A 50,000-nucleotide genomic window follows, 5' to 3' on the forward strand; every position below is an offset into this window, starting at 1 on the left:
CTTGCCGATCTCGGCGCCGCGCGCCTTGACCGCCTCGGGCAAAAGGAACATCGGGTTGACCGAGCCGAGCTCGCCGTAGAACGGGATCGGCTCCGGCCGCTGCGCGCAGAGGTCGAACAGCGCGCGCCCGCCGCCGAGCGAGCCGGTGAAGCCCACCGCCTTGATCAGCGGATGCTGCACCAGCGCCTGGCCGACATCGCGCTTGCCGCCCTGCACGAGGGAGAAGACGCCCGCCGGCATGCCGCAGCGCTCCACCGCGGCCTTGATCGCCTCGGCGACGATCTCGGACGTGCCGGGATGGGCGCCGTGGCCCTTGACGACGACCGGGCAGCCGGCGGCGAGCGCCGAGGCGGTGTCCCCGCCCGCGGTCGAGAAGGCCAGCGGGAAGTTCGAGGCGCCGAAGACGGCGACCGGCCCGATCGGGCGCTGCACCATCTTGAGGTCCGGGCGCGGCATCGGCTGGCGGTCCGGCATGGCCGCGTCGTGACGCCGGTCGAGATAGGCGCCGTCGCGGATGTGTTTCGCGAACAGCCGCAGCTGGTTGGCGGTGCGCGGCAGCTCCACCGAGCGGATGCGCGGCTCGGGCAGGCCGGTCTCGGACATGGCGATCTCGGTGATCGCGTCGACCCGCGCCTCCATCTCCTCGGCGATGGCGTCGAGGAACGCGGCGCGGTCCTCGCGGCTCGACTGGCCGTAGCTGGCGAACGCCTCCTCGGCGGCTTCGCAGGCGCGGTCCACCAGCGCCGGCGTGCCCACCGAGTAGTCGTGCGCCGTGCCGTGCGCCGGCTCCGAGCGGAACGTCGTCTCGCCCGCAACCCAGGCACCCGCGATCAGGTGTTGGCCGTGCGGGGTGAAAGTCTCGTCGAGCATGATCCGTCCTTTCATCCGTTTCAAATCAGGCCATTGGCGCGCAGGAAGTCGCGCATCTGCGCCTGTTGCGTTTCCGTGAGCGGCCAGGCGCTCGGCGGTCGTGTCGGACCGCAATCGTGACCGGTCGCCTGCAGCGCCGCCTTGACGCCCGTGACGTTGGTGCCGTTCAGTTCCTCTGCCCGTATGTCCTCGAAGGCGCGCATCTCTGCGATCAGGCGGCTCGCTTCCTCGTAGTCGCCCGCCGCCAGCGCCGCGTGGATCGCCATGGACCGCTCCGGCCAGAGGTTGATGAGACCGGAGGTGAAGCCCCGCGCGCCGACCGCGTAGAGCGGCGGCGCCCAGACTTCGGCAAGCCCCGCCACCCAGACGATGTCCGGATCGCAGGCGGCGATGGCCGCCGCCAGCTTGAGCGGATTGGGCGTGGCCCACTTCACCCCTTTCACGCCGGGCACCGCGCAGAGCGCGCGGATCCCGTCGATGCCGATCGCATCGTTGCGCAGGTAGAGCATGATCGGCAGCCCGCCAGAGGCCTCGGACACCGCGCGGACGTAATCGACGGTGCCGCGCGGGCTGACGAAGGGATCGGGCGGCTGGTGGACCATCAGCGCCGCCGCGCCCGCCTCGGCCGAGGCTTCGGCCAGCGCGCAGGCGTCGCGGATGCCGCGCCCCACGCCGGCCAGAAGCGGCGCGCGGCCGTCCACGAGCCCGGCGACCTCGCGCACCATCGTGCACGCCTCTTCGGTGGTGAGCGCGTAGAACTCACCCGTATTGCCGTTGACCACGGGCATGTGCATGCCCGCGCCGAGCGCGCGATCGAGGATCGGCGCCAGCTTTGCCGGCGCGATGTCGCCCGCGTCGTCGTAGGGTGTCACGAGGATGCCAGAGATGCCCCGGAGAGCGGTATCGAGATCGAGTGCCATGCGGCCTCCGCTTCAGAAGATGTCGGGCTCGCCCGCCGCGTCGCCGAAGCTCTGCTGCAGGTAGTCGAAGTCGCAGCCGGTGTCGGCCTGACCCACGTGCTTGGAGAACATCCAGCCCCAGCCGCGCTGGAACCGCGGCTCAGGCGGGGTCCAGGCGGCGCGGCGGCGCGCGATCTCCTCGTCGTCCACAAGCATGTCGAGGCGCCGGCCCGCGAGGTCGAGCCGGACGATGTCGCCGGTCTTGAGAAGCGCGAGTGGCCCGCCGACGAAGCTTTCGGGGGCGACGTGCAGCACGCAGGCGCCGTAGGAGGTCCCTGACATCCGCGCGTCCGAGATCCGCAGCATGTCGCGGTGGCCCTGCTTCACCAGCGCCGTAGGGATCGGCAGCATCCCCCATTCGGGAAAGCCCGGCCCGCCCTGCGGCCCGGCATTTCGCAGCACCATCACGTGGTCGGGCGTGATGTCGAGGTCGGGATCGTCTACCGCCTTCTTCATCTCGGGATAGGAGTCGAAGACGATCGCCGGGCCTTCGTGGTTGTAATATTTGGGATCGCAGGCCGCCGGTTTGATCACCGCCCCGTCGGGGCAGAGATTGCCGCGCAGCACCGCCAGGGACCCTTCGTGGTAGACCGGGTTCGACAGCGGCCGGATCACGTCGTCGTTGTAGACCTCCGCGCCCTCGAGGTTCTCGCCCAGCGACGTGCCGGTGACGGTCAGGCAAGAGGTATCGAGCCTGTCTTCCATCTGCTTCATCAGCGCGCGCAGGCCGCCGGCGTAGAAGAAATCCTCCATCAGGTAGTCCTTGCCCGAGGGCCGGACATTGGCGACGAGCGGTGTCGTCCGCCCCAGCGCGTCCATGTCGTCGAGCGTCAGGTCCACGCCCGCCCGCCGCGCCATGGCGATAAGATGCACGACCGCGTTGGTCGAACAGCCGGTGGCCATCGCCACGATGGCGGCGTTCTTCACCGAGGCGTCGGTAATGATCCGGTCGGGGGTCAGATCCTCCCACACCATGTCCACGATGCGGCGGCCGCAGGCCGAGCCCATGCGCTGGTGACCCGAATCGGCCGCGGGGATTGACGAGGCGCCGGGCAGCGTGAGCCCCAGCGCGTCGGTGATCGCCGTCATGGTGGAGGCCGTGCCCATGGTCATGCAGGTGCCGGCCGACCGGGCGATGCCGCCCTGCACGCCGAGCCATTCCTTGTCCGAGATATTGCCCGCGCGGCGTTCGTCCCAGTATTTCCAGGCGTCGGAGCCCGAGCCGAGGATCTTGCCCGCATAATGCCCGCGCAGCATCGGCCCGGCGGGCAGGTAGATGAACGGGATACCGGCGCTGATCGCCCCCATCACCAGCCCCGGCGTGGTCTTGTCGCAGCCGCCCATCAGCACCACCCCGTCGAGAGGGTGGGAGCGGATGATCTCTTCGGTCTCCATCGCCAGGAGGTTGCGGTAGAGCATGGAGGTCGGCTTGGTGAAGCTTTCATCCACGCTGAGCGCGGGCATCTGCACCGGGAAGCCGCCGGCCATCTGCACGCCGCGTTTGACGTCCTTCACCCGCTCGGGAAAGTGGCTGTGGCAGGAGTTGAGCTCCGACCAGGTGTCGAGCACGCCGATGATCGGGCGGCCGCGGAACTCCTCCTCGGCATAGCCGAGCTGCATCATGCGCGAGCGGTGCCCGAAGCTGCGCAGATCGTCCGGCCCGAACCATCGTGCAGAGCGCAGATCCTCCGGTGTCTTGCGTTTCAGATCGGTCATGCCGGCGTCGCCTTTCGTAATTCCAGCAACGTGTATGCGCATTCATGGGAAACTGTCAACGCAGAGGAAAATTGCCTTATCCCAATACAATTCCTTTAAAATCTTCCGAAAATTTCGATCCAAATGCGCGCTCATAAATGTATTCGCACACTAAAAAGTCCGAAGCCAGTCGCATCGAGCATCTTAGGGCCGCCACGGCCAGAAATCGGACCGCGGCTTTTTTGTCTATTGCCGGTGCTGATCGGTTTCTTCGGCCCCGCCCCGATATCCGATGAGGCGGAGCCCGACGTGCCCAACGGCCGGAGCATGAGCGGCGTGCTTCTCGGCAAGTGGGAGCGGTCGCCACTCATCACCTCCGAATCCGGCAACGCTTCCGATAATTGGAACGCGCCAATCTTGGCCATCCCGGTGATGCCGGTGATTAGGTATCCGAGATCCGCTGCTGCGAAATGGCCGTGACCGCGCCCAAACACATCCTCTTTCCGGTCATCCTGGTGATTTACGTGACCGCTGCCAACTAGACCAATTACGACACCGTGTTCGATGTCTGGGCGCCGCGGATCTCCGGGCTGTTCGGCTGGGTCGTGGGCAAGATGGGACCGGAAATCGCGCCGTACATGATCGGCTTCATCCTGGGCCGTCGGCCGTACCTCACTTCGTCAGGAACCCGGAAGGCATCGGCGGCCGGGCCATCTTCGTCACCAAGAACCGGATTGCAGCGGTACTGTAGATGCGCCCCCAGGGTTCGATCTTCCTGACCCGCAGCAGGAAGGCCACGCGCGAGACCACGTGACACATCGCGCTATTGCGACCCACGAGCGGGAACGGACAAATGCCCCGCATGAGAGAAAAGGACGACGCCGCGACAGGCGCCGGCAGGCGCGTAACGATGGCCACCGTCGGCCGCATGGCGGGGGTGAGCCAGGTCACCGTGTCGCGCGCGCTGTCGGACCCGTCCAAGGTATCGCCCGAAACGCTGCGCCGAATCCGCGAGGCGATCGAGGTGACGGGCTTCGTGCCCAACGCCATCGCCGGGGCGCTGGCCTCCAGCCGGTCGAAGCTCGTCACCGCACTGGTGCCGTCGCTGACCAACATCGTCTATTCGTCGTTCGTGACCACGTTCTCGGATCGGATGCGCGCGCGCGGCTACCAGATCCTGCTGTCGGAGACCGGCTTCGACCCGGCTGAGGAAGAGGCGCTGATCTCCACCCACCTGTCACGGCGGCCCGATGCGATGCTGCTGACCGGCATCCATCACAGCGCCATGGCGCGGCGCCTGCTGCTTGGCGCCGGTATCCCGGTGGTGGAGGTCTGGGATCTCAGCGACAGCCCCATCGACCTTTGCGTCGGCTTCAACCATGCCGAAGCCGGGCGCGCCGTGGCCGATTTCGCGCGAGAGTTCGGCCATGATACGGCGGCGACGGTGACGGCATCGGACGAGCGCGCGCACCGCCGCCAGCGCACCTTCTCGGAGCGGTTCGCCGCGCGCGGGGGCCGCCGGGTCGAGGATGTCGACGTCGGCGGCCCCGCTTCGATCGGCGCCGGACGGCGTGCCCTCGCCGCGCTTCTGGATCGCCCGTCCCCGTCCTGCAGCGTAGTCTTCTGCAGTTCCGACCTGCTCGCCCACGGTGTGATGATCGAGGCGCGCAGTCGCGGGATGGACATTCCCGGCGACCTCGCCCTCATCGGCTTCGGCGACCAGGACTTTGCGCAGGATCTCGATCCGGCGCTGACCTCGGTCCGCGTCGACCGCACACGCCTCGGCAAGGATGCGGCGGGTGCGCTCCTCGCCCGGCTCGAACATGCAGGCGCAGCCGGGCCGGTCATCGACCTAGGCTTCGAGATCGTGCACCGCGCCTCGACCTGAGCGCCCGCACCCACCCAAGCGTCGACCCGACCCGCGCACGCTCTTTCCGCGGCCGCCGCGTCGGGGTCGGCCCTCAGCGCAAGCCGTCCTCGCCCTTGGCGTCCTTCGCCTCGAGTCCGCCGACACGCGGCAGCGGCCGCCCGCTGTCGGTCACCGCGACCGCCACCAGGATCTCGTTCGCGCGCGGCGCATCCGGCAGGCGCACCTCGATCCCGTCGAAATGCGAGCGGACATAGGCGGCATCCTTGTGCCCCAGCGGCACGTCGAGCGCCTGCCCCGGCCCGCCCATCTTCTTGGACGACGGCACCAACGCGGCCCCCTTCTCCACCGCCGCGCGCAAAGGCGCGCCCAGCTTGGGGTGCAGGATCGCGGCGGCATGCTCCAACTCGCCGTTCTCGCCGACCATCGCCGCCTTGCCGTAGCTTTCGGCGTCCGCCGGGGCGACCCCCAGCGCGGCCACGCAACGCTCCCCGAGAAGGCCGCCCAGCTCCGCGCCGATCTCCATCAGCGGGCCGAGGTCGTCCTCGTAACGCCCGGCAAAGGGGTTGGCGATCACCGCCGCTGCCACCGCCTTGCGCGTGGGCGGCGCGATCCCGCGCCCGGCCTCGCGGTGCGTTTCCTCCACCCAGACCGCGATCTTGCGAATATCCGCGCTCATCTCAGACCGTCCTTTCCCTCGATATCGGACACGGCGAGCCCGCCGGCCCGCGCGTGCACCCGCGGGCCGGTGGTCATCACCAGAACCACCACCATCTCGCCGGCGCGCGGTGCGTCCGGCAGCCCGACCTCGATCGCGTCGAAATGCGAGCGCACGTAGGACGCCTCCCGGTGTGTGACCGGCACGTCGAGCCGCGCGCCCTGCCCGCCGACCTTCTTGGTCGACGGCACGATCGCCCTGGCCCCGCCCAGCGCCTCGCGCATCGCGTAGCCGCCCGGCGCGTGCCAGAGCGCGCCGTGCTCGACCTCCCCGGCCTCGCCGACGATGGCGCCCTTGCCGTAGCCCTCGATCGCGTCCGCTCCGCCGAGCGTCGCGGCCAGACGTTCCGCCATCTCCACGCCGAGGGGCTTGAGATCCTCCATGAAGGGCTGGATGTCCTCGGCGTAGCCGCCCGCGAACGGGTTCTCGATCACCGACAGGATGGCGCCGCGCAGGGGCGGTACCTCGGGCGGCGGACCGTATTCATGGCGCACCTCTTCGGTGAAGATCACGGTCTTGCGGACGATCACGTCAGGCATGCAGCGGGATCCTTTCGGGAATGAGGCGCGCGGGGCCGACCGATGCGGCCTCGCCGCGCAGGAAGAGCGCCGCGCCTTCGATCAGGCCGGCGCGGCGCATGTCCTCGGCGACCGCGCGGCCGGCGTCCAGCGCGCGCGCAACCTCGGCGCCGGAGAGCGCGCCTACATGAGTGACCACCGGAGTTGCACCTAGGTCGCTGTCGTCGCGCAAGGTGTCTGCCGGGGCGCGGCGAATGGCCGGATGGCCGGGCAGGTCCACGGCGTTGGCGATGCGGGTGGCAGCGACATCGGCGGCGGCCGCGGTCTGCGCGAGGACGGTGACCGCCTCGGCGATGCCGAGCGACAGGCTGCGCCCGCCCTGCCCGCTGGTGGCGATGCCGCGCACCTTGTCCACAGCATCTATCCGCACCGTGCCGAGCGCGCGTCCGTCCGGCGTCGCGACGGCGAGCGTATAGGACGTGCCCGGCGCGAGGTGCAGCGCGATGTCACCGCCATTGTTCACGTAGGCGCGGGACAGCGGCGCAGCACGGGTCATCGCCGCCAGCACCGTTTCGGCCACCGCGCCCGCCACCGCCGCCATAGGCGAGGTCAGCCCGTCGGCATGGGGCGCGGTCGCTTCGGTCATGCGGCGGGCGGTTTCGCCCGTGGCACCCACGGCGGAGCCCACCGGCCGCCGCAGCAGATCCAGCTCTTCCACGAGTTCGGACAGCACCGTCTCGAATCGCGCGCGGGCGGCGGCGAAGGCGGCGGCGCGGTCGCCGTCGGCGCCGATGACGAGGTCGATCGGCCCGTGCTGCAGATGCAGCCGACCACCTGGCAGGAGCGCGGCGGCCGGCCTCACCGCCCCGCACCCTTCCACCAGCGGAAATTCTCGCGGTCGGCCGGGTCGGGCTCACCCTCCACCGGCGGCAGGCGGCGCAGGTCCGCCCGGTCGACGGCGCCGACGGGACGGATATGGTCGATATGGCCGCCGAGCGTGCCGTAATCCTCGCGCCGGAGCGTGAACTCGATGGGCGCGACCAGCGCCGGGGTCGGGACCGATCCGAAACTGTCCGTGGGCATGTCCATCACGTCGACCATGACGGTGATGCCGCCGCCGGGCCAGACATAGGCCTCCGCCCCGCCGCACGAGACATGCGTCAGCGCGTCCTTCACCGACCGGGTGAGCCGCACCGGGTTCTCGGTCACGCCGGCGCGCAGGGACCCGCCGGCGCCGCCCATGAAAAGGACGGAGCAGAGCGAGGGCTCGCAATTCTCCGCGATGCGCTCGGCTACCGCCGCCAGCGCCTCGGGCATCGGCGCGGGCTGCGGGACAAGACCGTCGTCCAATACGTAGAACGCCGACTGCTCGCCGGTGGTGGAGATCATCAGCAGGCGCAATCCCGGCCAGGCACGCTTGGGATCGGCCGGCTTGAGGATCGACAGCGGGTCCTGTACGTCCGTGCCGCCCCAGCCGGTGCCGGGATTGGCCACCTGAAAATAGCGCCCGGGTGTGGATTTGCGGCCCTTCACGCGGATGCCGGAGGGCGTCATCTCCAGCCCCTTGCCCGCCTCGTGTTCGGTCAGGACGCCAGTGATGTGGTCGTCGACCACCACGACCTCGTCGGCATGGCCGTGCCATTGCCGCGCGAACATGCCGATCGTCGCAGAACCGCAGCCGACCCGCATCAGCCGCTCGGGCACCCCGTCGATGATCGGCGCGCGACCGGCCTGCACCACGATAGTCGCGCCGCCGTCGACGCTCATCTCCACCGCCTCGCGGTTGCATAGCGCCAGGAGCGCCTCGCAGGTCGCCCGCCCCTCGGCCTTCGATCCGCCAGTGAGGTGCTCGACGCCGCCGAGCGACAGCATCTTGGAGCCGTATTCGGCGGTCATCACGTGGCCGATCATCTCGCCGTTCACGCGGACCGGCTGGCGTTCCTCTCCGATATGGCGGTCGGTGTCGATCTTCACCTTCACGCCGCAATAGGAGAAGATCCCCTCGGTCACCACGGTGACCATGTCGACGCCCTCGACCTCCTGGCTGACGATGAAGGGGGCGGGCTTGTAGTCGGGATAGGTGGTGCCGGCACCGACCGCTGTGAGGAAGCTGCGCCCGCCCTGGAACACGTCGCCGTCCCAGTCCTGCGCGGAGCTTTCGGTGTCGAGGAAGGCGACGGCGGGCGCGCCGCGCTCGATCACCGTGAGCGGATCGAGCCGCACCAGCGTGCCGCCGTGATTGGCGTAGCGGTCGCAGGCGCCCGAGCGGCCGTCGGCGATGTAACACATCACCGGGCAGGCATCGCAGCGGATCTTCTCGTCCGGGGGGGTGCGGTTGCTATCGGGCATCGGCGGTCAGGTCCTCGGCCGGTGAGACGGTGGCGCCTCCGCCCCGGCGGCGGCAAGGGCGGAGGATGCGGGAACCTCCGGCGGGGGAATTTCCAGGCCAGATGAAGCGGGAAGACGCTGCATCGGGACCGGCGCCGCGGCAGAGCTGCGCATGGGAAGGGTGCGGTCAGGCATGGCCGGCCTCGCGCAGGGCGGCGCGCAGGCGGGCTGGCGTGAGCGGCAGGCGCGTGACCTCGGCCCCGGTGGCGCGGCGCACGGCGCCGAGGATCGCCGGCGCGGTCGGGATCAGCGCATGCTCTCCGAGGCCCTTGGCGCCGTAGGGTCCGTGGGGGTCGGGAATCTCGAGGATGTGGCTTTCGATCTCCGGCACGTCGCCGATGGTGGGGATGAGGTAGTCGTGCAGGTTCTCCGTCCGGCCGGGCACGAATTCCTCCATCAGCGCCATGCCGAGGCCCTGGGCGACGCCCCCGTGGATCTGCCCTTCGACCAAGAGCGGGTTGATCGCGCGGCCGACGTCGTGGGCGGCGACGATGCGCAGGGGGCGCACGCGGCCGAGGGGGATGTCGACCTCCACCACCGCGAGGTGCGCGGCGTAACCGAACTGCGCGTAGGGCACGCCCTGGCCGTCGGCGTCGAGCGGTTCGGTCGGCGGGTCGTAGCTTTCTTGCGCGCGCAGCACGTAGCCTTCGGCATCGGGAGCGAGCTGCGCAGGATCGAGGCGGTGGACGCGGCCGCCATCCTCCACGTGGATCGTGCCGCCGGAAAGCGTGACCGCCGCCTCGGGGCCGGCATTGGCGGTGCGCAGGATGGCGGCGCGCAGCGCCTCGCCCGCGCGTTTCGCGGCGTTGCCGGTCACGAAGGTCTGGCGCGAGGCGGAGGTCTTGCCCGCATCGGGGGTGACGTCGGTGTCGGGGCCGACAAGGACGAGTTCGGAGGCGGGCACGCCGAGCGCGCGCGCGAAGATCTGCGCGATTACGGTATTCGACCCCTGCCCGATATCCATCGCGCCCTGGTGCAGGACCACGCGGCCCTCGCGGTCGATCCCCGCCTTCACGGTCGACGGGTTGGGCAGCGAGGTATTGCCGCAGCCGTACCAGCCCGCCGCGATGCCGACGCCGCGGCGGAGGCGCCCGCCGGCGTCGTTGAACGCCGCCGTGGTCCGCAGCGCGTCGGTCCAGGCCGGGCGCAGTGCCTCGAGGCAGGCGGTGATGCCTGTACCGCTGTCGAAGACCTGGCCACAGACCGTGGGCTGACCGTCGCGGAGCGCGTTCAGCAGGCGGAAGTCCAGCGCGTCCTGGCCCAGCGCGTCGGCGAGACGGTCAAAGGCGAGTTCCTGCGCCACCGCCGATTGCGGCACGCCGAAGCCCCGGAAGGCACCCGAGGGGGCGGCATGGGTGTGCACCGCGCGGCTGCGGGCGGTGTAGTCGCGCACATGGTAGGGGCCGGAGGCGTGGATCGGCACGCGGTTCGCCACGGTCGGCCCCCAGCTGGCGTAGGCGCCGGTGTCGAAGGTGCCCTCGAAGATCATGCCGGTGAGCCTGCCGCTATCGTCCGCGCCGACGCGCACGCGGATCGAGGCCGGGTGCCGCTTGGTGGTCGTGGCGATGGATTCGGTGCGGCTGTAGCACAGGCGCACGGGCCGGCCGGTCTTCATCGCGGCAAGTGCGATGTAGGGGTGCAGCGACAGATCGAGCTTGGAGCCGAAGCCGCCGCCCACCGCAGTGGGCGCGATGCGGATCGACGCGCGCGGCAGGCCGAGGACGCGGGAGAGGCCGTCGGCGTTCATCGCCGGGGCCTGCGTGGTGACGTGAACGTGGAGGCGCCCCTCCACCATCTCCGCATAGCCGGCCTCGGGCTCTATGTAGGCGTGTTCGACGAAGGCGGTCTCGATCTCCGCCTCGGCGGTCGCGGCGGCGCGGGCGAGGCCGGCCTCGGCGTCGCCGCAGCGCACGCGGCCCTCACACATGACGTTGCCGGCGCGGGTGTCGTGAAGCTGCGCGGCGCCCTCTTCCTGCGCGGCGGCGGGCGATAGGTGCGCCTCGAGCGGGGTCCAGTCGACCGGCACCGCGGAGAGGTCGAGCCGCGCCATCGCTTCGGCCTCGCCGACGAGGCAGGCGACGGCCTCGCCGCGAAAGCGCGTCTCGCCTTCCGCGAAGACGGGCTGATCCTCGAAGCCGGGGATGACGCCGAAGCGGTTCTCGCCCGGCACGTCCGCGGCGGTGAGGATCGCCGCAAGGCCCGGCGTGGCAGCGACGAAGGCGTCCAGATCGCCGAAGGTGAAGCGCGCGCGGTGATGCGGGCTGCGCAGGACCCGGGCGACGAGTGCGCCTTCGGGTGCGACATCGTCGCCGAAGCGCTCGGTCCCCGTGACCTTGGCGCGGCCGTCGAGGCGGCGGGCGGGCGCGCCCAGATCCTGCGGCGCCGGGGCCAGGGTGTCCGCGGCATGGGCCATCTGCACCGCGCGCAGGATCGACCGGTAGCCGGTGCAGCGGCAGAGAACACCGCCAAGCGCGTCCGCCACCTCGCCCTCGGACGGCTGCGGCACCTCGCGCAGCAGGGCCACCGCCGAGACCATCATGCCCGGCGTGCAGATCCCGCATTGCGCCGCCTGATGGTGCTGGAAGCTCTCGGCGAGGCGTTGCGCGTCCGGGTCCTGCGCGACGAGGCCGGAGAGCGTGTCGACCCGACGCCCGGCTGCGGCCTGTGCCGGCATCAGGCAGGCGCAAAGCGCCTCGTCGTCCACCAGCACTGTGCACGCGCCGCAATCGCCGGCATTGCAACCGATCTTCACGTCGCGCGCGCCGAGCCGCTCCCGCAGCATCTCCGACAGGCGCTCCCCGATGCGCGGGGCGGCCTTGACCTCGGTTCCATTCAGCAGGAATTGCGTCGGCGTGGCGGCGGCGTGCTGGTCCATCAGTCCCCTCCGGCAAGTTGGAGCGCGCGGCGGATCGCCTCCGGCACCGCTTCGCGGCGATAGGCGGCGTCCGCGCGGATGTCGTCGATCGGGGCGAGGCCGGCGATCCGGTCCGGCGTGATCGCGACTGGCAGGTCGGCGAGGGCGAGGCCCTCCAGCGCCGCCTCAAGCTCCTGCAGGCGCCGCGCCACCGGAGAGGCGGCGCCGACGGCGATGCGAACGTCGTGGACGCGTCCGGCACGAAGCGACAGCTGCACCGCGACCATGACGATGGAGATCACCAGGTAGCGCCGCGCACCCAGCTTGACGAAGGCGGAACGGACCGCGGCCTCCGGCGTTGGCACGTGGATCGCCGTGACGATCTCTCCCGCTTCGAGCGCGGTCCGCCGCACCCCGGTTACGAAATCGGGCAGCGTCAGGCGCCGGGTGCCTTCGGGGCCGGCCAACTCCACCGTAGCGTCGAGGGCGAGCAGCGGTGGAATGCCGTCGGCGGCGGGCGAGGCGTTGCAGAGGTTGCCCGCGACTGTCCCGGCGTTCTGGATCTGCACCGCGCCGATTTCTCGCGCGGCGGCTTTCAAGCCGTCGAAGGCGGACGGCAGGTCGGCGCGGATCACCTCCGACCACGTGGTCGCGGCGCCGATGCGGATGCCGGCCGCGTCCGTGGTGATCCCGCGTAGCCCCTCGATCCGGGTGATGTCCAGGAGCGTACCCGAGAACGGCGCCTCGCCCTTGGCCGGGAACCAGTCGGTCCCCCCGGCGACGATCGACGCACCGGCCCGCCGCGCGGCGAGCGCATCGTCGAGCCGTGTGGGCGCGATATATTCCATGCCATCCCCGAGATCGCTGAACTCGTTTGCATACCAATAAAGCGGTGCACCCCCCCGGGCTGTCAATTCAAAACCACGATCGGAGGCGAGAGGGCAGCGCGGCCTGCTCATGGCTTGATCGGTCGCGCGATGCTGTTAGCGTTCAAACGAAACGAGATGGGGTCGATCATGGACGAACGAGCGCAGAAACTGGTGGTCCGCAATGTCGGACTTATGCTGTCCGGACGGATGGAGGAGCCGATACTCGACGCCGACACCCTGGTGGCCGAGGGCGGCCGGATCACCGGAATCGGGAAGGAAGCCGACCTCGATCCCGAAGGCGCGACGCACGTGATCGACGCCCACGGCGTAACCCTGGCGCCAGGGCTGATCGACAGCCACGTACACCCCGTGGTCGGGGATTACACGCCGCGCCAGCACCAGATGCACTGGATCGATTCGACGCTGCACGGCGGCGTGACCACGATGATCTCGGCCGGGGAGGTCCACATGCCGGGCCGGCCCAAGGACATCGTCGGGCTGAAGGCGATGTCGATCGCCGCGCAGCGCTGGTACGACAATTTCCGCCCCTCGGGCGTGAAGGTCCATGCCGGCGCGCCGGTCATCGAACACGGGATGGAAGAGCAGGACTTCATCGACCTCGCCGCTGCGGGCGTGACATTGATGGGCGAGGTCGGCCTGGGGTCGGTCAAGGACGGCAAGACCGCGAAGGACATGGTCGGCTGGGCGCGCAAGCACGGCATCCAGTCGACGATCCATACCGGCGGGCCGTCGATCCCCGGCTCGGGCCTGATCGACGCCGACATGGTGCTCGAGACCGGGACGGACGTGGTGGGCCATATCAACGGCGGGCATTCGGCGCTGCCCGACGACCAGATCACCTGCCTGTGCGAGAACTGCACTGCGGCGCTGGAGATCGTGCACAACGGCAACGAGCGCGCGGCGCTCCTGACGCTGAACACGGCGCGCGAGCTCGGCAAGCTCGACCAGATCATCCTCGGCACGGACGGGCCGGCGGGGTCGGGCGTGCAGCCGCTGGGAATCCTGCGGATGATCGCGATGCTCTCGGCACTCGGCAACGTGCCGGCGGAACTGGCGCTCTGTTTCGGGACAGGCAACACGGCGCGGCGGCGCGAGCTCGATTGCGGCATCATCGAGGTGGGGCGGTCCGCGGATCTCGTCCTTCTCGACCAGGCGCAGCATGCGCCCGGCAAGGACATTCTCGAGTCCATTGCGCTCGGCAACTTGCCCGGCGTCGGGATGACAGTGATCGACGGCGTGCCGCGCACGGCGCGGTCGCGCAACACACCGCCCGCGACGCGCCTGCCGGAACTGGTGAGCGGCGCAATGGGCTGAGCCAGGCGGCGGCGCGGCGATGGGCAGATTGCCCGTCCCTGGATCAAGCGCCCGCCCGATCGGCGCAAGGGTGCTTTGCAGCGTTACGGCGCGAACGGAAACCGGCTGGCGGGGGCAGGAGAACCGGCGCCGCACGCGTGTCAAACCACGGCGCCGCCCCACCGCCCTTGTCTCTCTGACGGCGTTCGCGCTACGATTCGATTATCATCCATCACGGAGCGCCGCGCCTTGCCCCCCACCGATCACCGCCCGCTGACACTGCGCGACGTTTCCGAAGCCTCGGGCGTGTCAGAAATGACGGTGAGCCGGGTTCTGCGGAACCGGGGTGACGTCTCGCAGGCCACGCGCGAGAAGGTACTCGAAGCCGCCAAGACGCTTGGCTACGTGCCCAACAAGATCGCGGGCGCGCTCGCCAGCCAGCGGGTCAACCTCGTCGCCGTCATCATCCCCTCCCTGCGCAACATGGTCTTTCCCGAGGTCATGTCCGGCATCAGCCAGGAACTGGAAGAAACAGAACTGCAGCCCGTGGTCGGCGTTACCGATTACCTGCCCGAGAAGGAGGACAAGGTCCTCTACGAGATGCTCTCGTGGCGCCCCTCGGGGGTGATTATCGCCGGGCTCGAGCATTCCGACGCCAGCCGCGCGATGCTCAAGGCCTCCGGCATCCCTGTGGTGGAGATCATGGACACCGACGGCCATCCCGTCGATTGCGCCGTCGGCATCTCGCACCGCCGCGCGGGGCGCGAAATGGCGCGTGCCATCGTCAAGGCGGGCTACACCAACATCGGCTTCATGGGCACCAAGATGCCGCGCGACCACCGCGCCCGGAAGCGGTTCGAGGGCTTCACCGAACAGCTCGCCAAGTCGGGCATCGAGATCATGGACCGCGAATTCTATTCCGGTGGTTCCGCGCTCGCCAAAGGCCGGGAGATGACGGCAGCGATGCTGGAGCGGACGCCGGAACTCGACTTCCTCTATTATTCCAACGACATGATTGGGGCCGGGGGGCTGCTGCACCTGCTCGACCGCGGCATCGCCGTGCCAGGCCAGATCGGGCTAGCCGGGTTCAACGGCGTGGAGCTTCTGGACGGATTACCGCGCCGGCTGGCGACGATGGACGCCTGCCGCACGGAGATCGGCCGCCGCGCCGCGCAGATCATCGCCGCCCGCGTCGCCGACCCGGCCGCGCCGGTCGCCCCGGTCGTGGAACTGTCGCCCCGTATCGAATACGGCGACACGCTCAGGCGCAGGTGAGGCTGCACCACGAAGCACACGCATGACGTGAGCGCCGGCGCGGAAGCTGTCATTCACGCGACATACAGCGGCTTTACAAGCCCGCCATGGTGACCCCCAGCGCCCATAGCTTTGCCCCACGCGCGCTCCGGCTTCGGCTAACCGGCGCCTTGTCGCTGCGCGATGGGCAGATGCAGCAGCGTTCCGTGGCGATCGAGGACGGGCGAATCTCGAAGGGGCCACTACCCGAGGTCGACTTGACCGGATATTATATCCTGCCCGGTATCGTCGATCTGCACGGGGCCTCTCTCGATTTTCGGCGCGCGGCCCTGCCCGCGGTCCGCGATCCGACGTCGCTTCTCGCCGCATCGGAGGCCGAAGCGGCCGCCCACGGTGTGACGACAGCCTGGCTGGGCCAGGGCTGGAGCTGGGAAGGCGGCCACGCAGATCCGGCCGAAGCGCAGAGGATGCTGGCTCTGCAGGCGGCCTATGCCGACGGTCGCGCGCGTCTGGACCTGCGCGCGTCGCTGATCTGCGAGACCCACACGGTCGAAAGCCGCGATGCCCTTCTCGCGGCCGTGCGCCGGTTCCGGGTCGACCTCGTCCTGTTCTCCAACCGGCTCGCGGCGCTGCAGGCGCGGCGGACCCTGGGCGGGCCCGGACAGGCGGACCTGGCCCAGCGGATGCGCCGCGCCGCGCAAGACTCGCACGACGTGCCGCGCCACCTGTGCCGCCTCGCCGAAGGGTTCGACACGCTCGGCGCCAGCTACGGCAGCCTCGACGATCCAGACGGCGAGACGCGCGAGACCTTCTCGATGATCGGCGCCAAGCTCTGCGTCCGCCCTGCCCGCCGCACCGCCGCGGCGCTGGCGCGCGCGGTGGGCGATCCGGTTCTGCTGCCCGCTCCGGCGGTGCTAGATGTCGGAAGCAACCGAAACGACTGCCCCGCCATAGATTTCGTGCGCGACGGGCTGTGCAACGCGCTGGTGTCAAACCTGTCTTACCCTGCAATGGCCCGGGCCGCCTTCACTCTTGCGGATAAGGACATCCTGCCGCTGGCGGACGCCTGGAATCTTGTCTCTGCGGCGCCAGCCGCCATCATGGGCCTGCCCGACCGTGGGGTCATCGACTACGGGCGGCGTGCCGACCTTGCGATCGTCAATGCCGGCACGCGGGCGGTCGAAGGCACCATCGTCGCCGGTCGCATCGCGCATCTGGCCGGCATGGCGGCCGAGCGCTTCCTCACCGGTCGCGCCGGGGTTGCCGTCGCGGCGGAATAACCCCGCGCGGCATCACGATCGACACCCTACTTTCGCCGCTTCGTCACCGGACTGTCATGCACCGCGGGTAACCCGGTTCCCGTAAGTGTGACCGCAATCAAGACCCCGCAGGGGACGGCATTTCCAGCGTCCCAATTTTCATGTTGCATTGATGACGGGGCGGCTTCGGCCGCCCCTTTTTCGTCACCCCGGTGACGATCCAGCCATGCAACGGGTGCTGAGCGGCGTTGCAGGTGCCGGGCCTCGTCATGCTGCGCCGCAGCGTCTAGGTATCGGGACAAGGGAGGGAGCAGACATCATCTTGAACAGATCGAGGCTCCATACATGGCACACGCAGATATCACCAACGCCCGGTTCGATCGTTCCGACGACCACCGCGGCTTTTTCACCCGCTTCTTCGACGGGCTCATCGGCATTGCCGAGGCCAATCACCGCGTGAAGCGCGTTCAACACCTGAACGCCCTGTCCGACGCCGAACTTGCCAAACGCGGGATCCGTCGCGAGGACATTGCGCGCCACGTCTTCGGCGACATTCTCTACATCTGATCCGGACGTGCCGGCGCCCTGCGCCGGCTGCCGCACCGCCAAGGCACAAAAAAAGGCCGCGTCCCCCGGAGGGACGCGGCCTTTTTGTTTGGGATGCCCGAACGATCAGTTCTGGGCGTAATACTCGATGACGAGGTTCGGTTCCATCATCACCGGGTACGGCACGTCCGACAGGCCCGGCTGACGCAGGAAGGTGCAGGTCATCTTCGAATGGTCGACGTCGAGGTAATCCGGCACGTCCCGTTCGGGCAGCTGAGCCGCCTCGAGCACGGACGCGAGCTGCTTGGACTTCTCGCGGACTTCAATGACGTCGCCTTCCTTCACCTGATAGGAGGGGATGTTCACCTTGCGGCCGTTCACCGTGACATGCGCGTGGTTCACGAACTGGCGCGCGGCGAAGATGGTCGGCACGAACTTCGCACGGTAGACGACGGCGTCGAGCCGGCGCTCCAGCAGGCCGATCAGGATCTCGCCAGTGTCGCCGCGCTGGCGCTCGGCCTCTGCGAAGACGCGGCGGAACTGGCGCTCGGTCATGTCGCCGTAATAGCCCTTCAGCTTCTGCTTGGCGCGAAGCTGCAAGCCGAAGTCGGACATCTTGCCCTTGCGGCGCTGGCCGTGCTGGCCGGGGCCGTATTCGCGGCGGTTGACCGGGGATTTCGGACGACCCCAGATGTTTTCGCCCATCCGGCGGTCGATCTTGTACTTGGCAGAGGTGCGTTTGGTCACCGTCTGATCTCCTTCACTAGGCGTGGCGCCCTTCCGGTGGTCGGTCGGGCGTCGGATGAAGGGCGTTGTCCTCTGGGCCGTGGATCGCTTGCGCGAGACCCTGACAGGCATCCCCTTGCGGGGGCCACCAACACCAACGAAGGCGCCCGATACGCGCGCGATGCGGTTATGTCAAGCGCCGCGCCCGTTAAGCGCATCGCAACCCGCCGCCGCTAGAGACCGGGGCCCGATCCACCGAGCGGAGCGGTCCGTGAGCGAGCGCCGAGATACCACCCCGAAAAATGCGCTGGTCGAGGCAGTGTCGATCCGCGACTCGCACATGCGCGCCATGGCCGACGAGGCGGTGCGCCACAAGCAGGTGCGCCTCGCCTTCCAGCCTGTGGTGCAGGCCGCGGCGCCAGACCGTGTCGCCTTCTACGAGGCCTTCGTGCGCGTGCTGGACGATACCGGGCGAATCATTCCCGCCGCCGCGTTCATGTCCGCGGTGGAAGAGACGGAGACCGGCCGCCTGCTCGACTGTATCGCGCTGGAGCAGGCGTTCGCCCACCTGCGCGACGAACCGGCCCTGCGCCTTGCCGTGAACATGTCCGCGCGGTCCCTCGGTTATGCCCGCTGGCGCCGCGCGCTCGATCAGGGGCTGAAGTCCGACCCCACCTTGGGGGAACGGCTGATCCTGGAGATCAACGAAGCCTCCGCCATGCGTGTGCCGGACATCGCGCAGGCCTTCATGGCCGAGATGCAGACCTCCGGCATCACCTTCGCGCTCGACGATTTCGGTGCCACGGTGACGGAACTGCGCCATCTCCGCACCCTGCCCGTCGATATCGTCAAGATCGACGGCGCCTATGTCCGCGGCGTCGCGCGCGATCCCGACAACGAGGCCATGGTGCGCGCGCTGGCCGCCATCGCGCAGTCCTTCGACTATTTCACGGTGGCCGAGTCCGTCGAGACGGCAGAGGACGCCGCCTTCCTGACCGAGATCGGCATCGACTGCCTGCAGGGCTATTTCTTCGCCGCGCCCACGCTCTCTCCACCCTGGGCGGACCGGCGGGGTCGCCGGCGCGCCTGAGGCGGCGCCCGCAGCCGCCACCGGAGCGCCGCGAAACCCCGCCATGCAGGGCCATGTTTGCGACGAAACCGGCGTGCGCGCCGAGTTGTGCCAGCACCTGCGATCCGATAATCACGAAGGCGAGGACGCGCCGGGCCGCCTCGCGCCCGGCAGCATTGCCTGGTGACAGAGGAGACAAGGCATGACGAACATCGTGATCGCTTCCGCGGCCCGCACCGCCGTCGGCGCATTCAGCGGCGGCTTCGCCACGACCCCCGCACACGATCTGGGTGCCGCGGTGCTCGAGGCGCTGGTCGAGCGCGCAGGCATCGACAAGTCCGAGGTCTCCGAGACCATCCTCGGCCAGGTGCTGACCGCCGCGCAGGGCCAGAACCCCGCCCGCCAGGCGCATATCAACGCTGGCCTGCCGCAGGAAAGCGCGGCCTGGGGCATCAATCAGGTCTGCGGGTCGGGCCTGCGCGCCGTGGCGCTCGGCGCCCAGCACATCATGCTCGGCGATGCAGAGATCATCTGTGCCGGCGGCCAGGAGAACATGACGCTCAGCCCCCACGCCGCGCATCTGCGCGCCGGCCACAAGATGGGCGACGTGAAATACATCGACACGATGATCCGCGACGGCCTTTGGGACGCCTTCAACGGGTACCACATGGGCCAGACGGCCGAGAACGTCGCCGAGAAATGGCAGATCAGCCGCGAGCAGCAGGACGAGTTCGCCGCCGCCTCCCAGAACAAGGCCGAGGCGGCCCAGAAGGCCGGAAAGTTCGCGGACGAGATCGTCCCCTTCACAGTGAAGACCCGCAAGGGTGACGTCATCGTCGACACCGACGAGCACCCACGCCACGGCGCCACGGCCGAAGGCATGGGCAAGCTCAAGCCCGCCTTCACCAAGGACGGCACCGTGACCGCGGGCAACGCGTCGGGCATCAACGATGGCGCCGCCGGCGCGCTGCTGATGACCGCCGAGAACGCCGAGAAGCGCGGCATCGAGCCGCTCGCGCGCATCGTGTCCTACGCGACCGCGGGGCTCGATCCGTCGATCATGGGCGTCGGGCCGATCCACGCCAGCCGCAAGGCGCTGGAGCGGGCTGGCTGGAAGCCCGACGACCTCGACCTCATCGAGGCGAACGAAGCCTTCGCCGCCCAGGCCTGCGCGGTGAACAAGGACATGGGCTGGGACCCCGAGAAAGTGAACGTGAACGGCGGCGCCATCGCCCTCGGCCACCCGATCGGTGCGTCCGGCGCGCGGGTTCTCAACACGCTCCTGTTCGAAATGAAGCGCCGCGGCGCCAAGAAGGGCATCGCCACGCTCTGCATCGGCGGCGGCATGGGTGTCGCGGTCTGCGTCGAACGCCCCTGAGTTGACGGGTGGGGCCATAGCCCCACCCTCACACCATGGCACAGGCATTCAAGTCTCCGACACAACTCGTCTTCTCCGGCGGTGGCCTGCGCTGCTTCTGGCAGGGCGGCTTTCTCGACGTTGTCTGCAAGGAGCACCGGATCGAGCCGGAACGCGTCACCGGCGTCTCAGGCGGCGCGCTGTCGGCGGTCGGCTTTCTGTCAGGGCGCGAACACGACCTTTATGACGAGATGTGCCGCGCCTTCCGGGAACAGCGGGTCAACCACAACGCCCATTCGCTCTTTGACGAGGACGACGGCGGCCTGACCCCGCACCAGGAGATATACTGCGCCGTGGTGGACCGGGTGATCGACGCCGAGGCCGCGCGCCGCATCGCCGAGGGTCCGCAACTGCAGATCCTGATCGCGCATCCACCGGCCTCGAAGCTGCCGGCCTCGTCGGGCACCGCGATGGCGCTGGCCTATCAGTCAGAACTCTACATCAAGTCGAGCCCGCATTTCGGCTGGGCCGAGAAGATGGGCCTGACCTGGCAACTGGTGGACGCCAACAAGGCCGCGCGAGAGGGCGAGCTCAACCATCTGGTCTGCTCGGCGGCGACGATCCCGCCGGTCTTCAAGCCGCCGCACTGGGACGGCAAGCCGGTGATCGACGGCGGCATGGCCGATCAGGCGCCGATGCCGGACCCGGACGAGGGCGACACAACGATCCTTCTGACGCGCCGCTACCGCAATCTGCGGGATGATCCGCGCCTGACCTACATCGCGCCGTCGAAAGAGACGCCTGCCGACAAGATCGACTTCACCGACCCCGAGAAGCTGGGGCTGACCTGGAACCAGGGCGAAGCGGACGCGCGGCGCTGGCTTGACGGAACGCTCGATTGATGCTCTGTCGGACCTGAAAGAATATTGCGCGCATAAAGGCTTTTCGCGCAACAATTTTACCTTTGGAGGAGGGAAACATGGCACGTACAGCACTGGTCACCGGCGGCAGCCGCGGCATCGGCGCAGCGATCTCGAAGGCGCTGAAGGCCGAAGGCTACCAGGTCGCGGCGACCTATGCCGGCAACACCGAGAAGGCGAACGCCTTCAGCGAAGAGACCGGCATCAAGACCTACAAGTGGAACGTCGCCGATTACGATGAGTCCAAGGCCGGGATCGAACAGGTGGAGGCCGACCTCGGACCCATCGACATCATCGTGGCCAATGCCGGCATCACGCGCGATGCGCCCTTCCACAAGATGAAGCCGGAGCAATGGAAAGAGGTCATCGACACCAACCTCACCGGCGTCTTCAACACCGTGCACCCGGTCTGGCCCGGCATGCGCGAACGCGGCTTCGGACGGATCGTGGTGATCTCCTCGATCAACGGTCAGAAGGGCCAGTTCGCGCAGGTCAACTATGCCGCGACGAAGGCCGGCGATCTCGGCATCATCAAGAGCCTTGCGCAAGAAGGCGCCTCCAAGGGCATCACCGCCAACGCCGTCTGCCCCGGCTACATCGCGACCGAGATGGTCATGGCGGTGCCCGAGAAAGTGCGCGAGGCAATCATCGGCCAGATCCCAACCGGCCGCCTGGGCGAGCCCGAAGAGATCGCACGCTGCGTCTCCTTCCTCGTCTCCGACGATGCGCAGTTCATCAACGGCTCGACGATCTCGGCCAACGGCGGCCAGTTCTTCGTCTGAGCCCGCGCCAGGAAGGCCCGCGAGGGCCCGGAGGAGCTCCCGCCTCGGGAGCTCTTTTTGTGCGCTCCATAACCGTCGTGGTGCGCGCATCCGGAATTTTTCGCAAAGGCGCACAGACCTAGATCCCTGTCAGAAGGACAAGGAGACCCGTCATGATCACCGATATCAAGGGTCTGCACCACGTGACGTCGCTTGCGTCCTCGGCGCAGGTCAACAACGACTTCTTCACCGGCACGCTCGGCCTGCGCCGGGTCAAGAAAACGGTCAATTTCGACGCGCCAGAAGTCTATCACCTCTACTACGGCGACGGCGCCGGTACGCCCGGAACGGTGATGACCTATTTTCCCTTTCCACACGCCAAGCGCGGCACTGGCGGCACTGGCGAGGTGCGCACCACCGCCTTCGCGGTGCCCGGCGGCGCCCTGCCCTACTGGCAGGATCGTCTTGCCGGCGCCGGCGTTGACGGTTTGTCGCGCGACACACGGTTCGGCAACGCGCGACTGCTGTTCCGCGGGCCGGACGGCGACGGGTTCGCGCTGGTCGAATCGGACGCCGACCGACGCAGCCCCTGGACCGGCAACGGGGTGCCGGAGGAAGTGGCGATCCGCGGCTTCCACTCCACGGATCTCGCGCTGCGCGACCCGGCCGCCACGGCCGAGCTTCTGCGCTTCATGGGATACGAGGAAGACGATCGTGTCGACGATGTCTCCCGCTGGCGCCTTCCGGAGGGCAACGGGGCAAACGTGATCGACCTGAGCCGCATCGACGCCCCCGCCGCCACACAGGGCGCCGGATCGGTGCATCACGTGGCTTTCGAGGTGGCGGATCGCGAAACGCAGCTATCCGCTCGCGCGGCCCTGACCGACACCGGCTATGACGTGACGCCGCCCATCGACCGGGACTACTTCTGGGCGATATACTTCCGCACCCCCGGCGGCGTATTGTTCGAGATCGCCACGAAAGAGCCCGGCTTCGACCGCGACGAAGCCCCGGAGGCGCTTGGCCAGGCCCTCAAGCTGCCCAGCCAGCACGAACATTTGCGCCCGGTTCTGGAAGAGCGCTATCTGCAACCGATCCGCGACTGACCGGCGACTTACCGCGCTGCGGTCCGATCCATTGCGGCGGTGTCGGGCCAAGAGCCGGGGCGAAACCGCCCCGGTTCACGTCACATCGGCCGTCAGTGCAGACGGTCGCCGGACAAGCGCGTGATCTCTTCCTTGAGGCGCAGTTTCTGCTTCTTCAGCTCCGCGATTTGCAGGCCATCCGTACTCGGCGCACGCTGAGCGGCTTCCACCGCCTCCGACAGGGACGCATGCTTCTTCTTCAGTTCCTGCAGATGCGAACTCAAGCTCATGGTGACCTCCTCGATATGGATGAGGTCTCCATGGCAGCACAAAACGCTCTCAAAGTCACGGCAAAGCGCAGCTTTCCGCAAAATCTGGCTGACAGTTAGTTAAAGAAATTACGACATTATGCCGAAAATTGAAGCCTTTCTCCCCGGCGCAGGATTGCGGCGACGGCAGGATTGTAATCCTCCGCGTCGCTCCCATGCGCCGCTCCGGCGTGCAGAACGAGCGGGGAATGCAGCACGAAGGGCGCGCGTCCCCCCTTCCGCCCCCTGAGGAGAATCAGTCGCGCCGCTTTCCCGCTCCGCGGGAGAAGCGGTTTCAGCTCCAAGGATCCGAGCCGCGCCGCAAAGGCCCCGAGCAGGTCCGGCAGCCGCTCCGCACGGTGGATGAAAGTGACCTCGCCGCCTGGCGCGGTCCGCTTCGCGGCGACCTCCACCCAGGTCGCCAGCGGCGTATCCTCCGCAAGTCCGGCCTCGCGGCCCGGGTCCACAGCACGGTGCCGTGCCGCCGGATCGAAGTAAGGCGGATTGGCAAAGACGTGGTGAAATCGTTCCTGCCGCAGGTCCGCCGGCAGGGCGGCAAGGTCCGCGACCGCGATCCGCGCGGGCCAACCGGCCTCCTCGGCGCTACGGCGGGCGAGCGTGGCGTAGGCCGGCTGACGCTCCACGCCGGTGAGCGTCAGGTCCGGCACGCGCGCAGCCAGGCACATCAGGGCCGCCCCCGCCCCGCAGCCGAGATCCAGAACGCTCTGCCCCGGCTCTGCCCGGATGGCGGCGGCGAGGAGGACCGGATCCAGCCCGGCCCGGTATCCCTTTCGCGGCTGATAGAGATTGACGCGCCCGCCGAGGAACGCGTCGCGCGTCAGGTCGGCCTCGGCAAAGGCCTCAGCCGTCAAGCGCCACACCGTTTTCCCACATCACCCGGCGTGCGCGCGGCAGATCCGTCGCGCGCACCATCAGGCGCCGCGGCAAAATGCCGATGGACCCTTCGAGGACGCTCATGTTTACGTCGAACTCGAAGCACTCTATATCCTCCGCTTCGAGAAGGGTGCGCGCGAGCGGGATCACGGTGATGTCGGTGGTGCGCAAAAGCTCTTCCATGACAGCGATCTAAGCGTGCGGTTCGACGCTGTCGAGCCTGCCTTTGCCGCAAGGGACCGAAATGAGCCTCGACAGCCCCGCCGCGAAACCCCATGAACGGCTCGCCGCGGCCCTGGACGGGGACATGGGCGAGGTCAACGCGCTGATCCGGGCGCGCATGGCCTCCGAGAACGCGCCGCGCATCCCCGAAGTGACAGCGCACCTGGTAGAGGCCGGCGGCAAGCGCTTGCGCCCGCTGCTGACGCTCGCCTCGGCCCGGATGATGGGCTATTCCGGCAGCCACCACCTTCGGCTCGCCGCGACGGTGGAGTTCATCCACACCGCGACTCTGCTGCATGACGACGTCGTCGACGAAAGCCGCCAGCGCCGCGGCCGGCCGACGGCGAACCTCCTGTGGGACAACAAATCCAGCGTCCTCGTGGGCGACTACCTGTTCGCCCGGTCCTTCCAGCTCATGGTGGAGACCGGGAGCCTGCGGGTTCTCGACATCCTCGCCGACGCCGCCGCGACCATCGCGGAGGGCGAGGTGCTGCAGATGACCGCCGCGCAGAACCTCGCCACGGACGAGGCGGTCTATCTCAAGGTGGTCCGCGGCAAGACCGCCGCGCTGTTCTCCGCGGCGACGGAGGTGGGCGGCGTCATCGCCGACGCGCCGGAGGATGAGATTCGGGCGCTCCGCGAGTACGGCGACGCGCTGGGAATCGCGTTCCAGATCGTCGACGACCTGCTGGACTACCAGGGCGACGCGAAAGCCACCGGCAAGAATATCGGGGACGATTTCCGCGAACGCAAGCTGACGCTGCCGGTGATAAAGGCGGTGGGAGCGGCGGATGCCGAGGAACGCACGTTCTGGTCCCGCACCATCGAGAAGGGGCGCCAGGAGGACGGCGATCTCGATCGCGCGCTGACGCTTCTGAACAAGCATGGCGCGCTGCAGGCGACACGGGCCGACGCGCTGGCCTGGACGGCGAAGGCAAAGGACTCGCTGGCCCGTGTATCGGGCGCGGACGCCGCGCTGCAGGAAATGCTGGCGGACCTCGCAGATTTCGTCGTCGCACGGGTGAGCTGACGGCAGCGAGAGCCGGAGCCATAGAGCGAGGGGCCGGCCCCTCGCGCTCCCCGGAGTATTTTCAACGAGAAGAAGAGGGGGGCGGGTTCAGTGTGACCTCTCGCACCCACCAGTCGGGCTCTGCCTGGGCGATGGCCTTGGCCGCGGCCTCGGCATCCGAGCGCGTGTCGTAGAGACCGAAACAAGTGGCGCCGGAGCCGGACATGCGGGCCAGGCGCGCATTGTGCAGCGCCGAGAGGCACCGCTCGATGACCGGCGCGACGGTGCGTGCAGGAGCTGTGAGGTCGTTGCGCTGGGTGGCGAGCCAGGATGCCACTTCTCGCGGCGTGTCGAGACGCGGAAGCTTCGATGGCATGGGCGAATTGGTGCGGTTCTCGAGCGCGGCGAAAACGGCCGGCGTCGAGGCGGCGATGCCCGGATTGACGAGGACCGCAGGCAAGGGCGGCAGGCCGGGCGCCGGTATATGCCTCTCTCCGATTCCGGAGAGCCGTTGCGCGACCGGATCGAGGCAGACCGGCACATCCGCACCGAGCACGACGCAGTCCCCGGGCAGCGGCAGATCCCAAAGGCGGGAGAGCACACGCAACGCGGCGGCCGCGTCAGAGGACCCGCCGCCGATTCCGGCCGCCGCCGGCAGGTGCTTGTCGAGGGTCAGCCGTGCGCCGCGGGACGGGTGAAGATGGCGGGCGGCGCGCAGAACGAGGTTGTCTGGCCCTGCGGACACGCCGGCCGCCATCGGGCCTGTCACCTCGAGTGTCAGGTCGTCCGCCGGCCCGGCACGCAGATGATCGCCGAGATCGGCGAATACGACGAGCGAGTCGAGCAGGTGGTAGCCGTCGTCGCGCCGGCCGGTGACGTGCAGCGTCAGGTTGACCTTGGCCGGCGCGAGCGCCTCATTGACCTTCATCTGCGGCGACGTCGAGCGGGGGCTCGCCTTCCTCGGCCAGCACGCGGTCGAGGCCAACCTCCAGCTTGCGGCGGATGCGCTCGGGGTCGGCGTCCTGGCTGACCTCCTCGAAATCCACGAATGACAGCGCGCGGTTCCACATGAACTCCGCCTCGCGTTCGCGCCCGACCGCCCAGTAGACGTCGCCGAGGTGGTCGTTCACCACCGGGTCGATCGGCATGAGCTCTGCCGCGCGCTCCATGTGGTCCACGGCTTCCTCGTAGCGACCGAGGCGATAGAGCACCCAGCCGAGACTGTCGACGATGTAGCCGGAATCGGGCTCGATCTCGACCGCCCGCTCGATCATGCCGAGCGCCTCCTCGAGCTTCGTCTGCTGCTCCACGAGGCTGTAGCCGAGGTAGTTGAGGACCTGCGGCTGCTCGGGATTCAGCTCCAGCGCCGCGCGGAAGTCGGATTCCGCCTGCTCCCAGTTGCCCTGCCGTTCGTTGCAGATGCCGCGCGCGTAGTAGAGGAACCACTGCGCGCGGTCCGGCTCATCGAAGGCATCCAGCGCTGCGGAATAGGCCCCCACGGCATCGTCGAAGCGCTCCATCTGGCGGTACATGTCGCCGAGCGAGGACATTACGACAGGCAGGTCGCCATGAGTCTCGGACAGCGATTCCAGCACCTCGACCGCGGCGTCCCCGCGATCGCTCTGCCGCAGGGACTGGGCCCGGCCGAGTTCCGCGGCGTGGTAGGAAGGATGATCGCGCGGAACATTGCGGTAGGCTTCCACCGCCAGATCGTGCTGGCCGATCTCGTCGAGCAGTTCCGCGGTAAGCAGGATCGCGTCGACGTGATTCGGGCGCAGATGAACCGCGACGCGGCTGTAGATCAGCAGGAAATCCGAGGACATGTCGTTCGAGAAGGCGCCGGCGAGGGTGTAGAACACCTCCGCGAGACCGTCCCGCGCGCTCTGGGCGTGGGTGAATGGCACCCGTTCGCCGGCGGCCAGCGCCGCGCGCAATGCGCGCAGGCCCGGGTCGATGTCGGCGGTGAAGGCCTCGTCGATGAGCGTCACCGCTTCGGGGTCGCGGCCGAGCTGGCTCAGCACTTCGGCGCGGGCCATGATCGCGCGGCGGGTCTGTGCGACGTTCTCCATCGCGCCGGAGGCAAAGATCGCCTCCGCCCCCTCGTAGTCGCCGACCGAGGCGAGCGCGAGCGCCTTGTGATAGGCCGCGAATGGCGCGAGCCCCTCGATCCGCGATACCTCGTCGAAGGCGACGATCGCGGCGGACATGTCGCCCTCGCCCAGCAAGGCCCAGGCTTTCAGGAGGCCGTCGACCAGCGTACCGATGCCTTCGCCGTCGTCGATCTGGCGGATCGCGCCGGCATAGTCGTTGCTGCCGAGCCGGTCGGCGATCAGTGCCATCTGCGCGATACGGCTGGTCTGGCCGAGCTCGCCCAGCCTGTCGGCAAGAGCGCCGGCGCGGTCGAAATCGCCGAGCGCAAGATGCGCGAAGATCGACCGTTCGAGCAGTTCGGCCCGGTCGGGATCGTTGCTGATCGTGCGATCGTAGTAGCGCGCGGCGGCCCGGAAATCGCCCATCAGGCCAGCCTGACGCGCGGCGAGGTAGTCGCCCGACAGACCCTGCGCCGCGGCGCCCCAGGGCGCGGCCAATGTCGCCGCCAGCGCGGCGCCCCTGATCCAGTCGCGTGCCCGTCCGGCCATGTCCGACAACTCCCTGATCGCTCTGCGGTGCCAGCGGAGCCTAGCGGTGCGGGCCGGGCCGCGCAACGCGCCAGCGGCCGCCCGGGGCGGACGGCCACTCACAGCTGCGTCAGGCTCACATGTTGGGATAGTTCGGCCCGTCCCCGCCCTGCGGCGTGGTCCAGACGATGTTCTGCGCCGGGTCCTTGATGTCGCAGGTCTTGCAGTGAACACAGTTCTGGAAATTGATGACGAAGCGCGGCTCCGTGTCGGTGTCGACGAATTCGTAGACCCCGGCCGGGCAGTAGCGCTGCGAGGGGCCGGCGAAGGTCTTCCAGTCCTGTTCGATCTGCGTCTGCGGGTCCTTGAGCTTGAGATGCGCAGGCTGGCTTTCCTCGTGATTCGTCATCGCGAAGGACACGTTGGTCAGCCGGTCGAAGCTGAGCTTGCCGTCCGGCCTGGGGTAGTCGATCTTCTTGTGGTCCTCCGCTTTCCCGGTCGCGGCGGCGTCGGTCTTGCCGTGGCCGATCGTGCCGAAGACCGAAAAGCCGAGCGTATTGGTCCACATGTCGAGTCCGCCGAGCGCGAGGCTCGTCGAGAGGCCGTATTTCGACCAGAGCGGCTTGACGTTGCGGACTGCCTTGAGGTCCTTGCCGATGGCGCCGCTGCGCACTTCGGTCTCGTAATCGGTCAGCTCGTCGGCGGCCCGGCCGGCCTTGATCGCCGCATGCGCGGCCTCGGCCGCCGCCTTGCCCGACAGCATGGCATTGTGGTTGCCCTTGATGCGCGGGACGTTGACCATGCCGACCGAGCAGCCCAGCAGGGCCACGCCCGGCGCCACCATCTTCGGCATCGACTGGTAGCCGCCCTCGGTAATCGCGCGCGCTCCGTAGGCGACACGCTTGCCGCCCTCGAGAAGCTCGGCCACCACCGGGTGGTGCTTGAAGCGCTGGAATTCCATGTACGGGTAAAGGTGCGGATTCTCGTAGTTCAGGTGCACCACGAAGCCCAGATAGACCTGGTTGTTCTCGGCGTGGTAGATGAACGACCCGCCCCCGGCATTGCTGCCGAGCGGCCAGCCCATCGTGTGCGACACCGTGCCTTCGCGGTGCTTGGCGGGGTCGACCTCCCAGATCTCCTTCATGCCGAGGCCGTATTTCTGCGGCTCCGAGCCCTTGTCGAGCTCGTATTTCGCGATGACTTGCTTGGACAGCGACCCGCGCACGCCTTCGGACAGGAACACGTACTTGCCGAGCAATTCCATTCCCGGCTCGTAACCGTCGCCCTTGGTGCCGTCAGGGTTGAGGCCGAATTCCCCGGCGACGACGCCGGCGACCTCTCCGTTCTCCCCCCACACCAGTTCGGAGCACGCCATCCCGGGGAAGATCTCCACCCCCAGCGCCTCGGCCTGTTCGGCCATCCAGCGGCAAACGTTGCCCATTGAGACGATGTAGTTGCCGTGATTGTTCATCAGCGGCGGCATCGGCCAGTTCGGCACCCGCACCTTCCCCTCCGCACCGAGGAGATAGAAGTTATCCTTCCGCACGGGCACGTTCAGCGGCGCGCCCTTCTCCTTCCAGTCGGGAATCAGCGCATCGAGACCGGAGGGGTCGAGCACCGCGCCCGAGAGGATATGCGCGCCGACCTCGGAGCCCTTCTCGAGCACAACGACCTCAAGATCCGCGTCGAGCTGTTTCAACCGTATCGCCGCCGACAGGCCCGCTGGGCCCGCCCCCACGATCACCACGTCGTATTCCATCGACTCGCGCGTCGTTTCGCTCATGTCGCTCCCTTTCCGGCCGGGGGCCGCCTAAACCGCTTTGTGAAGTGACGTAACGCGAACCCCGCGCGCGGGCAATTGTGACACCGCGTCCGGACGCGGCTGCTGCCGCCGCGCGCGCAGCCCGACTCCCCTTGAAATCGTGCCGATCATGCGGTGAAGTGCGGTGCTGACACGGGTGGGCGGCCAAAGGGCCGCCCCAAAACGTTTGGACGCATCATGGACAAGATACCGATGACGCGCGCGGGCCACGCCGCGCTGGAAAAAGAGTTGAAGACCCTCAAGTCCGAAGAGCGGCCGGCGATCATCCGGGCGATCTCGGAGGCGCGCGAGCACGGAGATCTGTCCGAAAACGCCGAATACCACTCCGCGCGCGAGAAGCAGAGCTTCATCGAGGGGCGCATCAAGGAACTGGAAGGGGTTCTGTCGCTGGCCGAAGTGATCGACCCCAAGACGCTGTGGGGTGCGGTCAAGTTCGGCGCCACCGTGACCGTCGTGGACGAGGACACCGAAGAAGAGAAGTCCTGGCAGATCGTCGGCGAACACGAGGCCAATATCGAAAAGGGCCTCTTGAACGTGAAATCGCCCATTGCGCGCGCCCTCATCGGCAAGGAAGAAGGCGACAGCGTCGAGGTGCGCACCCCCGGCGGGGAAAAGTCCTACGAGATCCTGAAAATCGACTACGTCTGACGCGAGGGCCGGAATGGCCGACGACAGCACCGCCCGTTCCACGCCGATCGGCGTCTACGACCGCAGCGACCGGGCCGGCCCCTCGACCGGAGAGCTCGCGGCCGCTGCGCTGTCGGTGGTCTGGCTCTTGCTGGCCGGGGGTTATTTCCTGTTCTTCGCAGCGTCCGGCACCGACGGGCTGCGCTTCGTCCTGGTGCTGATGACGGTGTTCCTGCCGGTGGCGATGGTCTGGGTCGCGGCGATGGCCATGCGCTCCACCCGCATCATGCGCGAGGAAAGCGCGCGACTTCAGGCCGCGGTCGACGCGCTGCGCCACGCCTACGTGAATCAGGCGCAGGCCGGAAAGGGAGATCCGCAGGGCACCACGATCTCGCGCAAGCTCGACGAGATCGCGGCGGCGCAGAAGAAGACCGAGACCGCGCTGGCGGTGTTCACCACCACCCGCGGACCGGCGTCGGCCTCGCGCCCCTCCCCGGTCGCCGCCGCCGAGCCGGCCGCCTCGGGCGAGCAGCCGACCCTCGCGCTCGGCACCAGCGCGGAGGACATGGCCCCCGCGCTTCCCAATGCCGACCTCATCCGCGCGCTGAACTTCCCCGAGACCGCGGAGGACACCGACGGCTTCGCGGCGCTCCGGCGCGCGCTCAAGGACCGCACGGCGGCGCAGTTGATCCAGGCCGCCCAGGACGTGCTCACGCTGCTGAGCGAGGACGGCATCTACATGGACGACCTGCGCCCCGACCGCGCCCGCCCGGAAACCTGGCGCCGCTTCGGTCAGGGCGCACGCGGGCGCGAGATCGCGGCGCTCGGGGGTATCCGCGATCGCTCCTCCCTGGCGCTGACGGCAGCGCGAATGAAACAGGACCCGATCTTCCGCGACGCCGCGCATCATTTCCTGCGCCTCTTCGACCGCAATTTCGCGCGGTTCGAGGGCACGGCCACCGATACCGAGGTCTCGGACCTTGCCGACACGCGGTCGGCCCGGGCCTTCATGCTGCTCGGCCGCGTCGCGGGAACGTTCGACTGAGCGGCGGCCTCGGGCTTCGCCCCCCGACCGCCAAGCGGCACGCGCGGAGAACAGCGCCTCAGCCCTGGGATCGCCGTGGTCCACCGCGCATGGCGGCGCGCGGTGATTGCGTTTTGCCGATCGTGGAGACGCCTTAGCCTGGCCGCACCGAAAGACGCGTCCCCCGCGACAGAGATTTCCTGTCACCAAGCACCGCTCCGAAGCCGCCGTCCCGATCGCCCTCGGCACCAATCTACTCGTGGCTTGCGCTCGGAACGAGCTGACGCCATCAACGCCGCAACGCGGCATACCGCGCTTTTGGAGGAAGATATGAAGGATTGGCAGGCGTCAGCGGCAGAGCTCTACGGCGGGAACTTCCGGCCGATGTTCGTGGGCGGAAATTGGTGCGCGGCGCAGTCCGCGCGCGAGATGCAGGCGACGAACCCGGCGGACGGATCGCTCCTCGCGACCGTGCCCCAGGGCGACGCCGCCGATATCGACGCCGCCGTGACAGCCGCGCGGCGCGCGTTCGAGGGACCATGGGCGAAATTCACGCCCTACGAGCGGCAGAACCTGCTCCTGCGCATCGCCGAGCGGTTCGAGGCCGAGTGGGAGACGCTCTGCCTGTCGGACACGCTCGACATGGGGATGCCGATCCAGCGCACGCTCGCCAACCAGCGCCGCGTGCTGGGGATGCTGCGATTCTACGCGGGCCAGGCGGTCAGCGTGCACGGGCAGACCATCCCCAACTCGTTCCCGGGTGACATCTACTCGTCGACTGTGCGCGAGCCGGTGGGCGTCGTGGGCGCGATCATCCCTTGGAACGCGCCGATCGCCGGGTCGGTCTGGAAGATCGCGCCGGCGCTCGCCACCGGATGCACGGTGGTGCTGAAGCCGTCCGAGGAAGCCTCGCTCACCGTCCTGATGATCGCGCGGATCATGCAGGAGGCCGGGCTGCCGGACGGCGTCCTCAACATCGTGACCGGCACCGGCGCCGAGGCGGGCGCGGCACTGGCCGAGCATCCGGGTGTGGACAAGATCGTGTTCACCGGCTCCACCGCCACCGGGAAGGCCATCGCCCGCGCCGCGACCGGCAATCTCAAGCGCGTGTCTCTGGAGCTCGGCGGCAAGTCCCCGGTCATCGTCTGCCGCGACGCGGACCTGGACAAGGCGGTGCCGGTGGCCGCGATGGCGGTCTTCGCCAATTCAGGCCAGATCTGCATCGCCGGCTCGCGCCTCTTCGTCGCGCGCGAGATCCACGACGAATTCGTGCGTCGGGTGGCCGACTATGCCTCGAAGCTCAAGATCGGCCACGGCATCGCGCCGGACACCGATATCGGCCCGATCATATCGGGCCGTCAGGCGGAAAGGATCGAGGGCTATCTCTCGGCCGGCCCGGCCGAGGGCGCCGAAATCGTCACCGGCGGTGGACGCGCGACGGGAACGGGCCTCGATGGCGGGCATTACTTCCAGCCCACGGTCTTCGGCGGCGTCACCGACGAGATGAGCGTCGCGCGCGAGGAGATCTTCGGCCCGGTGATCTCGGCCATGCCATTCGACACGCTCGACGAGGTGGTCGCGCGCGCCAACGCCACGCCCTACGGGCTGGCGGCCGGCGTGTTCTCGACCCACCTGGGCACCGCGCACAAGCTGGCCAACCGGCTCAAGGCGGGCTCGGTCTGGGTGAACATGTACCACGCCATCGACCCGGCGGTGCCGTTCGGCGGCATGAAGATGTCGGGGTACGGGCGCGAAGGCGGGTCGGAACACGTCGAGGAATACCTCGACACCAAGGCCATCTGGATCAATGCGGACTGAAGGCAGGCCAGGCTGAGCGATCCGCCCGCCGCAAAAAAAGGAATTCACCATGAATGTCGGACTGATCGGCGTGGGCCTCATGGGCCACGGCATCGCACGGAACGTGCTTTCGCGGGGCGGCCACGCCCTGACCTTCCTCGACCACCCTGGCAACCAGCCGACGGAGGAGATCGTCTCACTCGGCGGAACGGCCGCAGCCACAGTGGCCGAGATCGCCGCGGCCTGCGACGTCATCCTGCTCTGCGTGACCGGTGCGCCGCAGGTGGAGGCGGTGGTTGACGGCCTTCTGCCCGCGCTGCGTCAGGGCACGGTGGTCGTGGACTGCTCCACCTCGCTGCCCGGGACGACGCTGCGGATGAGCGCGCGCATGACCGAGGCGGGAGGCACCTATCTCGACGCGCCGATGACCCGCACGGCGGCGCACGCACATGCCGGCACACTCAATCTGCTGGTGGGCGGCGAAGCCGAGACGCTGGAGCGTGTCCGGCCCGTCCTCGACAGCTTCACCGAGACAATCACGCATGTCGGGCCGCTCGGCCACGGGCACCGGCTGAAGCTTCTGCACAACTACGTCTCTGTCGGGTTCATGACGCTTCTGGCCGAGGCCGCCGCGCAATCCGCCGACGCCGGCGTCGACCCGTCGGTTCTGGTGGAGGTGCTGGCCAATGGCGGCGGCGCGAGTGCCGCGCTCGACCGGCTCGCGCCGTTCATCCTTGACGGCGATCGCAGCGGCTTGCCCTTCGCCGTCGCGAATGCCGCCAAGGACATCGATTACTACCGCGAGATGGCCGAGGCGGCTGGCGCGCAGCAGACCGTCGCGGACGGCGTGTCGGCCGCGATCCGGCCCGTGTGCGAGGGCGAAAACGGGCGTGCGTACGTACCCGAGATGGTGCGGCTCTTCCGAAAGAACAGCGGCGGTTGATCCGCGCGCGATAGCGCTCACGCGGGCGGGGTTGCCAGCCCAAAAAGCCGCGTGTAGCAACACCTCGAATTTCCAGGGAGGAACACATGACGTATCGTTTCAGCGGGCTCGTCGCAGCGGGTGCGATTGTTGCGGCAGGCGCTCCGGCGCTGGCCCAGACCGAGGTCAAGATCGGCTACGCGCTGGCCCCCGACAGCCATTACGGCGTCGCGGCCCAGAAATTCGAGGAGGTGGTGACCGAGCAGACCGGCGATGCCTTCGAGTTCAACCACTTCCCCTCGTCCGGCCTCGGCGGTGAGCGCGAGGTGATCGAGGGGCTGCAGCTCGGCACCATCGAGGCGACCATCGTGTCATCGGGCACGCTCGCAAATTTCGTGCCCGACACCGGCGTCTTCGACATCCCGTTCCTGTTCCGCGATCTGGAGCACGCGCGCGCCGTCCTCGACGGCGAGATCGGGCAGGAGATCCTCGCCAAATTCGACGATGTGGGCCTGCACGGCCTCGCCTGGGGCGAGCAGGGCTTCCGCCACATCACCAACAATCGCAACGCGATCGAGACCCCGGAAGACGTCCAGGGCCTGAAGATCCGCACGATGGAGAACCCGGTCCACCAGGCCGCGTTCAACGCGATGGGCGCCGCGCCCACGCCGATGGCCTGGCCCGAGGTGATCTCCTCGCTGCAGCAGGGCGTGATCGACGGGCAGGAGAACCCGCTTTCGGTGATCGTGTCGGTGAAGCTCGACGAGGTGCAGGAATACCTGACGCTGTCGGGGCACGTGTATTCGCCCGCGATGCTGCTGGTCTCCAAGCCGTTCTGGGAGGGCCTCTCCGACGAGCAGAAAGAGGCGTTCGAGACCGCCGCCGACGAGGCCGCGAGCGCAATGCGCGGCTTCGTGGACGAGGTCGAGACCACCGGCGTGGAGACGCTCAAGGAGCGCGGGATGAAGGTGAACGAACTTTCCGCCGAGCAGAAGGCACAGTTCCAGGAAGAGATCTCGGCTGCCTACGAAGGCTATTACGAGACCTATGGCCAGGAGCTGGTCGACTCGATCGTAAACTTCGAATGACCGAGTGCCGGCGCCCCATGTGGGCGCCGGCACCGACAGGGGGCCTCGCGTGAAGCGGCTCGAACGCATCTTTGTCCGCGCCAACGCCTGGGCGGTAATCCTGATCCTCGGCGCGATGCCCCTGATCGTCGGGGCGAACATCGCCCTGCGGTACCTGACGGGACATTCGCTTTCATGGGCCGACGAGGCCGCGCGCTACCTGATGATCTGGATGACCTTCGTCGGCGCGGGCCTCGCGCTGCGAATGGGCGCCCATGTCGCGATCACCAACCTGCAGGATGCGCTGCCGGGACGCGGACAGCAGATCCTGCGCGGGGCGCTGGTAATCGGCCTGCTGATCTTCTTCGGCTTCATGGTTTCCGTGGGCATCGAATACGCGCAGCGCATGCAGTACCAGATGACGCCGGCCCTTCGGGTACCGTTCCTCTACGTCTACGCGGCAATGCCGGTGGGGTTCTCGCTGCTGATCGTCCACCTGCTGCTGATCGCGCCGCAATTCGTGACGGCGGGCACCTACAAGGGCGAACGTGCGGCGGGCGAAGATCCGGCCGCGCGCGAGGGCGCGAATGGCTGAGATCCTCTTTCCCGCGCTCTTCGTACTGCTCGCCCTGGGGCTTCCGGCTGCCTTTGCGATGGCGATTTCGGTCTTCGTCGCGCTGAGCTTGGGGTCGAGCTATCCCGACATCGTCGTGGTCAAGGAGATGTTCTCGGGCCTCGACAGCTTCCCGCTGCTGGCGGTGCCGTTCTTCATCCTCGCCGCCGAAATCATGACCGCGGGCGCCGTGACGCTGGCAATCCTGCGGCTGGCGCAGTCGCTCGTCGGCCATCTGCGGGGCGGTCTTGGCCACGCCAACGTCGTCAGCTCGGCGATGTTCGCAGGCATCTCGGGCAGCGCGCTGGCCGATGCGGCGGGACCCGGCGCCATGATGATCCGGATGATGGAACGGGGCGGCTACGACCGCGCCTATGCCGGCGCGCTGACCATCGCCAGCTCGGTCGTCGGGCCGATCATCCCGCCATCGATCACGATGATCATCTACGCCATGCAGGACCAGGAGGTCTCGGTCGGCTCCCTCTTCATGGCGGGGGTACTGCCGGGCATCCTGATCACGGTTCTGGTGCTGCTGGCAAACGCGCGCGTCAGTTACCTGCGCGGCTATGCCTCCGGTGCGCCGATGCCGCCTCTGACAGAGATCGCCCGCATTGCGCTCCACGCCTTTCCCGCGCTCCTGCTGATCGTGCTGATCGTCGGCGGCATCCGCTTCGGCGTATTCACCCCCACAGAAGCCTCGGTCATCGCGGTGTTCTATGCGCTCTTCGTGGCGATCTTCGTCTACCGATCGTTCCGGCTGCGGGACCTGCCCGACACGATCCTGCGCGCGGCGATCGTGGCAGGGGCGGTGCTGCTGATCCTCGGGGCGGCGCGGGCCTTCGCCTGGGTGCTCATCATCGAAGGCATCCCGCAGATGCTGGCCGAAACGATCATCGCGTTGGACCTGTCACCGATCGTGTTCCTGCTGGCGGTGAACGTCCTGCTGCTGGTGTTCGGCCTCTTCATGGACCCTCTGCCCGGGGTGATGATCCTGGTGCCGATCCTGGCGCCGATCAGCTTCGCCCTCGGGATCGACCCGGATCACTTCGCCATCATCGTCATCGTGAACCTGACGCTCGGCCTGACGACGCCCCCGGTGGGCAGCCTGATCTTCGTCGTATCGTCCGCGGTGTCGTTGAAGCCCACGACACTCATCCGCGAGATGCCGCCGTTCTTTCTGGCGCTCGCGCTAGCGCTGTTGGCGATAACCTTCGTGCCCGGCCTGTCGACCTGGCTGCCCAGGGTCAGCGGCTTCTGAGCCGGTAACGCTGTCTACCACGGGCTATGTTGCAGAAAGCCTTTGGGGGATTCATCTCGTGAATCTGACGTTCCCCCTGAATTAGGGCCGCGTTGATCCCGTAATTTTCGGTCGATTTGCAGTGTTGAACGACAGCACGGAGACAGCAAGTGTCTCGAGCGTTGTCGCGGCGATCGTGGTCAGAAACTCCGTTGGGGACAGGTATCGGAGCGCCGAATGCGGGCGCTCGGTGTTGTAGTGGTTGCGCCAGCGGCCGATCTCGTCCCGAGCATGGAGGTCTTGAAAGGCGAAGCGTTCCACGCTGCCGAAGGTGTTCACACCGCGGTAAGAATCGCCGTCTTTCGCGTAGGGGTGGTAGACCGTGACGTCGCCGTCCTCCCGCACGGTAAAGGCGTAGTCGTTGATGCTGCCGTCGAAGAAGGCCACGTCGTGGCCGCCGTCGCCGCCGCGGATCGTGTCGTTGCCTCCGGCCATGACGAAGACATCGTCGCCAGCGCCGCCGTCGACCGCGTTGTCACTTAGATCATCGACGAGGATGTCGTTGCCATCGCCCAGCTCGAAGGGTGCGCTTTCCGTGGTTTCGACGTTGTTGGTCCCGTCGAAGAAGACGAGGCGGCCTTCGCCTTCGTTCTCTTCGGCGTCGAGCGCTGTGTCGCGGACCGGGGCCAGGAGGTGCTGTTCAAGCCGATCCGACGGCTGGAGGACCTGCTGACGGGCAGCGATCAGATGGTGGCGGCGAACGCGCTGCTGCGCGAGCTTCTGGGAGAGGTGTCTCTGTGGGGGGATCCGGAGGCGCGCGATTGTCTGCGTATCGAGATCCGGGGCGAGGTGTCCCGGATCTACCAACCTGTTGGAGAACAGCAAAAAAGCGCCCCGTGGGGCGCTGGTTTGTCTGCGATGCAGATTTCGGTGGTTGCGGGAGCTGGATTTGGTCTCTGGCGAACGGAAGTGGCCGTCACGTGGCGGTAGCCGGCAAAACCGGCCGCCGCCATGTGGAGCCTCATTCGGCGGCGACTGCGTCATCTGCATTAGCCTTGCCGCCCTCGAACTTAAGTCGTAGTTCCTCGAACTTGGCGCGCTCCTTCTCCTCGCGCTCGGCGGCCCGGTCAGCCTTGCGCGCCTCTGCTTCCTCAGTCTTGGCCGCATCGTAGGCCTCTACGATTGCCTCTACCTCAGGCGGGCACAGCGGATGCTCCATGATGGTTCGCCGGTCCTTCGCCGAGGCCGCGCAGGCCAGCGCCGAGATGACCTCGATGCGGGTCTGCTCATTCAGGCTCGGCAGCACCGCCGCGAAGTTCTGGCCGATGGCATTGGCGAAAGACAGGGCGCGGTTCAGCTCGTTGACCGCGGCCTTGGCTACGACACCGGATTGGATGGCTTGGATGGTACGACGCGGGTCGGTCGAGACGGCACCGGCAGCAGGCTGCGTGCTGTTCGACGCCATGGCTCCGAGGAACTGACGGTGAAGGTCATTGTGGTTAATCTTGGACATGGGGATCTCCTTTTTTTGTCCGGTTTAGGGTCAGCCGTCGGCGTGGTGCTGGGGGTATCAACCGCGGCCAAAAATTATGTGCTTTTGTTTCCATCGGCGCCGGAGCCAAAACGGACAACTTTCTCTCGGAAAAACTATAAGTCACGGACATCACTAGATTCATTTTTCGTTAGATGCCTTTGCGTTTGGGTCGGCATCTCCCCGGCGATCTTCTTCCGCGCCCAAATGTCCACGTTTGCGCAACAGTCTCTCCAAGCCCACGACCTGCTTGACGACGGCCTTCCAGGTCTCGCCGGCCCGCTGACGAACGGCGGGCGGAAGGTGCTGCACGACGGCCATGAGCGTCTCGCGCGTGGTCTCGATCTCGGCGAACTCTTCGCGCAGCCGCTCCTCCGCGTCGCCTTGCGCACGAGCGCGCATTGCGGACCAGGCACGACCGAAAATGCCTTCTGCGCGTCGGCGACCGTTCTTCGACTTTGCCAAACGTCGGATCAGGGGCTTGGCAGCTTCGGATGCCTTGCCCGCCTCTGTCACGGCGAGGCGCGGCGTGCTTGAATCGTCCGTCAACTCGAAGAAGTCTTCCGCGAGCCCCTCCGCGGCGGCCAGAACGGAGTCGGCCTCGTCCGCCATATGCTGGGCCGCAGTTTCGCGCGCACCAACCGCAACCGAGCGCGTCTCTGCCGCGGCGGACTCGACGTCGAGGGCCTCCTTGGCTTCCCCGAGCGCCTTTTCCCGTGTGTCGAGGGCGGACGAACGGGCGTTCAGTCCAACGTGGTCAGCCCAGATGGAGGCCGCGACCTCCTGCCGCCACTTCCAGGTGGGCTTGTGCTGAACCGGGTCCGGCCCCTTCATCCCTGCGGCTTTCGCCTGACGCGCAGCGAATGCCCGCGCTTCCCCGCGCAACAGTCCGGCTTGGGCGAACCACACGCCTGCGATGTCCTGCGCCAGCTCGTAGGATTGGATCGCCTCGTGCTTCGAAGGGATGAGCATCGGCCGTCCGTGCTGATCCTCGCCCCGCGGCATGATCACCGCGTGGATGTGATAGGTCTTCTCGTCGCGATCGGCACGGGCGTGCACGACGTCCTCACCGAAGTTGTAGGTCAGCCACCCGATGGCGAGATCCTCGAACTCCTTCTCGCGCCGGCGCTTTGCCATCTTGCCGCGCCAGGTCGCCTGATCACCCGCGGCTTCGAACCATTCGGCATGGGCGGTGATGATCACTTCGCGCATCGGGCCGTGCTTCGACGGCCGCCAAGGATCCTTCGGTCCTTCGATCATGCGCTTTTCGATTTCACCGACACGCTTCCGCTTCTTGAGCTTTGTCAGCTCGTTGGCGAAGCTCTCCATCCGCATTTCGTCGATCTCTGTCAGCGCTTCCCTGGCCCAGGTCTCGCTGCCGATCAGGAGCTTGTTGAGCCGGGTGCGGCTTCGATCGACCTCGCAGCGATCTTGATGTTTCCGCAGGCGATGCAGTTCGAAACGGGACAGTTGCTCGGGGCGCAAGCCCTCGAAACGCAGGACGATGGGGTGCTGGGAAGTCGACACGTTGGATGCTCCGGATGAAAACCGGAGTAGACGTGGTGTTCTTTGTTCCCGCGCAAAAACGAGAGCGTGCACGGGGGTGCAGGGGAAAGTACTCACTAAGTAGACCGCACTCCCGCACCGTTGGTGCCTCCGTTCGGTCTACCCGCTCGCCCGGGGCGCTGCCCCGGAACCCCGCCCGCCGGGGGCGCCTGTGCGGCGGGCACTCCTGCGCGGAGGGCGGCAAGGTCATCGTTCCGCACTCCCCTTGCAACCCCTGCTCCCGGGGGAGCGTCGTTCCGCACTCCTCCCCCGAACCCCCGCCTGCTCGCAGGGGCCGTTCGCCACGCCCCTGCACCCCTCGGCGGCCACATCGGCCGATCAACGAACGCACACACAAGACTGCCTTTGCTCTCCACATTTCGCCGGCATATGCTCACCACAAACGATAAGTGATCACGAGGACTTCGAACCAATGCGAACGGAAATGCGCCGAAATAAATGCTAACCTCTGCCTTTTCTCCACAAGCCATCGCAAACTGTCTACGTGTCGGAGACTCCGGGCGATGGGGAGTCGATCTGGAAACAGGCAAGGACGCTTTGATCAACAGAACGATTTCTCGCCTCGATACCGCCCCGCCCACACTAAACTTAGGCCACAAGAATACGCCCAACGGGAAGGCGAGGTACTACGCGCAAGATTTTGAAACTGACCTGATACTTCGGGCCACCTATCGTAGGCTGTCCAAGCAGTACTCCGTTCGGCCGCCAAATAGAGACCTGATGGTTCTTGGCCTCCAAGAAGCTCTGAGTGAGGCGTCACCTTTCATAGTTACAAGATGCGACGTCAAAGGGTTTTATGAGAACATAGCTGCGCGAAAACTGAACCAGCAAATCATATGCGATACTCGTACGGACCCAAGGATCCGGACAATCCTTCAACACCTGCAAGATACAGACGTAATCGCAGAAACATCTGTACCGAGAGGGCTTGCGCTCAGCACGCTGTTGTCCGAAATCTACCTAGCAGAGTTTGACAAAACCATTCGAAGGCTTCCCAACGTCCACAGGTATTTTCGATACGCAGATGACATCGTCGTTTTTTCACTTCCCGATAAGCCTACACTGGATCGCATCAGTGAAGAGCTCGCGGAAATTGGACTCGAGCTCAACGAAAAAACAGCAGAAGTCTACATTAAATCTATGAAATCATCCCAAACCGCAGACCCGCGCTTGGAATCATTCAACTTTTTGGGTTACGGCTTCAAGATTGATAACGTGACGAAAAGCTATCAAACAAGAGCATTTGACGTTGCAATCGCCCAAACAAAACTAAAGAAGCGCCAGTCACGTATGCACCTCGCATTCAAGGACTTCTCCCAGAATGGAAACACCGATCTTCTTTTGGACCGGTTGCAATTCCTGACCTCTAATTATTCAACATACAAGACTCGGCACACTCGCGGCGCACGCAAGCAGAAGATAAGAGCGGGAATATACTACAACTACAAGCACTGCGGTCAGTTCCCCTCGAACAAGTCAGGAAGAACAAAAGAGCCATACAACGCCAAAGAGCTGGCCGCCCTAGATGCTCACATGAATGCATTATTGTTTGGACCGAACAGTACCTACTCCACTGCAATAAACGCACTACCCGCACCCATAAAAGAGCAATTCAGGAGGCTGAGCTACCTCCAGGGATACAAAAAACGAATCGACAAGCGCTTCACTAGAGCGCGAATGCGACAAATATGTCGGATTTGGATCAATGACTAATATCGACTCAAAGATGAAAGAACTTCGCGCACTCTTAACCGAAACGTTGCCCTATGAACTGCCCTTTGGCTTTACGAACGAAAACTTCTTTCTTTCTGAGCTGAAAATCGGCGACCTGAGCGACGCTCAACGAAAAAAGTTGGATTTTGTGAGACGATCCCGGAAGGGCTATACAAAGCCCTTCTCATACAAGATTAACAGATCGCATCGCGAAAAAAACACTATAAGCATCATTCACCCTACTATACAGCTTCGGATAGCCAAGCTGTATAGCGAGTTCGAACAGACAATATTGCAATCTTGCGCGAGGAGTCCGTTTTCGCTCAGATATCCGGCCGCTTCGCAACGCATATTCACTAAGGGAAGTTCAAAAGATGTCCGGAGAAGGTGGGAAGCTGACCTGCCAGACGATTTACCTGGGCAAAAAATATCGACCCCCTATGTACCCTCATACTTTGCGTACCAACGGTTCCTACTTCTCGATAGGTTTTTTTCTTCCAACGAGCTGGTTCGCCTTGAGAGCCGGTTCTCACGGCTCCGAACCCTCGATGTATCGCGCTGCTTCTTCAATATATATACGCACTCAATTTCTTGGGCTGTTAAGGAGAAAGATTTTTCTAAAGATAATTCGAAGATGTACTCTTTTGAGCAACAGTTTGATGAGGTTATGCAGTACGCGAATTACAATGAAACCGCGGGACTCTTGGTTGGACCTGAGGCATCAAGAATTTTCGCCGAGATTATCTTGCAGCGCATTGATCTGGAAGTTGCGGCCTCGGCCGAACAAACGGGGCTAAGAGAAGGTCGAGACTATACGGTACGAAGATATGTAGACGACTTCCATATCTTTGCAGACGAAGAAGGTACGCTCGATAAAATTGAGCGCTTTCTTTCCGACAGCCTCGAAGAGTATAAAATGTTTCTGAACTTGGACAAAGCTAGAGACTTTGAACGGCCTTTCGTAACTTCCGTTTCTAGAGTTAAATTCGAAGTACATGGAGTCGCAAGGCGAATTGAGGAATGCCTAATTAAACGACCTCAGGCAGATGATGAACCAAGGAAGCAAACTAAGAAAGCAATTAGGTCCTCCTTGGACGCGCTTCGGCACATTGGTGGCTCCGAAAGAGCGGCAATGGTAAGCTCCACCTCCGAAATCTATGGAGCGCTCCATTCGTCGATTGCAAAAATGTCAGAATTCGCCAAAGAAGACCTTAGCGAAGACGAATGGATCGATCTTTCCGAGCGCGCGAAATTTTTGGTTCGCATGCTTTATTACCTACTCTCCTTGGACTTTCGCGTTCCTCCACTAATTCGCTCGGCGGAAATCCTTAGAAAGCTTAGCGAACTTCTAACCAGAGCTCCCGAAGCCATGTCGCACGACATCAGGTCGTATGTCATTTTTGAGACTGATCAGTTGATTTCATCTAATTACGACTCGCACGGATCGAACTTGCCTCTTGAAATTGCGAACGCTTTCCTCATAGGGCTTCTCATTGACCCTGGGCTTTTTGTTTCGCAAGCGGGCGCGAAGTTAGTTCTGTCAGACATCCTTGAAGAAAAAAAGACATGCTATTTCTCTATGTTATGTCTGCTTCATGCACACGGGAGCGCAGGAAGCGTAGAGGCTGGCGAGTTCGCGATCGCAATTCGAAATCGCGTCCTATCCGATGAATTTGACATTCATAAAAGCTGTGAAGATCACCTTATTTTCTGTGACTTCGTTTCCTGTCCTTACGTGGATTTTGACCTCAGATGGACGACATTTAATGATGTTACGGGAGGAGTTGAGATAGGTAAGGAAGAGTTTGACAAAATCTGTCCCCACCTTAGATTTGTGAATTGGCAGGAGACCGGAATTCAGTTCGCGATCTTGCAGAAACGCTTGCCTCCAGTATACTTTTCAAGTTAGTGAGATATTGACGGTGTGGTTCCTGCGCTAGATCGCTGAAGGTGCTTTTGCATTGGATGCTTCCATCTTGGCCAGGCCTTTCTTTTGGCTTGACCAGTTGGTCTTACACACATGAGCGTGTTCCACATCGTCGCAACTCCACATTTTGGCACGAGCAAGTAGTCGCGCACTGTCGCGTCAAGAATCGTCCAGACCTCCGAACGGCTGCGCGCTCAATTTGACGCGCAGCCGTTCGGAGGTCTGGAGCAAGCAGGCTGTCCAGCTGGCGTCGTTGTCCCACGCCACAGGAGGCCTTCATGTATCACCACCCCCAACCCTTCACGCCGGCCGGCAATAGCGTGCATCTGCAGCGCGGCGATGTCGTGCTGTTCCACTTTCCTCTAGCCGAGGAGGATGACGAGCCAGGTGCGCCGAAGCGCCGTCCCTGCCTCGTGCTCGACACGATGACCAAGGGCGACGAGCGCTTCGTGGAGATCGCCTACGGCACGTCGGCGGACACGCGCGCGAACCGCGGCTACGAAGTCATCGTCAAGCAGTGCGCCGCGCGGGAGACAGCCGGGCTGTCGAAGCCCACGCGGTTCGTCTGCGCACGGCGCATCATCGTGCACGTGAACCACAGCGGCTTCCACGGACGCTCCAAGAGCCCGCACATCATCGGCCGCCTCGATGAAGCTCTGCTGGACCGGATGAACGCCGTCCGGGCACGGATCCAGGCCGAGGCCGACATTGCCGCCTACTACTACGAAGAACAGCGGAGGGAAGAGCAGGCGCGCGAAGACCGCGGTTTCCAATAGGGAACCGCGCTCTCGCCGCTGCTCCTCCCCTCTCAATCAACACAAGGAAAGACCAATGGATATGCCATTCAAATCCGCCTCCGAGATCACCGCAATGGCCGCTTCGTGCTTCCCGCTGGCGCGGGCCGCCGCCACGGGGATCGACCAGGACGTGCTCGACCTCGTCGCGCCCAAGCCCAAGCAGGAAGCCAAGAAGCTGGCCGCGCTGCTGCGGGCCGGCAACATCTTCGACAAGGGCATCCTGGCGATGCTCCACGAGCTCGTCGGCGTCCTCGACGCCGAGATCGCCGAGGGCACCTACGTCGAGACCCGCTACGACCACAGCCCGGAGAACGTTTCCGACTACAAGACCTGGGGCCAGGAACGCCTCACACCGGAGGCTGATCGCCTGTCGAACGCCCTCGCGGTGCTGATCGAGCTCTACGCCACCCTTTCGGCGGTGCACGACATCCTGCGCGCCGAGAAGGCCCTGGAGGGGCTGCGCACCGCAGCCTGATGAGACACGCGGGCTGGAACGCCCGCGTCAGGGCGTGCCGACGAACCTTCTGCTGCTACCAGATGTCGGCGCGCCCGCCAACGAGAAGCCCGTGCAGGTCCTGCCTGCACGGGCTCGTCAATCACACCCGAGGGCTCGGCTCTCGCCAGTCTGTCGGTTTTCGGTGTCCACAGCCGAAGGAGAAGCGCATGGCCCTCGCGAACCTGATTGACCTCATCGCCGAAGTTGCCGCTAAGCGGACTGCCCGGGAGGGCAACACGAAGGCGGACACTCCGGACGCGGTAGTCGCGTTGTGCCGTTGGATTCGGGCCAATTTATGGAACACCCGTCATATTTTCATCCGGATTTCAGTGTTTGGAGTAAGACTGGACAGCGCGTGACGAATGCGTCAGCTTCTGTCGCCCGGCCGCTCCCTGTTGAAGGTTTCGAATGATCCAATCCGCCAAGCCCGTCCGCGTCGCCATCTATGCACGCTATTCGACTGACCTGCAGAACCCGACCTCGATCGAGGACCAGGTGCGGCTCTGTCGCCAGCACGCGGCACGACAGGATGGCTGGACCGTCGTGCAGGTGTTCGAAGACGTGGCGATCAGCGGCGCTACGCGCGGCCGCCCCGGCTTCGAGGCATTGCAATCCTTCATCGCGGAAGGCGGCTGCGACGTCGTTCTCTTCGAACATCTCGACAGGCTGGCGCGCGACCTCGAGCTGTTGATGCTCTTCTACAAGAAGGCCAACTACGCCGATGTCGAGATGCACCAGCTCCATCGCGGCAAGCTCGGGATCTTCGATATCGGGATCCTCGGGACCTTCGCACAGTTGTTCCTGGAAGAGCTTTCGCACAAGACCCGTCGCGGCCTCGTCGGCCGCGTCGAGGCCGGCAAGAACACCGGCGGACGGGCCTACGGCTATCGCTCGGAGGCCTTGCCCCTGCGTAACGGAAAGTCGGACGGAAGCGTCATGCTGATCGACCCCGAAGAAGCCGCGATCGTGCGGCGCATCTTCGAGGAATACGCCGCCGGCAAGTCGCCGCGACAGATCGCGGCCGACCTAAACGCGGCCGCCGTCCCTGCCCCCCGTGGACGCGGCGAAGGAAGCGGTCACTGGAAAGCCAACACGATCTACGGGCACCGCGCGCGCGGCACCGGGATCCTCAACAACGAACTCTACATCGGGCGGCACGTCTGGAACCGCCAGCGCTACTCCAAGCACCCCGAGACCGGACGTCGGGTCTCCAAGCCCAACCCGCCTGAAGAATGGCTCACCACCGAGAAGCCCGACCTCCGGATCATCGACGAGGCATTGTGGGATAAGGTCAAGGCCCGGCAGGACCTGATCGACAGCTCCCGTACCCGAGCCGAAGCTGACGGCAAGGCCGCTGCCGGAGCGTCACAGAGCGCGCGGCGACGCAAGTATCTGCTCTCGGGGCTGCTGTGCTGCGGCCAGTGTGGCGGCAATCTCACCGTGGCCGGCAAAGGCGCCCGGCGGCGCTACTACTGTGCCAATGCCAAAGAGAAGGGCGAGGCCGTCTGCACCGGCATGCCGGGTCTCGCCGAGACCGACGCCGCCGAGGCGATCCTCGGTGGCCTGCGTGAGCGGCTGATGCAGGAGAAGGAATACGAGCAGTTCCTGGCGAGCTACCTCGCCAGGAAGCGCGCGGAGGAGCAGGAAAGCGGGAAAGTGCTCCAGCGGCACGACGCCCGGATCCGAGAGGTGGAAAAGGAACACGCGAACCTCGTGCGTGCTGTAAAGGAAGGCCGGTTCTCCAACGTGCTGATCGAACAGCTGGAAATGGCAGACGGCCAGCTCAAGGCGCTACAAGCCGAACGCGACGCGCTCATCCCTGCGCCGATCGCGCTGCCCGAGGACCTGCCCGCGCTCTACCGAGATCACGTCGAGGATCTTGTGGGCACCCTCACCGACGAGGCCGTGGCAGGCCCGGCGGCGGACGAGCTGCACACGCTGCTCGACACGGTGGTCGTCTCCTGGGACGATGAAGCGAGCCTCCACACGCTGGAGATCCGTGGCAAGCTGTTGGAACTGTTGAGCTTTGGGGACAGCAAAAAGGCCGCGACCCTTTCGGGTGCGGCCTGTTCGCTAAAACTGGTTGCGGGAGTAGGATTTGAACCTACGACCTTCAGGTTATGAGCCTGACGAGCTACCGGACTGCTCCATCCCGCGCCAATTGGGCTTTGTCGCCCGTGCTCCGCGCCTGTTTTTGATTGGTGCGGAGGGTGTTTGGTGTCATCGTATTCGAGAGATACGTATTGGCGTGTCTTGCTAGGTTTGGCGGCGACCTACTCTCCCACGTCTTGAGACGCAGTACCATTGGCGCGACGGCACTTAACGGCCGGGTTCGGAATGGAGCCGGGTGTTTTGCTCGTGCTATGACCACCAAACCGAGAAAGACACGGCGCGCATCCGCGCGCCGTGTCTTTCTCGGTGGCCGGGAGCGTTTTTGCGAGGCAAAAGCGCGTGGCCACACCGCAGACATGCCGGGTGCGAATACGCTCAATCAACATGCGCTTATGGCGCGTCGTTGTCCTGATCTTGTTCACAAGGGGTATGCTTTTCGACCAGAGGACAGGGATGCCTGTCTGTTTCTGGATCGAACCAAGCCTGTCGGGCCATTAGTACTGGTCAGCTGAGCGTGTTGCCACGCTTACACCTCCAGCCTATCGACGTGGTCGTCTACCACGGCCCTCGGGGAGACCTTGTTTTGAGGGGGGCTTCCCGCTTAGATGCCTTCAGCGGTTATCCTGTCCGATCATAGCTACCCTGCACTGCTGCTGGCGCAACAACAGGTCCACCAGTGGATCGTTCAACCCGGTCCTCTCGTACTAGGGTCAACTCCTCTCAAGTCTCCTACACCCACGGCAGATAGGGACCGAACTGTCTCACGACGTTCTAAACCCAGCTCACGTACCTCTTTAAACGGCGAACAGCCGTACCCTTGGGACCTGCTCCAGCCCCAGGATGAGATGAGCCGACATCGAGGTGCCAAACACTGCCGTCGATATGGACTCTTGGGCAGTATCAGCCTGTTATCCCCGGCGTACCTTTTATCCGTTGAGCGATGGCCCTCCCACTTGGGACCACCGGATCACTATGGCCGTCTTTCGACTCTGCTCGACTTGTCAGTCTCGCAGTCAGGCTGGCTTCTGCCATTGCACTCAACGAGCGATTTCCGACCGCTCTGAGCCAACCTTCGCGCGCCTCCGTTACGCTTTAGGAGGCGACCGCCCCAGTCAAACTACCCGCCACAGAGGGTCCCGGAACCGGATGACGGTTCGCGGTTAGACACCAAGCGAGGCAAGGGTGGTATCTCAAGGGTGGCTCCACCGGAACTGGCGTCCCGGTTTCAAAGCCTACCACCTATCCTGCACATGCCTGGCCTGGTGCCAGTCTGAAGCTGTAGTAAAGGTGCACGGGGTCTTTCCGTCTAACCGCGGGTAGCCGGCATCTTGACCGGCAATTCAATTTCGCTGAGTCGACGTTGGAGACAGCGGGGAAGTCGTTACGCCATTCGTGCAGGTCGGAACTTACCCGACAAGGAATTTCGCTACCTTAGGACCGTTATAGTTACGGCCGCCGTTTACCTGGGCTTCAATTCGGAGCTTGCACCCCTCCTTTTAACCTTCAGGCACCGGGCAGGCGTCAGACCCTATACGTCGCCTTGCGGCTTCGCAGAGCCCTGTGTTTTTAGTAAACAGTCGCCACCCCCTGGTTTGTGCCCCCGGACATCATAGCCCGGGCCTCCTTCTCGCGAACTTACGGAGGTATTTTGCCGAGTTCCTTCAACGTCGTTCTCTCAAGCGCCTTGGTATTCTCTACCAGTCCACCTGTGTCGGTTTCGGGTACGGTCCGAAGGAGGGCTATTTCCAGGGACTGCCGCATATATGCCCCAATCCGATAAGGGACATACGACTCGGACAATCCGTCACCATCTCCTGGCCCAGGAATATTAACCTGGTTCCCATCGACTACGCCTTTCGGCCTCGCCTTAGGGGCCGGCTTACCCTGCTCAGATTAGCTTTAAGCAGGAACCCTTGGACTTTCGGCGGGAGTGTCTCTCACACTCCTTGTCGCTACTCATGTCATCATTCTCGCTGGTGATCGCTCCACCGGTAAACCTTACGGTCCGGCTTCTCAGCAAGCCTCTCTCCTCCAATGATCCCGAAGGATCGAAGGAGGAATGAGACTATGTCACACCACGCTCCGCTACCACGCTCTCGCGTCCTCAGCTTCGGCTCATGGCTTGAGCCCCGTTACATCTTCGCCGCAAGACAGCTTGATTAGACCAGTGAGCTGTTACGCTATCTTTAAAGGATGGCTGCTTCTAAGCCAACCTCCTGGTTGTTTTGGCCGTCTCACCTGCTTTCCCACTTAGCCATGAATTGGGGGCCTTAGCTGGAGGTCAGGGTTGTTTCCCTCTTCACTACGGACGTTAGCATCCGCAGTGTGTCTGCCATCTAGTACTCCCGGGTATTCGGAGTTTGGTTAGGATCAGTAAGCCTGTGGGGCCCCATTACCCATCCAGTGCTCTACCCCCCGGGGTATTCGGATGACGCTCTACCTAAATAGATTTCGCGGAGAACCAGCTATCTCCGAGTTTGATTGGCCTTTCACCCCTAGGCACAACTCATCCCGACCTTTTTCAACAGGTGTGGGTTCGGACCTCCAGTACGTGTTACCGTACCTTCATCCTGGTCATGCCTAGATCACTCGGTTTCGGGTCTGATCCATCCAACTGAGACGCCCTATTAAGACTCGCTTTCGCTGCGCCTACACCTAACGGCTTAAGC

The 50,000-nt window shown here is 65.7% G+C and carries 42 protein-coding genes, 1 tRNA gene and 2 rRNA genes (1 of these 45 running past the window's edge); 23 read left to right on the forward strand and 22 right to left on the reverse strand.

The features are described 5' to 3' along the window. From F3H57_RS20470 to araD, 3 genes are all read right to left on the reverse strand, one after another. Nucleotides 1-870 (reverse strand): aldehyde dehydrogenase family protein (locus tag F3H57_RS20470; protein WP_149758562.1); only part of this gene is annotated, 870 nt, incomplete at its 3' end. 20 nt (nt 871-890) lie between these two features. Then, nucleotides 891-1,790, reverse strand: a complete 900-nt coding sequence (locus tag F3H57_RS20475; protein ID WP_149758564.1) for a dihydrodipicolinate synthase family protein — start codon at nt 1,788-1,790, stop codon at nt 891-893. A 12-nt stretch (nt 1,791-1,802) separates the two neighbouring features. Next, nucleotides 1,803-3,545, reverse strand: a complete 1,743-nt coding sequence (gene araD / locus F3H57_RS20480; RefSeq protein ID WP_149758566.1) for an L-arabinonate dehydratase — start codon at nt 3,543-3,545, stop codon at nt 1,803-1,805. An 832-nt stretch (nt 3,546-4,377) separates the two neighbouring features. On the opposite strand from araD, the gene F3H57_RS20485 reads away from it, so the two are divergent. Then, a complete protein-coding gene (locus tag F3H57_RS20485) occupies nt 4,378-5,412 on the forward strand; it encodes a LacI family DNA-binding transcriptional regulator (protein ID WP_223163177.1) in 1,035 nt (344 codons plus the stop codon). A 73-nt stretch (nt 5,413-5,485) separates the two neighbouring features. Here the strand turns inward: F3H57_RS20485 and F3H57_RS20490 are convergent, their stop codons facing one another. From F3H57_RS20490 to F3H57_RS20515, 6 genes are all read right to left on the reverse strand, one after another. After that, complete coding sequence (locus F3H57_RS20490; RefSeq protein ID WP_149758568.1) at nt 5,486-6,070, reverse strand: amino acid synthesis family protein; 585 nt, start codon at nt 6,068-6,070, stop codon at nt 5,486-5,488. Further along, the gene (locus F3H57_RS20495) at nt 6,067-6,648 is read right to left on the reverse strand and encodes an amino acid synthesis family protein (protein ID WP_149758570.1); all 582 of its coding nucleotides are present in this window, start codon (nt 6,646-6,648) and stop codon (nt 6,067-6,069) included. The genes F3H57_RS20490 and F3H57_RS20495 overlap by 4 nt, the downstream gene beginning before the upstream one ends. After that, entirely contained in the window at nt 6,641-7,489 is an 849-nt protein-coding gene (locus F3H57_RS20500) for a UPF0280 family protein (RefSeq protein WP_149758572.1), read from the reverse strand. The genes F3H57_RS20495 and F3H57_RS20500 overlap by 8 nt, the downstream gene beginning before the upstream one ends. After that, nucleotides 7,486-8,976: a 6-hydroxynicotinate reductase gene (locus F3H57_RS20505; RefSeq protein WP_149758574.1), complete on the reverse strand. Its 1,491-nt coding sequence runs from the start codon at nt 8,974-8,976 to the stop codon at nt 7,486-7,488. The genes F3H57_RS20500 and F3H57_RS20505 overlap by 4 nt, the downstream gene beginning before the upstream one ends. 166 nt (nt 8,977-9,142) lie before the next feature. Beyond that, entirely contained in the window at nt 9,143-11,890 is a 2,748-nt protein-coding gene (locus F3H57_RS20510; protein WP_149758576.1) for a molybdopterin-dependent oxidoreductase, read from the reverse strand. After that, nucleotides 11,890-12,717, reverse strand: coding sequence for an FAD binding domain-containing protein (locus tag F3H57_RS20515; protein ID WP_149758578.1), 828 nt, complete (start codon nt 12,715-12,717; stop codon nt 11,890-11,892). Before F3H57_RS20515 ends, F3H57_RS20510 begins: the two co-directional genes overlap by 1 nt. A 168-nt stretch (nt 12,718-12,885) precedes the next feature. Between F3H57_RS20515 and F3H57_RS20520 the strand changes: the two genes are divergently transcribed. The 4 genes from F3H57_RS20520 (at nt 12,886) to F3H57_RS20535 (ending at nt 17,132) form a co-directional block, all read left to right on the forward strand. Continuing rightward, nucleotides 12,886-14,073 (forward strand): amidohydrolase family protein, encoded by a 1,188-nt coding sequence (locus tag F3H57_RS20520; protein WP_149758580.1) that lies wholly within the window; start codon nt 12,886-12,888, stop codon nt 14,071-14,073. 228 nt (nt 14,074-14,301) lie between these two features. Continuing rightward, on the forward strand, nt 14,302-15,327 hold the full coding sequence (locus F3H57_RS20525; RefSeq protein ID WP_149758582.1) for a LacI family DNA-binding transcriptional regulator: 1,026 nt from the start codon (nt 14,302-14,304) through the stop codon (nt 15,325-15,327). A 170-nt stretch (nt 15,328-15,497) separates the two neighbouring features. Further along, complete coding sequence (locus F3H57_RS20530) at nt 15,498-16,586, forward strand: amidohydrolase family protein (RefSeq protein WP_188129779.1); 1,089 nt, start codon at nt 15,498-15,500, stop codon at nt 16,584-16,586. A 324-nt stretch (nt 16,587-16,910) separates the two neighbouring features. After that, nucleotides 16,911-17,132 carry a DUF1127 domain-containing protein gene (locus tag F3H57_RS20535; protein WP_149758586.1) on the forward strand — a complete coding sequence of 74 codons (222 nt, stop codon included), beginning with the start codon at nt 16,911-16,913 and terminating at the stop codon, nt 17,130-17,132. A gap of 105 nt (nt 17,133-17,237) precedes the next feature. Here the strand turns inward: F3H57_RS20535 and rpsD are convergent, their stop codons facing one another. Next, nucleotides 17,238-17,858: a 30S ribosomal protein S4 gene (gene rpsD, locus F3H57_RS20540; protein WP_149758588.1), complete on the reverse strand. Its 621-nt coding sequence runs from the start codon at nt 17,856-17,858 to the stop codon at nt 17,238-17,240. A gap of 250 nt (nt 17,859-18,108) precedes the next feature. On the opposite strand from rpsD, the gene F3H57_RS20545 reads away from it, so the two are divergent. The 5 genes from F3H57_RS20545 to F3H57_RS20565 all read left to right on the forward strand — a co-directional run bounded on the left by F3H57_RS20545 (nt 18,109) and on the right by F3H57_RS20565 (nt 23,050). Continuing rightward, a complete protein-coding gene (locus F3H57_RS20545) occupies nt 18,109-18,927 on the forward strand; it encodes an EAL domain-containing protein (protein WP_316633851.1) in 819 nt (272 codons plus the stop codon). A 181-nt stretch (nt 18,928-19,108) separates the two neighbouring features. Continuing rightward, the gene (locus F3H57_RS20550) at nt 19,109-20,284 is read left to right on the forward strand and encodes an acetyl-CoA C-acetyltransferase (protein ID WP_149758590.1); all 1,176 of its coding nucleotides are present in this window, start codon (nt 19,109-19,111) and stop codon (nt 20,282-20,284) included. A 35-nt stretch (nt 20,285-20,319) separates the two neighbouring features. Continuing rightward, nucleotides 20,320-21,165 (forward strand): patatin-like phospholipase family protein, encoded by an 846-nt coding sequence (locus tag F3H57_RS20555; RefSeq protein ID WP_149758592.1) that lies wholly within the window; start codon nt 20,320-20,322, stop codon nt 21,163-21,165. Nucleotides 21,166-21,242: 77 nt separating this feature from the next. Beyond that, entirely contained in the window at nt 21,243-21,965 is a 723-nt protein-coding gene (gene phbB / locus F3H57_RS20560) for an acetoacetyl-CoA reductase (RefSeq protein WP_149758594.1), read from the forward strand. A gap of 152 nt (nt 21,966-22,117) precedes the next feature. Beyond that, nucleotides 22,118-23,050 (forward strand): VOC family protein, encoded by a 933-nt coding sequence (locus tag F3H57_RS20565; protein ID WP_149758596.1) that lies wholly within the window; start codon nt 22,118-22,120, stop codon nt 23,048-23,050. Nucleotides 23,051-23,142: 92 nt separating this feature from the next. On the opposite strand, the gene F3H57_RS20570 is transcribed toward F3H57_RS20565, so the two are convergent. The 3 genes from F3H57_RS20570 to F3H57_RS20580 form a co-directional block, all read right to left on the reverse strand. Next, a complete protein-coding gene (locus tag F3H57_RS20570) occupies nt 23,143-23,319 on the reverse strand; it encodes a YdcH family protein (protein ID WP_149758598.1) in 177 nt (58 codons plus the stop codon). Between the two features lie 116 nt (nt 23,320-23,435). Then, entirely contained in the window at nt 23,436-24,218 is a 783-nt protein-coding gene (locus F3H57_RS20575) for a tRNA1(Val) (adenine(37)-N6)-methyltransferase (RefSeq protein WP_394349847.1), read from the reverse strand. Next, nucleotides 24,199-24,414: a putative signal transducing protein gene (locus F3H57_RS20580; protein ID WP_149758602.1), complete on the reverse strand. Its 216-nt coding sequence runs from the start codon at nt 24,412-24,414 to the stop codon at nt 24,199-24,201. Before F3H57_RS20580 ends, F3H57_RS20575 begins: the two co-directional genes overlap by 20 nt. Before the next feature lie 61 nt (nt 24,415-24,475). On the opposite strand from F3H57_RS20580, the gene F3H57_RS20585 reads away from it, so the two are divergent. Further along, on the forward strand, nt 24,476-25,483 hold the full coding sequence (locus F3H57_RS20585; RefSeq protein WP_149758604.1) for a polyprenyl synthetase family protein: 1,008 nt from the start codon (nt 24,476-24,478) through the stop codon (nt 25,481-25,483). A 61-nt stretch (nt 25,484-25,544) separates the two neighbouring features. On the opposite strand, the gene F3H57_RS20590 is transcribed toward F3H57_RS20585, so the two are convergent. The 3 genes from F3H57_RS20590 to F3H57_RS20600 all read right to left on the reverse strand — a co-directional run bounded on the left by F3H57_RS20590 (nt 25,545) and on the right by F3H57_RS20600 (nt 29,863). Beyond that, entirely contained in the window at nt 25,545-26,390 is an 846-nt protein-coding gene (locus tag F3H57_RS20590) for a 4-(cytidine 5'-diphospho)-2-C-methyl-D-erythritol kinase (protein WP_149758606.1), read from the reverse strand. Beyond that, nucleotides 26,377-28,101 (reverse strand): tetratricopeptide repeat protein, encoded by a 1,725-nt coding sequence (locus tag F3H57_RS20595; protein ID WP_149758608.1) that lies wholly within the window; start codon nt 28,099-28,101, stop codon nt 26,377-26,379. Before F3H57_RS20595 ends, F3H57_RS20590 begins: the two co-directional genes overlap by 14 nt. Before the next feature lie 115 nt (nt 28,102-28,216). After that, nucleotides 28,217-29,863: an electron transfer flavoprotein-ubiquinone oxidoreductase gene (locus tag F3H57_RS20600; protein WP_149758610.1), complete on the reverse strand. Its 1,647-nt coding sequence runs from the start codon at nt 29,861-29,863 to the stop codon at nt 28,217-28,219. 216 nt (nt 29,864-30,079) lie between these two features. Here F3H57_RS20600 and greA point away from each other — a divergent pair, with 216 nt between their 5' ends. The 7 genes from greA to F3H57_RS20635 all read left to right on the forward strand — a co-directional run bounded on the left by greA (nt 30,080) and on the right by F3H57_RS20635 (nt 37,210). Then, a complete protein-coding gene (gene greA / locus F3H57_RS20605; RefSeq protein ID WP_149758612.1) occupies nt 30,080-30,550 on the forward strand; it encodes a transcription elongation factor GreA in 471 nt (156 codons plus the stop codon). A gap of 13 nt (nt 30,551-30,563) precedes the next feature. Next, nucleotides 30,564-31,574, forward strand: coding sequence for a hypothetical protein (locus tag F3H57_RS20610; protein ID WP_149758614.1), 1,011 nt, complete (start codon nt 30,564-30,566; stop codon nt 31,572-31,574). A 309-nt stretch (nt 31,575-31,883) separates the two neighbouring features. Then, entirely contained in the window at nt 31,884-33,371 is a 1,488-nt protein-coding gene (locus F3H57_RS20615; RefSeq protein WP_149758616.1) for an aldehyde dehydrogenase family protein, read from the forward strand. 49 nt (nt 33,372-33,420) lie between these two features. Then, entirely contained in the window at nt 33,421-34,293 is an 873-nt protein-coding gene (locus F3H57_RS20620) for an NAD(P)-dependent oxidoreductase (protein ID WP_149758618.1), read from the forward strand. A gap of 86 nt (nt 34,294-34,379) precedes the next feature. Continuing rightward, the gene (locus F3H57_RS20625; RefSeq protein WP_149758620.1) at nt 34,380-35,360 is read left to right on the forward strand and encodes a TRAP transporter substrate-binding protein; all 981 of its coding nucleotides are present in this window, start codon (nt 34,380-34,382) and stop codon (nt 35,358-35,360) included. A gap of 49 nt (nt 35,361-35,409) precedes the next feature. Beyond that, complete coding sequence (locus F3H57_RS20630) at nt 35,410-35,934, forward strand: TRAP transporter small permease (RefSeq protein ID WP_149758622.1); 525 nt, start codon at nt 35,410-35,412, stop codon at nt 35,932-35,934. Further along, nucleotides 35,927-37,210: a TRAP transporter large permease gene (locus tag F3H57_RS20635; RefSeq protein WP_149758624.1), complete on the forward strand. Its 1,284-nt coding sequence runs from the start codon at nt 35,927-35,929 to the stop codon at nt 37,208-37,210. Before F3H57_RS20630 ends, F3H57_RS20635 begins: the two co-directional genes overlap by 8 nt. An 81-nt stretch (nt 37,211-37,291) precedes the next feature. Here F3H57_RS20635 and F3H57_RS23010 read toward each other — a convergent pair whose 3' ends face one another. The 3 genes from F3H57_RS23010 to F3H57_RS20650 all read right to left on the reverse strand — a co-directional run bounded on the left by F3H57_RS23010 (nt 37,292) and on the right by F3H57_RS20650 (nt 40,247). After that, complete coding sequence (locus F3H57_RS23010) at nt 37,292-38,074, reverse strand: integrase core domain-containing protein (protein ID WP_149758626.1); 783 nt, start codon at nt 38,072-38,074, stop codon at nt 37,292-37,294. A gap of 136 nt (nt 38,075-38,210) precedes the next feature. Next, a complete protein-coding gene (locus F3H57_RS20645; RefSeq protein WP_149758628.1) occupies nt 38,211-38,702 on the reverse strand; it encodes a hypothetical protein in 492 nt (163 codons plus the stop codon). A 159-nt stretch (nt 38,703-38,861) separates the two neighbouring features. After that, nucleotides 38,862-40,247, reverse strand: a complete 1,386-nt coding sequence (locus tag F3H57_RS20650) for a plasmid recombination protein (RefSeq protein ID WP_149758630.1) — start codon at nt 40,245-40,247, stop codon at nt 38,862-38,864. Nucleotides 40,248-40,724: 477 nt separating this feature from the next. On the opposite strand from F3H57_RS20650, the gene drt3a reads away from it, so the two are divergent. From drt3a to F3H57_RS20675, 5 genes are all read left to right on the forward strand, one after another. Further along, nucleotides 40,725-41,999 carry an antiviral reverse transcriptase Drt3a gene (drt3a, locus tag F3H57_RS20655; protein ID WP_149758631.1) on the forward strand — a complete coding sequence of 425 codons (1,275 nt, stop codon included), beginning with the start codon at nt 40,725-40,727 and terminating at the stop codon, nt 41,997-41,999. Continuing rightward, nucleotides 41,992-43,908: an antiviral reverse transcriptase Drt3b gene (gene drt3b, locus F3H57_RS20660; RefSeq protein WP_149758633.1), complete on the forward strand. Its 1,917-nt coding sequence runs from the start codon at nt 41,992-41,994 to the stop codon at nt 43,906-43,908. Before drt3a ends, drt3b begins: the two co-directional genes overlap by 8 nt. Before the next feature lie 296 nt (nt 43,909-44,204). After that, nucleotides 44,205-44,702, forward strand: coding sequence for a hypothetical protein (locus F3H57_RS20665; RefSeq protein ID WP_149758635.1), 498 nt, complete (start codon nt 44,205-44,207; stop codon nt 44,700-44,702). 55 nt (nt 44,703-44,757) lie between these two features. Next, entirely contained in the window at nt 44,758-45,198 is a 441-nt protein-coding gene (locus tag F3H57_RS20670; protein ID WP_149758637.1) for a hypothetical protein, read from the forward strand. Nucleotides 45,199-45,627: 429 nt separating this feature from the next. Beyond that, the gene (locus F3H57_RS20675; protein WP_149758642.1) at nt 45,628-47,343 is read left to right on the forward strand and encodes a recombinase family protein; all 1,716 of its coding nucleotides are present in this window, start codon (nt 45,628-45,630) and stop codon (nt 47,341-47,343) included. Here F3H57_RS20675 and F3H57_RS20680 read toward each other — a convergent pair. From F3H57_RS20680 to F3H57_RS20690, 3 genes are all read right to left on the reverse strand, one after another. Next, nucleotides 47,300-47,376 (reverse strand) — tRNA-Met (locus tag F3H57_RS20680). The genes F3H57_RS20675 and F3H57_RS20680 overlap by 44 nt on opposite strands. A 103-nt stretch (nt 47,377-47,479) precedes the next feature. Further along, nucleotides 47,480-47,594, reverse strand: a 5S ribosomal RNA gene (gene rrf, locus F3H57_RS20685). 210 nt (nt 47,595-47,804) lie between these two features. Then, a 23S ribosomal RNA gene (locus F3H57_RS20690) occupies nt 47,805-50,000 on the reverse strand (it continues 1,330 nt past the right edge of the window).

It is taken from the genome of Roseivivax sediminis, assembly GCF_900112685.1.
Lineage (GTDB): Bacteria > Pseudomonadota > Alphaproteobacteria > Rhodobacterales > Rhodobacteraceae > Roseivivax > Roseivivax sediminis.

Excerpts from the sequence above, each read along its gene's own strand:
- phbB (WP_149758594.1), top strand. The coding sequence starts at position 21,243 with ATGGCACGTACAGCACTGGTCACCGGCGGCAGCCGCGGCATCGGCGCA.
- F3H57_RS20565 (WP_149758596.1), top strand. The coding sequence starts at position 22,118 with ATGATCACCGATATCAAGGGTCTGCACCACGTGACGTCGCTTGCGTCC.
- F3H57_RS20665 (WP_149758635.1), top strand. The coding sequence starts at position 44,205 with ATGTATCACCACCCCCAACCCTTCACGCCGGCCGGCAATAGCGTGCAT.
- greA (WP_149758612.1), top strand. The coding sequence starts at position 30,080 with ATGGACAAGATACCGATGACGCGCGCGGGCCACGCCGCGCTGGAAAAA.
- F3H57_RS20620 (WP_149758618.1), top strand. The coding sequence starts at position 33,421 with ATGAATGTCGGACTGATCGGCGTGGGCCTCATGGGCCACGGCATCGCA.
- F3H57_RS20600 (WP_149758610.1), bottom strand. The coding sequence starts at position 29,863 with ATGAGCGAAACGACGCGCGAGTCGATGGAATACGACGTGGTGATCGTG.
- F3H57_RS20520 (WP_149758580.1), top strand. The coding sequence starts at position 12,886 with ATGGACGAACGAGCGCAGAAACTGGTGGTCCGCAATGTCGGACTTATG.
- F3H57_RS20530 (WP_188129779.1), top strand. The coding sequence starts at position 15,498 with ATGCAGCAGCGTTCCGTGGCGATCGAGGACGGGCGAATCTCGAAGGGG.
- F3H57_RS20670 (WP_149758637.1), top strand. The coding sequence starts at position 44,758 with ATGGATATGCCATTCAAATCCGCCTCCGAGATCACCGCAATGGCCGCT.
- F3H57_RS20645 (WP_149758628.1), bottom strand. The coding sequence starts at position 38,702 with ATGTCCAAGATTAACCACAATGACCTTCACCGTCAGTTCCTCGGAGCC.
- F3H57_RS20485 (WP_223163177.1), top strand. The coding sequence starts at position 4,378 with ATGCCCCGCATGAGAGAAAAGGACGACGCCGCGACAGGCGCCGGCAGG.
- F3H57_RS20570 (WP_149758598.1), bottom strand. The coding sequence starts at position 23,319 with ATGAGCTTGAGTTCGCATCTGCAGGAACTGAAGAAGAAGCATGCGTCC.
- araD (WP_149758566.1), bottom strand. The coding sequence starts at position 3,545 with ATGACCGATCTGAAACGCAAGACACCGGAGGATCTGCGCTCTGCACGA.
- F3H57_RS20475 (WP_149758564.1), bottom strand. The coding sequence starts at position 1,790 with ATGGCACTCGATCTCGATACCGCTCTCCGGGGCATCTCTGGCATCCTC.
- F3H57_RS20585 (WP_149758604.1), top strand. The coding sequence starts at position 24,476 with ATGAGCCTCGACAGCCCCGCCGCGAAACCCCATGAACGGCTCGCCGCG.
- F3H57_RS20510 (WP_149758576.1), bottom strand. The coding sequence starts at position 11,890 with ATGGACCAGCACGCCGCCGCCACGCCGACGCAATTCCTGCTGAATGGA.
- drt3b (WP_149758633.1), top strand. The coding sequence starts at position 41,992 with ATGACTAATATCGACTCAAAGATGAAAGAACTTCGCGCACTCTTAACC.
- F3H57_RS20555 (WP_149758592.1), top strand. The coding sequence starts at position 20,320 with ATGGCACAGGCATTCAAGTCTCCGACACAACTCGTCTTCTCCGGCGGT.
- F3H57_RS20615 (WP_149758616.1), top strand. The coding sequence starts at position 31,884 with ATGAAGGATTGGCAGGCGTCAGCGGCAGAGCTCTACGGCGGGAACTTC.
- F3H57_RS20550 (WP_149758590.1), top strand. The coding sequence starts at position 19,109 with ATGACGAACATCGTGATCGCTTCCGCGGCCCGCACCGCCGTCGGCGCA.
- F3H57_RS20495 (WP_149758570.1), bottom strand. The coding sequence starts at position 6,648 with ATGCCTGACGTGATCGTCCGCAAGACCGTGATCTTCACCGAAGAGGTG.
- F3H57_RS20590 (WP_149758606.1), bottom strand. The coding sequence starts at position 26,390 with ATGAAGGTCAATGAGGCGCTCGCGCCGGCCAAGGTCAACCTGACGCTG.
- F3H57_RS20675 (WP_149758642.1), top strand. The coding sequence starts at position 45,628 with ATGATCCAATCCGCCAAGCCCGTCCGCGTCGCCATCTATGCACGCTAT.
- F3H57_RS20580 (WP_149758602.1), bottom strand. The coding sequence starts at position 24,414 with ATGGAAGAGCTTTTGCGCACCACCGACATCACCGTGATCCCGCTCGCG.
- F3H57_RS20625 (WP_149758620.1), top strand. The coding sequence starts at position 34,380 with ATGACGTATCGTTTCAGCGGGCTCGTCGCAGCGGGTGCGATTGTTGCG.
- F3H57_RS20490 (WP_149758568.1), bottom strand. The coding sequence starts at position 6,070 with ATGAGCGCGGATATTCGCAAGATCGCGGTCTGGGTGGAGGAAACGCAC.
- F3H57_RS20505 (WP_149758574.1), bottom strand. The coding sequence starts at position 8,976 with ATGCCCGATAGCAACCGCACCCCCCCGGACGAGAAGATCCGCTGCGAT.
- F3H57_RS20635 (WP_149758624.1), top strand. The coding sequence starts at position 35,927 with ATGGCTGAGATCCTCTTTCCCGCGCTCTTCGTACTGCTCGCCCTGGGG.
- F3H57_RS20535 (WP_149758586.1), top strand. The coding sequence starts at position 16,911 with ATGGCACACGCAGATATCACCAACGCCCGGTTCGATCGTTCCGACGAC.
- F3H57_RS20595 (WP_149758608.1), bottom strand. The coding sequence starts at position 28,101 with ATGGCCGGACGGGCACGCGACTGGATCAGGGGCGCCGCGCTGGCGGCG.
- F3H57_RS20515 (WP_149758578.1), bottom strand. The coding sequence starts at position 12,717 with ATGGAATATATCGCGCCCACACGGCTCGACGATGCGCTCGCCGCGCGG.
- F3H57_RS20610 (WP_149758614.1), top strand. The coding sequence starts at position 30,564 with ATGGCCGACGACAGCACCGCCCGTTCCACGCCGATCGGCGTCTACGAC.
- drt3a (WP_149758631.1), top strand. The coding sequence starts at position 40,725 with ATGCTAACCTCTGCCTTTTCTCCACAAGCCATCGCAAACTGTCTACGT.